Genomic DNA, 57671 nt, shown 5'->3' with positions numbered 1-57671 from the left:
GCAATCCCTCCATCAGATTGACGCGCAATTGATCGCTCGACATGCCCTTACGCGCGATGCCGACGATGCAGAATCGATCCGGCAGCAGATTGCCGGCGGCGAGATTGTACAGCGACGGCAGCACCAGGCGATGCGTGAGGTCGCCGGTCACGCCGAAGATGACGAAGGCGCAAGCGTCGGGTTTCTGATGCGGCGGCTGGTGCGGATGCAGCGGGGTCACGCGCGGTCCGCCTTATGATCGTCCTTGGGCTTGACCATCTCGGGCGCACTCTGGCGCGCCGGATCGGGATGCTGCTCGGGCTCCTTGTGGCCGCCGAATCCCTCGCGCATGGCCGACAGGATCTTCTCCGCGAAGGTGTGCTCCTGTCGCGAGCGGAAGCGCGCGAACAGCGCGGCTGTCAGAACCTCGGCCGGCACGGCCTCGTCGATCGCGGCATTGACGGTCCAGCGTCCTTCGCCGGAATCCTCGACATAACCTGAATATTTCTCCAGGCCCGGCTGGCGCGCCAGCGCGCTCGCGGTGAGATCGAGCAGCCAGGACGGGATGACGCTGCCGCGTCGCCAGACTTCGGCGATATCCGCGAGATCGAAGTCGAAGCGATGCGCCTCGGGAAGCGCGTCGCTGTTGGCATGCCGCAAAATGTCGAAGCCCTCCGCATAGGCCTGCATCAAGCCATATTCGATGCCGTTGTGGATCATCTTGACGAAATGGCCGGCGCCGGTCGGGCCGGCATGGATGTAGCCCTGCTCGACGCGCGGGTCGCGGCCGTCACGGCCGGGCGTGCGCGGAATGTCGCCGATGCCCGGCGCCAGCGTCGAAAAGATCGGGTCGAGCCGGTCGACGACTTCCTTGTCGCCGCCGATCATCATGCAATAGCCGCGGTCGAGGCCCCAGACGCCGCCGGACGTGCCGACGTCGACATAATGCAGGCCGCGCTCGCGCAGCGCCTGGCCGCGGCGGACGTCGTCCTGCCAGAAGCTGTTGCCGCCATCGATGATGACATCATCGCTGGACATCAGCTTGGTGAGCTGCTCGACGGTCGCTTCGGTGATCTTGCCGGCCGGCAGCATGATCCAGGCATGCCGAGGCGTCGCGAGCTTGCCGACGAACTCTTCGAGGCTCGCTGCGCCGGTCGCTCCCTCGGAAACCAGCGCGGCAACCGCTTTCGCATCACGATCATAGACCACGCACGAATGCCCCGCGCGCATCAGGCGGCGCACGATGTTGCCGCCCATCCGCCCGAGACCGATCATTCCCAACTGCATCGAGGAGACCTTCCTAGCTCAGCGCTTCGGTGATGGCACTGTCGAGCATCTTCAGGCCCGACTTCAGATTGCCTTTGAGATGCACGCGCAAGGCGCGGCGGCCGCGCTCGGTGAGCACGTCGAAATCGCCGCGCGCCTGCGCCGCCTTGATGACGCCGAAGCTCGCCTTCTGGCCGGGGATCGGCAGGTCCTGCGAATCGTCGGCGGTGATCTGCAGGAACACGCCGCTGTCGGGGCCGCCCTTATAGGCTTGCCCGGTCGAATGCAGAAAGCGCGGGCCGAACTCGGCGCAGGTTGCGAGATGCTTGGTGTCGCGCAGCCTCAGACGCATGCGCTGCAAGGCGTCGGTGTTGGCGTCGTTGTGCTCGATATAACCGAGCAGGGCGATGTAGTCGCCGTCGCCGGCGCGGCCGAGATGCGCCTTCAGCCAGGAGGCGAGGGTACCGTCGGCGCCGTGCTCGCGCAGGCTCTCGGCATTGTGGCTGTCGGTGTAGAGCTCGCATCCTTTCACGGAGACGACCGGCTCCTCTGCGGGAAGCGCGCCGGTCTCTTCGAACGCGGCCGTGAGCTCGCGGGTCTTGATCTTCGCCGACTCCACGTCGGGCTGATCGAACGGATTGATGCCGAGAACTGCGCCGGCGACCGCTGTCGCCATCTCGAAGCGGAAGAACTCCTGTCCGAGCTGATCGATCGAGGCCAAGACGATGCGGACCACAGGATGACCGGCCTCTTCGAGCGCGGCCACCTTCTCGTCGTGGCCGGCGACGTCGTCGCCGTCCATTTTGATGTCGATGAAGAATCGATCGTGGCCGTAGACGTCAGGCGACGCGGCAGGCTCACCGTCGATCGGGATCAGGCCCTTGCCTTCCTTGCCGGTGGATTCGGCGATCAGCTGCTCGGCCCAGGCGCCGAAATCGGCGATCTTCGGCGAGGCGAAGATCGTTACCTTGTCGCGGCCGTCCAGACCGGCGAGTCCCATCGCGAGGCCGAGCTGTACGCCGGAGTTCTGCAGCGGCGGCACGTCGGGGCCGCAAGAACGCACCATCGACAAGGCGTTGGTGATCAGCCTGCGCACGTCGATCCCGGCGGTCGCGGCCGGCACCAGCCCGAACGGCGATAGCACGGAATAACGCCCGCCGATGGTCGGCTCGCCATGGAAGATGCGCGCAAAGCCTTGCGCCTTGGCCGCCTTCTCCAGCGACGAGCCGGGATCGGTGACGGCGATGAAGCGGTGGCCGGCCTTCTTCGGCCCGATCGCCTCGCTGATGCGCGCGAAGAAATAATCCTTCATCGCATTGGGCTCGGTGGTGCCGCCCGACTTCGATGACACGATGAACACGGTGCTGGAGAGATTGATCTTCTTCTCCATCGCGCGCACCTGCGCCGGATCGGTCGAGTCGAGCACGTGCAGTCGGGGGAAGCCGGCCTTGCGCGGGAAGGTCTTCGCGAGCACCTCCGGGCCGAGGCTGGAGCCGCCCATGCCGAGCACGACGGCGTCGGAGAATTTTTGTCCCTTCACGCGCTGCGCGTAGTCTTCATAGTCGGCGAGATCGGCCTTTTCGGCGCTGGTCAGCCAGCCCAGCCATTTCTGCTCGTCCTTGCCGGTCCAGACCGAGGCATCCTTGTGCCAGAGACGGCGGATCTTGGCGGCCTTGCGCCACTCCTCGGTGGCAGCGGCGACCTTCTTCTCCAGATCAGCAGCCACCGCGATCGACTGCTGCCCGAGCGCTTCGCCGAGCACGACGGCGCGCTTGTGCGCCACCGCGCCATAGAGCTTGTCGGCGGCATCGGCGAACTGCTTGACGCCGTCGATCACGAGATCGGCGGTGATGTCGTCGAGCGAGATGCCGGTCTTGGCGAGATCCTCGAGCGCGGCTTTGGCTGCCTCGACGTCCTCCTCCAGGCTGTCGCGCACCTTGCCGTGGTCGCGGAAGGCGTCCAGCGTCGCCGGCGGGACGGTGTTGACGGTGTTCGGGCCGATCAGCTCCTCGACATAGAGGACGTCGCTGTAATCCTTGTTCTTGGTGCCGGTGGACGCCCACAGCAGCCGCTGCGGTTTGGCGCCCTTTGCGGCCAGCTTCTCCCAGCGCTCGCCGGCGAACAGGTGCTTATAATCCTGATACGCCATCTTGGCGTTGGCGATCGCGATCTTGCCCTTCAGCGCCGTCAGCCGTTCCTTCTCAGAGGGGTCATTGGCCTGGGCGATCTTCTCGTCCAGTTGCTTGTCGACGACGCTGTCGATGCGGCTGACGAAGAACGAGGCGACGCTCGCCACATGTGACGGGTCGCCGCCATCGGCGACATAGGCTTCAAGACCGGCGAGATAGGCTTCCGCGACTTGACGGTAGACCTCTTGCGAGAACAGCAGGGTGATGTTGACGCTGATGCCCTTGGAGATCAAATGCTCGATCGCGGGCAGGCAGGCATCGGTCGCCGGCACCTTGATCATCAGGTTTTTGCGGTCGACCGCCTTCCAGAGTTGCTCGGCCTCGGCGATCGTGCCTTTGGCATCCATCGCCAGATAGGGCGAGACTTCCAGGCTGACGAAGCCGTCATTGCCGTCGAATTGGTCGTAGACCGGACGCAGCACGTCGGCGGCGTTCTGGATGTCCTCGACCGCAACCGTCTCGAACAGCTGCGTCGGCGAGCGATCGCCGCTCTTCAGCGCCTTGGCAATCGGCGCATCATATTCGTCCGAGCTGCCGATCGCCTTCTCGAAGATGGCTGGATTGGAGGTCACGCCCTTGACGCCATCCTCGTCGATCAGCCGCTTCAGGTCGCCCTTGGCGACGAAGCCGCGCGCGAGGAAGTCGAGCCAGACCGCCTGGCCATGTCGTTCGAGTGTCTTGACGGGGTTCATTGCTGCCTATCTATGTGCTCTGGCTTGCTTTTTTGGGTTCCAGGCAGAACCGGCCCGGCCCTGGGCGAACTATGCGCCAGCCATCTGGATAACGCCATTCATATTGGATTGATCCTGGAGGAATCCCAACAGCTTCGTGACAGTTTTCAGGGACGCTGGCGTGTCTGCGAGGCGGTGACGGATGGCCGGGCGTAGGACGCCGAGTTCAGCACCCCGCGTGGGAGGCGGTCACCCGAGCGCGGAGCGAGCGCCATGCGCAAGCGAATGATGATGTGATCCAAGGCGCCGAGGTCGACGTCGAGAGTCGCGGGCCCTATCGCATCGTCAGCATAGCGCCCTCGTCTCAAGCAAAGCTTGGAAGGTCTTCGCGGTCTTTGATGACGTCGCCACCTTGCAAAGCGCCAACCGCGTCACATGTCTTCCTTGAGATGCTTTTGCTCGTGCCGAACAAGAAACGACGTGCCGGGGTTGACGATCATCGTCGTACGACTCTCGATCGACCGACAAGGCGTCCGGCGAGCGGCTTAATCGTTGCTCTTGAGATTCGACGCAGCCGGATCAGTGATCATGAGCTACGCCCGGCGAGAGCTCTCGCTGCGCGGGCCGCGTCATACGTCCTCGTCGGACAATACGTGAAAATTCACGACGCAGCTCGGAGATTGCTGCGCGAATCCTGGCGCTGGCGTGTGATGCGCGCGTGTCACGCCGCTGCGCGAATGAAACGTTTCAGCCGTTCGATGATGCGGAGAAGATATCCGTTCATATCCGGTTCACCCGCATCTCCGACACTTCTTCGCGTGCGTCGCGGCTTCCAGTTCACGTGGCTTCACAACACCTTGTGCGGCGCGGAGGATTACGGTGCCGGGGTATTGCGGATGTTGCGAAGCAGAGACAATAGGGTACAAATAGAAGGGATTGGCGCGGTTTTGCCGAACTATTGAGCGAAGTGCATGTTGATAGGGCATATGCTGCATGCACTTTGCGTTGCGGAAAAGGACGAAGACGGTGCCCAATGGGGGCTAGCGCGCTTCACTCTGAGTCGGTTCGAGATCAGTAGGAACGTACTTGGATCTCGGCCCGTTGCAGCAAGTGCGGCGGAACCTACGTGGAGAGGGATCATGTACAACGATTCGTTGTTCAACGCGTTCGCGAGGTCGTTCGAGGCCCGAAGCCAGACCGACATGTCGATGCAGGAATATCTTGAATCGTGTCGAACCGACCCGATGCGATACGCGAACGCCGCTGAGCGACTACTAGCTGCGATCGGTGAGCCTCAGATGATCGACACGGCCAAGGACCCACGCCTTGGCCGTATTTTTTTGAACCGGACGGTTCGGCTGTATCCCGCCTTCGCCGGCTTCTACGGCATGGAAGACACGATCGAGCGCATCGTCGGCTTCTTCCGCCACGCCGCGCAGGGCTTGGAAGAGCGCAAGCAGATCCTCTATCTCCTCGGCCCGGTTGGCGGCGGCAAGTCGTCGCTCTCCGAACGGCTGAAGCAGCTGATGGAAGTGCATCCGATCTACGTGCTGAAGGCCGGCGATGAATTGAGCCCGGTGTTCGAATCTCCGCTCAGCCTGTTCGATCCCGATACGCTGGGCCCGATGCTGGAGGAGAAGTACGGCATTCCGCGCCGCCGCCTCACGGGCCTGATGAGCCCGTGGTGCTACAAGCGGCTCGAGGCCTTCGGTGGCGACATCTCGCAATTCCGGGTCGCCAAGATCCAGCCGTCGCGGCTGCGCCAGATCGGCATCGCCAAGACCGAGCCGGGAGACGAGAACAACCAGGACATCTCCTCGCTGGTCGGCAAGGTCGACATCCGCAAGCTGGAGACGTTCGCGCAGAACGATCCGGACGCCTACAGCTATTCGGGCGGTCTCAACCGCGCCAACCAGGGCATCCTCGAATTCGTCGAGATGTTCAAGGCGCCGATCAAGATGCTGCACCCGCTGCTCACCGCGACGCAGGAAGGCAACTATATCGGCACCGAGAACATCGGCGCGATCCCCTACAACGGCGTGATCCTCGCCCACTCCAACGAGGCCGAGTGGCAGAGCTTCAAGACCAACAAGAACAACGAGGCCTTCATCGACCGTATCTGCGTCATCAAGGTGCCGTACTGCCTGCGGACCACCGAGGAGCGCAAGATCTATGAGAAGCTGATCCAGGGCTCCGAGCTCGCCACCGCGCCCTGCGCGCCGGCGACCTTGGACACCTTGGCCCGCTTCTCGGTGATGTCGCGGCTGCGCAAGCACGAGAACTCGACGCTCTATGCAAAGATGCGGGTCTATGACGGCGAGAGCCTGAAGGAATCCGATCCGAAGGCGCGCAGCGTGCAGGAATATCGCGACGCCGCCGGCGTCGACGAGGGCATGGACGGCATCTCCACACGCTTCGCCTTCAAGGTGCTGGCCGCGACCTACAATCACGACACGTCGGAAGTTTCGGCCGACGCAGTCCACCTGATGTATGTGCTGGAGCAGTCGATCAAGCGCGAGCAGCTGCCGGAGGAAATCGAGAAGCGCTATCTTGAGTTCATCAAGGCGGATCTGGCGCCACGCTACGCCGAATTCATCGGACACGAGATCCAGAAGGCTTATCTCGAATCCTACTCCGATTACGGCCAGAACCTGTTCGACCGCTATGTCGACTATGCCGACGCCTGGATCGAGGATCAGGACTTCAAGGATCCTGATACGGGACAGCTGCTCAACCGCGAGCTCCTGAACCAGGAGCTGACCAAGATCGAGAAGCCGGCCGGAATTGCCAACCCGAAGGACTTCCGCAACGAGGTTGTCAAGTTCTCGCTGCGCTCCCGGGCCCAGAACGGCGGAAAAAATCCGTCCTGGACCTCCTACGAAAAGATCCGCGAAGTCATCGAAAAGAGGATATTCTCGCAGGTCGAAGACCTTCTGCCGGTCATCTCCTTCGGCACCAAGAAGGATGGCGATACCGAGAAGAAGCACGCCGACTTCGTCCAGCGCATGGTCGAGCGCGGCTATACCGAGCGGCAGGTCCGCCGGCTGGTCGAGTGGTACATGCGGGTGAAGCAGGCGGGTTGATCATGGTCCGGCGCCGGTGTTCACTGCGCGTGTGACAGGCCGACGGATTGGCGTCGGCGCCAGGCTATGATGAAGGTGAATGGTTCGACGCCAAGGGTCACCGGTGCGTCGAACAGGAGCTGATGCGGGTGCCGTGTCGGATCTGACGCTGCACCGCGGCATCGCGGCGGGGGAGAGCAGGAGTCGAAGCCGCTGCAGCAGGAGGCGTATGGAACGTGGTCATGCACATCATTGATCGGCGCTTGAATCCGGGCGGCAAAAGTCTCGAAAATCGTCAGCGATTTTTGCGACGCGCCAAGGCTCTCGTTCAAGGGGCGGTCAAGAAGACCTCGCAGGACCGCGACATCAAGGACGTGCTGGAGGGCGGCGAGGTCTCGATCCCGCTCGACGGCATGGACGAGCCGCGCTTCCGGCGCGAGGGCGGCACCCGCGATATGGTGCTGCCGGGCAACAAGAAGTTCATCGAGGGCGACATCCTGCCGCGCTCGGGCGACGGCAGCGGCCGCAAATCCGGCCCCGGCCAGGGCGACAGCGAGGACGCCTTCCGCTTCGTGCTGAGCAAGGAGGAGTTCGTCAATCTCTTCCTCGACGACCTCGAACTGCCGGATCTCGCCAAGCGCAAATTCGCCGAGGCCGAGAGCGAGGGCCTGGTGCGCGCGGGCTATTCCACCTCGGGCTCACCGGCCAACATCTCGATCAGCCGCACCGTCACCCGCGCCATGGCGCGCCGCGTCGCGCTGCGCCGGCCGCGGCCGGAGGCGATTGCCGAGCTCGAGGACAAAATCGAGCAGGAGACCGACGAGGAGAAGAAGGCCGCGCTGGTGGCCGAGCTCGAAGGCTTGAAGGCCAAGGCCAAGCGCATCCCCTTCATCGATCCCATCGACATCCGCTATCGCCGTTTCGAGGCGGTGCCGAAGCCGATCGCGCAGGCGGTGATGTTCTGCCTGATGGACGTCTCCGGCTCGATGTCCGAGCACATGAAGGACCTCGCCAAGCGCTTCTACATGCTGCTCTACGTCTTTCTCACGCGGCGCTACCGCCACGTCGAGATCGTGTTCATCCGTCACACCGACCGCGCCGAGGAGGTCGACGAGCAGACCTTCTTCTACGGCCCGGCGTCCGGCGGCACCTTGGTCTCCAGCGCGCTCCAGTGCATGCACGACATCGTCCGCTCGCGCTTCCGCCCATCCGATTGGAACATCTACGCGGCGCAGGCCTCCGACGGTGACAACGCAACCTCCGATTCCGAGAATGTCGCGCGGCTCCTGACCGACAACATCCTGCCGGTGTCGCAGTTCTTCGCCTATCTCGAAGTCGGCGAATCCGGCACCTATTCGTTCGAGATGCCGGACTCGGCGCTGTGGTCACTGTATGAGCGGCTGCGTGCCAACGGCCAGCCGCTGTCGATGCGCAAGGTGCGCGACCGCAGCGAGATCTTCCCGGTGTTCCATGACCTGTTTCAGCGTCGCGGCACCACGCAGGAGAGGGCGGCCTCATGAGCGGATTGCTGTTCGAAGGCGCCGACTGGAATTTCCTCACCCTGCAGCGCATCCACGATGCCTGCGAGACCGTGGCGCAGAAGGAGCTCGGGCTCGATACCTATCCGAACCAGATCGAGGTCATCACCGCCGAGCAGATGCTCGACGCCTATTCCTCGGTCGGCATGCCCCTGTTCTACAAGCACTGGTCGTTCGGCAAGCACTTCGCCTATCACGAGGCATCGTACCGCAAGGGCCTGATGGGTCTCGCCTATGAGATCGTGATCAACTCCTCGCCCTGCATCTCCTATCTGATGGAAGAGAACACGGCGACGATGCAGACCTTGGTCATCGCGCATGCTGCGTTCGGCCACAACCATTTCTTCAAGAACAACTATTTGTTCAAGCAGTGGACCGATGCCGACGGCATCCTCGATTATCTCGATTTCGCCCGCGGCTATATCGCGCAATGCGAGGAGCGGTTCGGCCGCATGGCGGTCGAGCACACGCTCGACGCCGCGCATGCGCTGATGTCGCACGGAGTCGACCGCTATCCCGGCAAGAAGAAGCTCGACTTCCGCGAGGAGGAGAAGCGCGCCGGCAAGCGCAGGCTCTACGAGGAGGAGCAGTTCAACGATCTCTGGCGCACCGTGCCGACCGGACCCGCCAAGACCAGCGCGGTGCTGAACGTGGAGCGCCGGCGTGCGCTGCTCGGCCTGCCGCAGGAGAACCTGCTCTACTTCCTGGAAAAGAGTGCGCCGCGGCTGGCGCCGTGGCAGCGCGAGCTGCTGCGCATCGTCCGCCACATCGCGCAGTATTTCTATCCGCAGGGCCAGACCAAGGTCATGAACGAGGGCACGGCAACCTACGTGCACTACCGCATCATGAAGCGGCTGCATGAGGAGGGCCGTCTCACCGACGGCAACTTTCTGGAGTTCCTGCAGTCGCACACCAACGTGGTGTTCCAGCCGGAGTTCGACGATCCGCGCTTCTCCGGCTTCAATCCTTACGCGCTCGGCTTCGCGATCATGCAGGACATCGAGCGCATCGTGAAGGATCCGACCGAGGAGGACCGCGAGTGGTTCCCGGACATCGCCGGCACCGGCGACGAGATGGCGGTGCTGCGCGACGTCTGGGCCAATTATCGCGACGAGAGCTTCATCAGCCAGTTCCTCAGCCCGAACCTGATCCGCCACTTCCGGCTGTTCCACCTGCATGATGATCCGGCCGAGCGCGCCGGCATCCTGGTCGACGCCATCCATGACGAGCGCGGCTATCGCCGCATCCGCCGCGAGCTGTCGAAGCAGTACGATGTCGGGTACATCGACCCGAACATCGAGGTGGTCGACGTCGACCTCGCCGGCGACCGCCGCCTGATGCTGCGGCATACGGTGGTGAAGGGCGCGCAGCTGAATGAGACCGATACGAAGCGCGTGCTGCAGCACCTCGCCGATCTCTGGAGCTACGACGTCCAGCTCACCGAGGTCGACGCCGCCACCGACAAGGTGCTGAAGGAGTACGTGCTCAATCCCCGGATACAACCGGCGGCCGCGTAGCGCGGCCGCCAGGGGGTAGACAGGTTTGAGTTTTGGACAGTCGAACCTTCGATTATGTGAGCCGGGCTGTCAGCACGTGGACGGTGCGCTCCCCTCCCCCTTGCGGGGAGGGGTTGGGGGTGGGGGTCCCCGGGCGCTGAACTCACGTGGGGCAAAATCAAGTGGATGCTGCCGCTATCCAGCTTCTCACGTTCCATCGCCTCATATCCAGCGGAGTTCGTGGACTCCCACCCCCGACCCCTCCCCGCAAGGGGGAGGGGAGCCCACGGGCCCTGTGGCAGCATCCAGCGTTACATCGAAGAGAAACATCCTGTGCGATCGCCTCGCATGTCTTGAGACGAGCCGGGCTTCTCCCCAGCAAGTGGCGCAAGTCTGACCGGGCCGCTATGGTGCGTGCGGCCGGCTTGAACGCCGGCCGGTGAGAACGTCGATCGAAGTGGGCGTAAGGCGTGGTTGGGACAAAGGAGACGGTGGCGACGAGCCGGCGGGACCGGTTCATTCCGATCCGCAAGTCCGACGTTCTCGACGCGGTGATCTCGCATGGCGGCCTGGATGAAGCCCAGTCGGCCGATCTGCGCCGCCTCGCCCAGATGCTCGGCGCCATCCTGCATCATGAATATTTCGACGAGCTCGATCGCCTGCGCGACGCCTATTTCGACTTCGATCCCGAAGTCCCCGCCGGTCGCCACCACTCGCCCGCCGAGCTTGACGTCGCCTATGGCAGCCTCACCGACGAGTTCGCCCGCGTGCTCGGCGAGGCCAATTTCATCGAGATCACCCATGACGAGATCGAGCGCGCCTTTGCCGAGCATGCGCTGGTCAGGGTCAAGCTAAAGGCGCCGATCTCTGATTATCGCTCCGTTCGCATGTTCCGACGGGGCGTGCATCAGGAGACGATCGAGGTCCCCCAGCTCTATGGCCTGCGGCGGCGCCAGCAGGACATCGAGGTCTATGACGACATCATTCTGATGGTCGCGACCAAGCCCGACGAGCCTACCAAGAAGAAACGCAAGACCGCCGCCTGGCGGGGGCGCAACAAGATCCGCGGCGGCGCCGTCCTGTTCAAATATTTCCGTCACATCGCGCGCTTCGACCTCGAAGCGCTGCTGCCGAACGTCCGCGTCGTGATGGGCCTGCGCGAGCAGCTGACCTTGGGCGTGCCGGCGCTGGTCGGCGGCGTGCCGATCCTGCTCAAGCTGGCTTCGACCTTGACCGTGCTGTTCATCGTCGCCGGCTTCTATCTCGGCCTCAGCGGCACGGTGCATGACAACGACACCGAGCAGGCGCTGGCGGCGCTGTCCGGCCTGTTCGCACTCGGCGCCTTCATCCTCAGGCAATGGGGCAATTTCCACCGCCAGTCGCTGATCCACCAGAAGCAGGTCACCGACAACATCTACTTCCGCAACGTCAACAACAATTCCGGCATCTTCAACTACCTGATCGGCGAGGCCGAGGACCAGGACTGGAAGGAGGCGGTGCTGGCCTATGGCGGGTTGCTGCTGGCGTCGGTGCCGCTCAGCCGGGCGTCGCTCGGCAGCCATGTCGAGGAATTGCTGCAGCAGATGTTCGGGCTGGGGCGGGCCTTCAATATCGATGAGGCGCTGATCAGGCTGCGGGAGTTCGGGCTGGTGAGCGGTGACGATGATGCGCTGTCTACGCTGCCGCTGCGGGAGGCGCTCGCGCAGCTCGAACGGGTCTGGGCGGGTGCGCTGCGGGCGCAGTCTGGCTCATCATGAGAGATCGTAGCCCGGATGAGCGGACGCCTGCGCCCGAAGGGCGGGGGCGGGCGCGACATCCGGGGTCTCACGCGCTGTTGCGGTGAACCCGGATATCGCTATCGCCGACGCCGAAGCGGCGTCGGCTGGCGCTCATCCGGGCTACGAGAGCCGGATGCGTCAACGCAGGCTCGCGTTGATCTTGTCGAGCACGCTCTGTCCCGGGCACAGATCCGCCGCTTCCAGCCGGTTCAACGGCCGCTCCACCGTGTTGAGATGGCTGTGCAGGTCGTCCGCCTCGGGATCGACGTACAGCAGCCCCGTCACGATCTGCCCTTGCGCGGCGTGCTTCTGCAGGAAGGTCATTGCGCCCAGCCGGTCGTGCGGATCGTAGTCGGCGTCGAGCTTGCGAAGCGCCAGCCGCGAGCCGTCGTGCTGCTCGACGATCTGCACCGTGCCGGGATCCTGGTCGATCTCGATCGGATCGCGGCCGGTCAGCACGTCCAGCCGGTTGACGGCGTCATTGTGCTCGCGGACATAGTCAAAACTCTTGGTCGAGCCGGCGTGATTGTTGAAGGCGATGCACGGGCTGATGACGTCGATGAACGCCGCGCCCTTGTGCCGGATCGCACCCTCGATGATCGGCACCAGCTGCTTCTTGTCGCCGGAGAACGAACGCGCCACATAGGTCGCCCCGAGCTGCAATGCGATGCCGACGAGGTCGATCGGGTTGTCGGTGTTGGTGACGCCCTTCTTCGACTTCGAGCCGCGGTCGGCGGTGGCCGAGAACTGGCCCTTGGTCAGGCCGTAGACGCCGTTGTTCTCGACGATATAGGTCATGTTGACGCCGCGGCGGATCGCATGGGCGAACTGGCCGAAGCCGATCGAGGCGGAATCGCCGTCGCCGGAGACGCCGAGATAGATCAACTCGCGATTGGCGAGGTTGGCACCGGTCAGCACCGAGGGCATGCGGCCGTGCACGGTGTTGAAGCCGTGCGAATTGCCGAGGAAATAGTCCGGCGTCTTCGACGAGCAGCCGATGCCGGAGATCTTGGCCACCCGGTGCGGCTCGATCGACAGCTCGAAGCAGGCCTCTATGATCGACGCCGTGATCGAATCGTGGCCGCAACCGGCGCACAAGGTCGAGATCTTGCCCTCGTAGTCGCGATGGCTGTAGCCCAGCGCGTTCTTCCTGATGCCGGGATGCTGGAATTTCGGCTTTGCGATGTAGGTCATGAGAGCACCCTGTCACCCAGCGCCGTCATGGCCGGGCTTGTCCCGGCCATCCACGTGGGAGCACCGAGGAGAAAAGACGTGGATGCCCGGGTCAAGCCCGGGCATGACGAAGGAGAGAGTGGGGCCGACATTAAGACACCGCCTTGCGCAGCGGGGTGACCCGGATCTGGTCCTGATGCGTGCCGATGGAGTCCGCGATGAATCGCGCGGTGATCGGCGTGCCGTCATAATGCAGGATCGGCACCAGCCGGACCGGGTCGATGCCGTTCTCGTTGACGATCAGCTGGCGCAGCTGGCCGTCGCGGTTCTGCTCGACGACATAGACGAAGTCGTGCTCGGCGATGAAGCTCGCCACGCTGGAATGGAACGGGAAGGCACGGACGCGCATCCGGTCAAGCTGGTGGCCGCGCGCTTCCAGCAGGCCGATCGCCTCGTCCATCGCCGGCGCCGTCGAGCCGAAATAGATCACGCCATATTTGGTCGGCTTGGCGGCGTTGGCCTGCAGCGGCCGCGGCACCATGTCCTGCGCGGTCTGGAACTTGCGCAGCAGGCGCTGGACGTTGTCGGCGTAGACGGCGCCTTCCTCCGAGTAGCGCGCATAGCGGTCGCGCGAGGTGCCGCGGGTGAAGTAGGAGCCCTTGGTCGGGTGCGTGCCGGGATAGGTGCGGAACGGGATGCCGTCGCCGTCAACGTCGAGGTAGCGGCCGAAGTCGCGGCCTTCGTCGAGCATCTCGGCGGTCATCACCTTGCCGCGGTCATACTGTCGTGAATCGTCCCATTTCAGCGGCCGGCACAGCCGCTGGTTCATGCCGATGTCGAGATCGAGCATCAGGAAGACCGTGGTCTGCAGCCGTTCGGCGAGATCGAACGATGCCGCTGCGAATTCGAAAGCTTCCGCCGGGTCCTCGGGGAACAGCATCACGTGCTTGGTGTCGCCATGCGAGGCATAGCCGCAGGCGATCAGGTCGCACTGCTGGGTGCGAGTCGGCATGCCGGTCGAGGGACCGGCGCGCTGCACGTTCATGATCACGGCCGGGATCTCGGCGAAGTAGGACAGGCCGATGAACTCGGTCATCAGCGACACGCCGGGCCCCGACGTCGTGGTGAAGGCGCGAGCGCCGTTCCAGGACGCGCCGACCACCATGCCGATCGAGGCGAGCTCGTCCTCGGCCTGCACGATCGCGTATCTGGCCTGCCCGGTGTCAGGATCATGCCGCAGCTTCTTGCAGTGATTGGCGAACGCCTCCGCCAGCGACGAAGATGGCGTAATCGGATACCACGCGCAGACGGTGGCGCCGCCATAAACGGCGCCGAGCGCGGCGGCATTGTTGCCTTCGAGGAAGATGCGGTCGCCGACCTTGTCGGCCTTCCTGATGCGCAGGCCGATCGGGCATTTCAAATTCTGCAGCGCCCAGTCGCGGCCGAGATGTAGCGCGTGGACGTTGGAGGAGAGCAGCTTCTCCTTGCCCCTGTACTGCTCGCCGATCAGCTGCTCGATCAGCTTCGGGTCCATGTCGAGCAGCGCCGAGAGTGCGCCGAGATAGATGATGTTCTTGAACAGCTGGCGCTGCCGCGGATCGGAATAGGTCGAGTTGGTGATCGCGGTCAGCGGCACGCCGATGACCGTGATGTCGTCGCGGAATTTGGTCGACGGCATCGGCTTGGTCGAATCGTACAACAGATAGCCGCCCGGCACGATGCCGGCGACGTCCTTGTCCCAGGTCTGCGGGTTCATCGCCACCATCAGATCGGTGCCGCCGCCGCGGGCGCCGAGATGGCCCGCCTCGGTGACGCGCACCTCGTACCAGGTCGGCAGGCCCTGGATGTTCGAGGGGAAGATGTTGCGGGGGCTCACCGGCACGCCGTGGCGGAGCACGGCGCGCGCGAACAGCTCGTTGGCGCTGGCCGAGCCGGAGCCGTTGACGTTGGCGAAGCGGACGACGAAGTCGTTTACGCTGCTGAGCGGCGCTTGCTGGGACATGCGGTACCTGCGTGAGTCGTCTCGATGAAGTATTTCTGCATGTCCCACGCACCTGTGGGGCAGCGTTCGGCGCACAGGCCGCAATGGAGGCAGACGTCCTCGTCCTTCACCATCACGCGCCCGGTCTTGAGGTCCGAGGACACGTAGAGGCTCTGGTCGGGATGAACTGACGGCGCCTTGAGCCGCGACCTGAGATCGGCCTCCTCGCCATTCTCGGTGAAGGTGATGCAGTCCATCGGGCAGATGTCGGCGCAGGCGTCGCATTCGATGCACAGCGTGTTGGAGAACACCGTCTGCACGTCGCAGTTCAGGCAACGATGCGCCTCACCGAGCGCCAGCTTGACGTCATAGCCGAGCTCGACCTCGGTGCGGATGTCCTTCAGCGCCACCACCTTGTCGCGATGCGGCACCTTGAAGCGCTTCTCCGGCGAGATGTCGTTGTCATAGCTCCATTCGTGGATGCCCATCTTCTGCGAGGAGACATGCACCTCCGGCAGCGGCCGCTCGGTGACGTCCTCGCCGGATAGCAGCCGATGGATCGACAGTGCCGCTTCGTGGCCCTGCGCAACCGCCCAGATGATGTTCTTCGGGCCGAACGCGGCGTCGCCGCCGAAGAACACTTTTGGGTTGGTCGAGACGAAGGTTTTCGGATCGACCACGGGCATGTGCCATTTGTCGAAGGTGATGCCGCAATCGGCTTCGATCCAGGGGAAGGCATTCTCCTGGCCGACCGCGACCAGCACGTCGTCGCAGTCATAGGTCACGTCGGGCTCGCCTGACGGCACCAGCGAGCGGCGGCCCTTGTCGTCATACTCGGCCTTCACCTTCTGGAAGGTGACGCCTGTGAGCGTGCCATTGTCGTGTTTGAAGGCGACCGGCACGAGATAGTTGAGGATCGGGATATCTTCATGCAGCGCGTCCTCTTTCTCCCAAGGAGACGCCTTCATCTCCTCGAAGCCGGAGCGGACGATGACCTTCACGTCCTCGCCGCCGAGCCGGCGCGCGGTACGGCAGCAATCCATTGCGGTGTTGCCGCCGCCGAGCACGATCACGCGCTTGCCGATCTTGTCGGTGTGACCGAAGGAGACGCTGGAGAGCCAATCGATGCCGAGATGGATATTTCCTGCGGCTTCCTTGCGGCCGGGAATGTTCAGCTCGCGGCCGCGCGGAGCGCCGGAGCCGATGAACACGGCGTCGTAATTGTCGGACAGCAGCGCCTTGAGGCTGTCGATGCGATGGCCGGCCTTGTAGTCGACGCCGAGGCTGAGCACGTAGCCCGTCTCTTCGTCGATCACGCTGTCGGGCAGGCGAAATTTGGGAATCTGCGAGCGCATCATGCCGCCCGGCTTGGGATCGGCGTCGAACACCGTACAATGATAACCGAGCGGCGCGAGGTCGCGCGCGACAGTCAGCGACGCCGGACCGCCGCCGACCAGCGCGATGCGGCAACCGTTCTTCGCGACCGGCCGCGGCATGCGCTGCTGCACGTCGTCCTTGAAGTCGGCGGCGACGCGCTTCAGCCGGCAGATCGCCACCGGGCTCTCCTCGACGCGTCCGCGTCGGCAGGCGGGCTCGCACGGGCGATCGCAGGTGCGTCCGAGGATGCCGGGAAACACGTTCGACTTCCAATTGATCATGTAGGCGTCGCTGTAGCGACCCTCGGCGATCAGTCGGATGTATTCGGGGACCGGCGTGTGTGCGGGACAAGCCCATTGGCAATCGACCACTTTGTGGAAGTAGTCGGGGGCCGAGATATCAGTCGCTCTCATTCCTACCCTGTCCGCGCGGCGAACCAGTTTCGCGCGGCCTTCCTGACGTGAGGACGACTGATATTCAGGATCAGCAGAGGATCGGTTGAGGTCCGGAGCAGGCCCTGTTCGTCGCCCTTCTGTTTTTTGAATGGCTCAATTGAATAGTCATATCAGACTAGAGCCATTCCAAGGCGCACACAAAGGCAAATTTGCAGGGCTGGTGGTCATGCACAGTGGTGCGTTGCCGCATTGCAGGCGCGATGCGGCCATGTGTTGCGATGCGAAATGTGTGGCGGCGACGAAATGGAGAGGGGCGTAAGGAAATCACCGCGCACTCAGTCGTCATGCCCGGGCTTGTCCCGGGCATCCGCGTCGAGCTCAGAATGCCTAACGACGTGGATGGCCGGGACGAGCCCGGCCATGACGACAGCGAGAGCGGGACTGACTTAGTTGGTCGCGATATCAGCGCGGCTGAGGTCCCACATCAGCCGATAGATCCCGGCGGAAATCTGCGTTGCCAGCGGTCCATCGATCGCCGCGAAGCGTGTCGTCATCAGTGTTGCAATCGCGTGGCTGTCGGTGCCGTCGATCAGGATGAACCAGTCCGCATCGCGTGAGGTTGCTGGGACACCAGCCGCGGGACCGGACAGATCGGCATCGCCTTCGAGCAGGTGCATCGAGATCACGCCTCTGAGCTCGCGCGGATCGAGCTCGATCTGCAGCGCATCGCGTAAGTCGCCATCCTGTCCCGGCTTCGGCCGCAACCGGATGATGCCGAGCACGGCGCCGCGGCCGGCGCCTTTCGAGATCGTGATGCGCGCAACACTGCGGATCATGTTCTTGAACTGCGCCATCACCGCCTTCGACCACTCCGTCGGCGCCTCCAGCCGCGCGCGATAGGTGTCGCTGTCGAGCACCTCGATCGTCTCGGTCGAATACAGGCAGAGATATTTCGGGCTGCCCTGCTCGGCGACATAGCGCCGCGCCTCGATGAAGCCGGGGATCGCGATGCGCTCCTCGAGATGCTCGCTGTCATACCAGCGGTTGAAATCGGCCTCGTGAGCGGCGTCGATGTTCATCGACGTCAACAGCATGCCTTTCCCGGCGATGGGCATCTCGAGCCTCCTGGTACGTGTAGTGATCCTCATCCTGAGGAGGCCGCTAAAGGCGGCCGTCTCGAAGGATGAGGCCCGGATGGCGCGGGCCTCATGCTTCGAGACGGCGCTGACGCGCCTCCTCAGCATGAGGGGAATGAGTGATGTGTTTAAGGCGCGCTCGCGCGCGTCGCCATATCGCAGATGGCTTTCATGACCGCATCGCGGATGCCGGGATCATAAAGATTGTGACCTGCGGCTTCGACGACACGGATTTCGGCGTCGCGCCAGACGTCGGCGAGCCGGGCAGAGGTCTGGGGCGGGCAGAGCAGGTCGTAGCGGCCCTGCACGATGATGCCGGGAATGCCGGCGAGCCTCGCCGCACCGCGCAGCAGCTGGTCGGGCGCCATGAAGCTGTCGTGCGAGAAGTAATGCGCCTCCATGAACGGCGTCGCCGGCAGCGCGCTGCCGGAGCGGATGGCGAGACGGTCGAGATGGGTGCGCGACGGCTTCACCTCCGAGAGCGCCCGCTCGGTGTCATGCCAGGCGCGGGCGGCCGGGCCGTGGATCGCCGGATCCGGATCGAGGATGCGCTTGAAATAGGATTGGCACGGATTGGCGCGCTCGTTCTCCGGCAGCATCTCCAGGAAGTCGCGGTGGAGCGAGGGGTGGAAGCGCGCCAGCGTCTCGCCGAACGCCATCTCCACTTCGGCGCGTGTGCCGAGAAAAGTCGCACGCAGAACCAGGCCGCTCACGCGCTCCGGATGCGCTTCGGCATATGCCAGAGCGAGCGTTGCGCCCCAGGAGCCGCCGACGACCATCCAGCGCTCGAAGCCGAACTTGGCGCGGATCGCCTCCATGTCGGCGATCAGATCGGGCAGGGTGTTGTTGTCGCGGCTGCGCGAGGGGCGCGAGCGGCCGGCGCCGCGCTGGTCGAACAGCACGGCGTGGAAGCGCTCCGGATCGAACAGGCGGCGGTGATCCGGCTGGCAGCCGGACCCGGGGCCGCCGTGCAGATAGACGGCGGGACGCCCGCCCTCGCGGCCGCTGCTCTCGACATAGATCTGGTGGCCGCCGGAGACGTCGAGCCATTCCGACGTCAGCGGCGCGAACGGATCGTTGCGGCGCGCGGCGGCGCGGCCGGCTTCGGCGTCAGGCATCGTGGCTCTCGGGCGTGCCGCCGGCAAAATTGCGATACAGGAAGCGGTCCTGACCGGAGGCGGCATCGCGCTCGGCCTGCTTGAAGATGCTCTCGTGCAGCGGCGACAGGGTGCAGGCGGGATCGGTATTGGCGGCGTCGCCGGTCAGCGCGAAGGCCTGGCAGCGGCAGCCGCCGAAATCGATCTCGCGGAACTCGCAACTCTTGCACGGTTCCCTCATCCAGCCGGTGCCGCGATAGCGGTTGAAGGCTTCGGAATTCTGCCAGATCCAGGCGATCGAGTTGTTCGAGCGCACCGACATGAAGTCGAGCCCGGTGATGCTCTCGGCCGCGTGGCACGGCAGCACCTTGCCGGACGGCGAGATGTTGAAGAACTGCCGGCCCCAGCCGCCCATGCACTTCTTCGGCCGCAGCGCATAATAATCCGGCACGACATAGTCGATCGTCAGCGTGCCCCTCAGCCGCTCGCGGGCCTCCTCGACGAGGCGGTCGGTCTCCTCGAGCTGCTGATAGGTCGGCATCAGGCTGGCGCGGTTCTTCAAGGCCCAGCCGTAATATTGCACGTTGGCGACCTCCAGCCGGTCCGCGTCGAGATCGACCGCCATCTGGATGATGTCGGGCAGCTGGTGCAGGTTCTGCCGGTGCATCACGGCGTTCACCGTCAGCGGCAGATCGAGTTCGCGAGTCCACTTAGCGACCTCGAGCTTCTTGGCGTGGCCGCCCTTGTAGCCGCCGACGCGGTCGGCGACGACGGGCTCGTTGCCCTGGAAGCTGATCTGCACGTGGCAGAGGCCGGCATCGGCGAGCTCCTTCAGCCGCTCGCGCGTCAGCAGCACGGCCGAGGTGATGAGATTGGTGTAGAGCCCGACATCATTGGCGTGAGCGACCAGCTCGACGATGTCCTTGCGCGCGGTCGGCTCGCCGCCGGAGAAATGCACCTGCAGCACGCCGATCTCGGCGAGCTCCGACAGCACCTTCTTCCACTCGGCCGTGGTCAGCTCCTGGCCGGCGCGGTCGAGCTCCAGCGGGTTGGAGCAATAGGGGCATTGCAGCGGGCAGCGATGCGTGAGCTCGAGCAGCACGGCGAGCGGAATGCCGAAGGTCTCGGCGACGGAGCCGCGGCGCTCCAGCACGGCGAGGCCGTCATTGCTATCGATCTGCGCAGTGGTGTCTGTCAGCTCGGTCATGATGTCGTCTCCCGAACCTCGGTGAGAAAGCCCTTGTCGGCGAGATCCTGCAGCATGGCGACGACATCGGTGGCAATGACGTCGCGCGGCGCGGCATACTTTGCCGCGAGCTCGTCGATGATACCGGCGACGCTGCGCGCGCCGTCGCACAGCTGGAGCACCTCGACCGCGATCTCATCCGGCGCCAGCACCCGCTCCGGGGCCAGGATCACCCAGACCTGCCGCGTCTCGTCATACTTCAGCTTGGTATGCCGCGGCAGCACCACGCGGCTGGTTTCGGTGACCTGGATGTGACGCGGGGCCATGGTGGGGTCTCTAAGGCGTTTGATCTTGTAGGAGCACAGTGGCTGCGCAGTTCGCGATACGACTCCCCTCCCCCTTGCGGGGGGGGGGGGGCGGGGGTGGGGGTCCCAGCAAAGACTGCCCGTGTGGACCCTACCCCCAACCCCTCCCCGCCTAGCGAAGCTCCGCTTCGTGCGGGGGGAGGGGAGCGCACCGTTCGCGGTGCGAGAGCGGTGGTCCGAACGGCGCACGCTCAGCCCTCCTTCGGCACGAACGCTCCGGGCGGAATGTGGCCCTCCACATAGGCGTGATACAGCGCGTCGAGCTGCACCCATAGCACGTTGGTCTTGAAGATCAGCGCATTGCACACTGCGGCGCGCTGCTCCGGCGTGGTCGCGTGCTCCCTGACGTAATGCAGGGCGAAGTTGGCGTCGCGCGGCGCCTGGGTGAGGCGGCGCTTGAAGTAACTCATCGTGTCGTTGTTGACGAAACTGTAGTGCTCCAGCATGCCGGAGATACGCTCCTCGTGGATACTGGGCGCGAACAGCTCGGTCAGCGACGATGCGATCGCCTCGAGCGGTGAGCGGTCGCGGCAGAAATGCACATAGGCCTCCACCGCGAAGCGCGTCGCCGGCAGGATGCCCTCGGTGGATTCGACATAGGCCGTGTCGAGGCCGAGGCCTTCGGTCAGCTTGATCCAGCGCTCGATGCCGCCTTCGGTTCCGACGTCACCGTCGTGGTCCTCGATGCGATGCCGCCATTCCAGCCGCGTCGCGCGGTCGCGGAAGCGGGTCATCACCATCGCGTCCTTCAGCGGGATGGTCGACTGGTAGTAGTAGCGGTTCAGCGCCCAGGCCTGCACCTGGCCCTTGTTCAGCTTGCCGCTGTGCAAGAGCTTATGAAACGGATGGTGATTGTGATAGCGCGTGGCGCCGATGTGGCGCAGCGCCGCTTCCAATTCGCTCGCATTGTTCAACGTGACGCCGCGTCCGATCGACAGCGCCGTCATCCCGCTCAGATTGACCTCACTCACAGCACGATCTCCATCCCTTCAGCGGGGATTTCCCATCCCTCGCGTTCCAACGTTTGCCGCTCGGGTGAGGCGTGCAGCCACGCCGGATTGGAGTTGTTGATGTGCAGGAAGATCTTCCTGCCGATCCCGAGGTCCGACAGCTGCTTGATCGCGCCGCTCTCTCCGGACATCGCGATATGGCCCATGCTCTGCCCGGTCTTGTTGCCGAGTCCGGCTTGGATCATCTCGTCGTCGCGCCACACCGTGCCGTCGAACAGCACCAGCGGCGCGCCTTTCAATCTCGTTTTCAGCTCATGGTCGACGCCGGCGCAGGCGGCGATGACATAGGCATATTGCCCGCTGTCGACATCCTCGATCTTCAAGCCGAGCGTGTCTCCGGTCGAGGAGCTGCCGCCCGGATGCTGCTTGTCGCGCAGATACCACGCGCTGGTGCCGGACACCGCGAAGGCCGTGATCTCCAGCCCGGATGGCCCGCCGTCCTGCAGCTGCGGGCGGAACGGCACGTCGATCACGATCGGCACGCGCTTGACGTTCTCCTCCTTCAGCACGTCGAAAATGTTGTTGGAGCGGAGGATCGCAAGCACCTTGGGGTGCGCATGGATCGAAAAAGGCGAGCTTTCGCGCATCGAGAGCAGGCCGGTGATGGCGTCGATCTCGCCATTGGTCAGGATCACGCCGGCGATCGGGCTGTGCCGCAGCGCGCCCGGCTTCGGATGCAGCTGCGGTGCGCGCGTCACCTGCTGGCGCAGGTCGGGCGAGGCGTTGATCAGGAACCAGTTCGCGCCATCGGCACTGACGGCGACCGAAGCCTGGCTGTTGCAGATCTCGGGATGCGAGGTGCGCGCGGCGCGGCAGACGGCGCAGCCGCAATTCCACTGCGGGACTCCGCCGCCCGCGGCGGCGCCCAGGACGACGAGGCGAAGCATGAGCCGTCTCCTGGAATTCAGCTGTAGTGGCGCACGCGATTACCGGCGGCAGAATGACCAGCGATGTCCGTGCATCGGCGGGTCAGGAGGGCGACGAGGGTGGGACATCGGACCTGCGCAAGGGCCGCTGGCCCATTCGCGCGATCGCAGACCGCCCACCCTCAAGCGTCGACGTCCGGATCGGCTTTTCGCCGGGACCTGGACGTCACACCCGCGAATTATTTGCGGGCGGCGCAGGCGTACATGTTGATTTCCATGCCAACCGGCACTTCAACAATCTTCGGTGCTTTCCAGGCCATTGTCCTCTCCTTCGGAACGGGACGGTTATCGTCCTCGAGATTAAACTACCGTGCTACGAAAAGTTCGCCAGTGGAATCTTTTTGTTTGAGCGTCTCAGGCCCGCTTATTGCAACGCGAAGTCGCAACCGCGAATTGCTTCAGTTTTCGTCGGATTGAGCCGTGAAAACAACGAATTCGTGATCGATGGCTTCGCACCGGCGTCCCGTTCCGCCATTAGCTTTGGGTGAAACGGGTCGGATAAAGCGGTTGTGAGAGGTTCGAGACTTCAAAATCCCAGCGTGTGACCCCATTGGAAACTGACGATGCCTAGATATTTCTTCAACACACGGATCGGCGAGGAACTGGTCTCCGACACCGACGGCGAAGTGCTGCGCAATCCCGACCGCGCCTGGGAAGTCGCACGCGACATGATCAAGGAACTGCTGCGCACCGAAGGTGGCAACGCCGCGCTGATGACGGCGGTCATCGAGGTCACCGACGAGGATGGCGAGATCGTGCTGGAGTTTCCGTTCTCCGAGGCGATCTTCAACATGACCACGCAATCGATGACGCGGCACTGATCGCGCTGGCGCGGCCGCGGATCGAGCGCGGCCTCAGACGGAATGACGTGGCTGGACGATGTCGCCGCGCGTGCTGGCGATACCCATCTCGAAACTGTCGGCGATGCGCCGCGCGCGGATGATGAAGAGCTCGGCGAGCTCCGGCGGGAACAGATCCCTGGCCGTCACCTCGAACAGCTGCAGCCAGCGGTCGAAATGCGGGCCGTGGAGGTCGAGCAGCAGATGCGGCCGCATCGGCGCGCCGCTGTAACGGCCGGTCTTCAGGACCATCGACGACCAGAAATCGCTGATCCGGCCGATATGCTCGTCCCAGTCCTCGACAGTGCGGTTGAAGATCGGCCCGATCAACGCGTCCTCTCGCGCGCGCCCGTAGAACATCTCGACCAGCAGGCGGATCGCGGCGTCGTCGAGTTCCGGATGTTGAACCGCGAGCGGATGACGGTCAGGCTGAGGCGCGGGGCTGTGCATGGCGCTGTATATAAGTGGTCACAACGCGAAATGAAATGCTGCGCCACGCGGGGCCTCATGGTTCGAGACGCCCGCTTGCGGCGGGCTCCTCACCATGAGGTTGAAAAGGGCGGTTTACGGTGAGCAGATCTCGCCGCACCCTCAGGCCTCATCCTGAGGAGCGCGCCCTCGGGCGCGCGTCTCGAAGGATGCCGCAAGGTCCGGTCTCTCCCAGCAGCTCACGGCAGGGTGACGAACTCGACCCAGTTCGGCTTCTTGCCGACGGCGAAGGACTTCACCTTCTCCAGCGCCCCGCTCGCGGCGTCGATCTTGTACACCGTCATGCCGTTCGACACCTCGCCGACGGCGGCGAGATAGCGCCCCGCCGGATCGATGGCGAAGCCGCGCGGCTGGGTCTCGGTCGGCACGCTGCCGATCAGCGTCAGCCGCCCGCTGGCCGCATCGATCTTGAACGCGGCCAGGGTGTTGGAGCCGCGCTCGGAGGCGTAGAGGAATTGGCCATCAGGCGTTGCATGAAGATCCGCCGCCCAGGGCTTGCCGGTGAAGCCTGCAGGCAGGGTGGTGGTGCGCTGCTGCTCGGTCCAGCTGCCCTTCTCAGCGTCATAGGCATAGACGGCGAGATCGGCGTTGAGCTCGTGCAGGAGATAGATGAACTTGCCGTTCGGGTGGAAGATGAAGTGGCGCGGCCCGGACTTCTCCGGCGTTTTCACCGTCAGCGCCTCGTTGGCCGTCAGCGTGCCCGCGGCGGCATCGAAGGCGAAGCCGAGCACCTGGTCGGAGCCGAGATTGGTCGCGAACACGAAGCGGTTGTCGGGCGAGGGCAGGAAGGCGTGCGCGTTCAGGCCGGTCGGGATCACCTGGCTGGGCGCTGCGACGACGCCGTTCGCCTGCACCGGATTTACCGCCACCTTGTTGCCGCCATAGGAGGCGCTGAACAGCACCTTGCCGGTGCGATCGAAGGCGATGTTGGCCATGCTGTCGGCGAGCGGCCCGTTGCCGATATGGCTGAGCTGGCCGGTCTTGGCGTCGATGGCGAAGCTCTCGGCCTGGAACGGCTGCGATCGCACGCCTGAGATCAGGACCTTCTTGTCCGGGCTGACCGCGAGCGGGGTCGACGAGCCCGGCTTCTCGACGCCGACGAAGGCGGCCGTCTGCACCGGGGTCATCTCGCCGGTCGCAGCGTCGAACTTGAAGACGCTGATGTCGTTGCCGTCGGCATTGCCGACATAGGCGTAGGTCTCGGCGTGGCCCGGGCGCGGCGCCAGCGTTGCTGCCGCTGCGAGGACGAATGATGCGGCCATGATGGTGCCCGATCTGATCATGTGGTTTCCCCCTCTGGTGATGTTGTTGGTTGAGGTCTTAAAGTCGTTTGCGAGGCTTGGCCAAGCCTGTTTCCGGATCGATCGATGCGGGATGGGTATTGATCGGTTCGCGCTGTTGACCGATGAGTCAGTCCGTTGTTGGCGACCGCTCCTCGCCACATGGCGCGTGGCGAGTTTGTTTCTCCGTCATGCCCGGGCTTGACCCGGGCATCCACGTCCATCCACCCGCGCAGAACGACGTGGATGGCCGCGTCAAGCGCGGCCATGACGAGGAGGAGGAGACGGCGTGGCACAAAAACACCCATGCGTTTTGCTGCATAGGCCCGTCAGAGAGCCGCGTGCGCGCCGCTTTCTCCGTCCTGTCCGCCGCGCTAAGAACGCGGGACCACTACGGAGCCCCCCATGACCGATCTCTGGCGCCTGCCGGCTGCCGACCTCGCCGCCCTCATCAAGTCGAAACAGGTCTCCGCCCGCGACGCCGCCACGGCCGCGCTGGCGCGGCTCGATGCGGTGAACCCCGCGATCAACGCGGTCATCGACCATCGTCCCGAGGACGTGCTGCAGCAGGCCGCCGCGATCGATGCGCGTCTGGCGCGCGGCGAGGATCCCGGGCCGCTTGCCGGCGTGCCGGTGACGATCAAGGTCAATGTCGACCAGCAGGGCTACGCCACCACCAACGGCCTCAATCTGCAGAAGGACGCGATCGCGACCGCGCACAACCCCGTCGTGAACAATTTCGTCAAGGCCGGCGCCGTGCTGCTCGGCCGCACCAACACCCCGGCGGTGTCCTATCGCTGGTTCACCAGCAACCTCATCCACGGCCACACCAGGAATCCGCGCGACCCCGGCATCACCCCGGGCGGCTCCTCCGGCGGCGCCGGCGCGGCCACCGCCGCCGGCATCGGCCATATCGGCCACGGCACCGACATCGCCGGCTCCGTCCGCTATCCGGCCTATGCCTGCGGCATCCACGGCCTGCGCCCGACGGTCGGCCGCATCCCCGCCTTCAACACCTGCCTGCCCGAGCGTCCGATCGGCCCGCAGATCAGCGCCGTCTCCGGCCCGCTCGCCCGCACGGTCAACGACGTCAGGATCGCGCTGGCCGCGATGTCGGCGCGCGACGTCCGCGATGTCTGGTGGATGCCGGTGCCGCTGGAGGGCCCGCCCTTGCCGAAGCGCGTCACGCTCTGCGTCAATCCCGACGGCCTCAACCCGGTGCCCGAAGTGGTCGCCGCGCTGCGCGATGCCGCCAGGCGGCTCGAAGCCGCCGGCTGGACCGTCGAGGAGATCCAGGACACGCCGCCGATGCAGGAGGCCGCGCTGCTGCAGACGCGGCTCTGGCTCGGCGACGGCTACGAGGCGCAGCTCGCCGCGGCCGAGAAGGAGGGCGATCCCGGCGCGCTCGCCTGCCTGCGCGGAAACCGTGAGAAGGTGCACCCGTTCGACCTCTCGGCGACGCTCGCACGCCGCGCCGCGCTGACCCGGCAATGGCTCCTGTTCATGGAGCAGCATCCGCTGCTGCTGCTGCCCGTCTCCGGCATGCTGCCCTTCGCCGACCAGCTCGACCGCAAGGACGAGGAGTCGTTCAAGCAGGTCTGGCACGCCCAGCTCACGCAGATCGCGATTCCGTTCTTCAGCCTGCCGGGCCTCGTCGTCTCCACCGGCATGGTCGGCCGCGTCCCCGTCGGCGTCCAGCTCGTCGGCCAGCGGTTTCGCGAGGACATGTGCCTTGCCGCCGGCGAAGCCATCGAGGCCGGCGGCACCCCGCCGTCGCCGATCGATCCGGTGCTAGGCTGATGGCGAGCATCTACGATTTCACCGCATCCTCGCTGACCGGCGAGGAGGTGCCGCTGAACCGCTTCGAGGGCCAGGTGCTCTTGATCGTCAACACCGCCAGCGCCTGCGGTTTCACGCCGCAATATCGCGGCCTCGAGGCGCTGCACCGCGCCTATGCCGACAGGGGCTTTGCCGTGCTCGGATTTCCCTGTAACCAGTTCGGCGCCCAGGAGCCTGGCACGGCCGCGGAGATCGGCGCGTTCTGCTCGACAAAGTACGATGTCACCTTCCCGCTGTTCGCGAAGATCGACGTCAACGGCGCGCACGCGCATCCGCTCTACAAGTTCCTGAAGGGCGAGAAGACCGGCCTGTTGGGCTCGGCGATCAAATGGAATTTCACCAAATTCCTGGTCGATCGCGCTGGCCATGTGGTGTCGCGCCATGCGCCGACCACCACGCCCGAGGCGTTGAAGAAAGAGATCGAGGCACTGCTGTGAGCGACAACGAGACCTTCACCTTCCCGGACCGCCTCTCGGTCGATCCGAAGAGCCCCTACTACAACGCGGAGATCCTGTCGCGCGACGTCGGCATCCGCTTCAAGGGCGCCGAGAAGACCAATGTCGAGGAATACTGCATCAGCGAAGGCTGGATCCGCGTCGCCGCCGGCACCGCCAGGGATCGCCACGGCAACCCGCTGACCATCAAGGTCCACGGCCCGGTGGAGCCGTATTTCAAGGATTAAGGGGGGCTTCGACAGCGTCAAGCCAAAGACCCGGCACGGCAGTTGGTCGTCATCGCGAGCGAAGCGACGCGATCCAGGGGCCGAGCGAGGACGCTGGATTGCGTCGCTCCGCCGCTCCGCTCGCAATGACGCGGACAGAGCGTATTCCACCCCGACTGTCATCGTCCGCGAAGGCGGACGATCCAGTATTTCAGAGACGGCAGCGATCGATCGAGAGGCCGCGGCGTACTGGATTCCCCGCCTGCGCGGGGAATGACACCGAGGATGAGCGGCGAGCGTCGGTCTCACGGATAGGACCGATGCACGGAACTGGGCGCCCGAGCCCGCAACCAAGTTGCTTGAGCGTCGCTCAAAAATATCTTGAACAGCGCTCACGCTTGGCTACACTCACCCTCATCCGCCACGCCGGCATCGGCCCGTGACCCGCAACGCAGCAGCGTTGGCGCGATCGGACCCGCGGCGGACCATTCAAGGTGACCACCATGTCCTATACCGAAACCGACCTCCGCGCCGCATCGAGCGCTGGTGCCATCAGCCCCGACGAGCTACAGCGCCTGCTCGCCTATCTCCACCAGCGCGCCCCGTCCACCGACACGCCTCGCGCCCAGTTCGATGCCGCCCATCTGCTCTGGTACGCCGGCGCGCTGATCGTGATCGGCGCCATGGGCCTGTTCTCGACGGTGGCCTTCTCGCAGTTGGGCGGCCGCGCTTTGACCGCCTGCGCATTCGCTTACGCCGCAGCCTTCGGCTTCGCCGGCGACCACCTCTGGCGCCGGAGCCTGCGCGTCCCCGGCGGCCTCCTGATCGCCATCGCCGTCTCGATGGCGCCGCTCGCCGTCTACGGCATTCAAGCCGAGTTCGGCTGGTGGGGCAGGTTCGGCAAGCCCGGCACGGTCCAGGAATTCTATGTCTGGATCAAGGGCAGCTGGCTGTTCATGGAGATCGCCACCGTCGCGGCAGGCAGCATCGCGCTGCGCTTCTACCGCGTGCCCTTCATCGTCGCGATCATCTCGGTCGCGCTGTGGTTCATGTCGATGGACCTGACGCCCTGGATCTTCAACGTCAGCCATTTCGACTGGGAGATGCGCCGCGTCGTGTCGATCTGGTTGGGCCTCGGCATCCTCGTGACGGCCTGGATCGTCGACTACACCAGCAAAAGCCGCGACTTCGGCTTCTGGCTGCACCTGTTCGGCCTGGTGGCGTTCTGGGGCGGCATCTCCGCCACCGACGGCGCCACCGAGCTCGGCAAGGCGATCTACTGCCTCCTGAACGTGGGCCTGCTCCTGATTGCCGTCCTCATCGTCCGCCGCGCCTACGCCGTGTTCGGCGCTGTGGGCATCACGATGTATCTCGGCCACCTCGCCGACGCCGTCTTCAAGGACTCGCTGCTGTTCCCGTTCGCGCTGTCCCTGATCGGCGTTGCGGTGGTCGCGGCGGGACTGGCGTATTACCGGAAGCAGAAGGTGATTGCGGAATGGCTCACGGCAAATCTACCAGTGTCCCTGCTGCGGCTGCGGCCGAATGAGGCGTTCGGCTGAAGCGCTATCTACGATGATTGCTGCGCCGTCTTTCTAGACGCCTGTGCCCGGCGGGGTCCGCAGGAAGTGGTCGGCGTTGCAGCCTCAGCAATATGGAGCCGCGTTCAACGGCGCAAGGAGCACGAAAATGAGTCCTTGGTAATTGTTAGTACGCACCTACCGCGTCGTACGTAGCCCTTGGGACGATCCCACGCTGACGAGCTTGTTCGGCTCACGCCTCATCTTAATCATGAATGCTTGGACGCTACTCCTCGTTCCGATGACGATCTATGCGGCCGCCTATATCGTTCAAGGATGCAGGGGGTACGATCGACCGCAGGATGCTCCTGTGTATGTGTTGCCTGTGATTGTCATGATTGTCATCAGAAGGCAGATGTACTCTCTTTGCTTTTTTGTATTCTACGGCTGGCAACTGGTCGAGATGCTCCGTCAGGCAAGAAACATCCATCTTGGAATTCATGACTGCGGAGATCGGTTGGGCGACCCAGTTCAATACGTTTCAGAAACGTTTCAGTGACAGTGCACGAAACTCCCTTTAGAACCTGAGGACTTCGCCACGGCTGTCCTTACAGCGCGCGAGCTGCATTCAGGCTTCGAGGCCGAATTGAGACAGGTCAAATGTCAGAGACGCCATCATGAGCTGGCTGAAATACGTGCTCGCTGCCCTTATCGGTTGTGTGACGATGGTCGTCTTCACCGTCTCGGCTTCTACCTCGGTCCTGTGGCTCAGCACGTCGTGGGTCGTCGCGCATCGCTGCAGCCGCATGCCGTCTGTCCCAAATGATTGCGGCGGATGGGCCGCGCTGGGATATGCCGTGCCAGTGGTGGCAGGATGCGCTCTGCTCGGATTGTTTGTCGGAACAACCGTGGGAACGATGGCGGGAATTCGCTTCTACCGACGCCAGCAGACGTTGGATGCGAGCCTGTTCGACTGACCGCGCCTGCACGAGCCCGCCAGCAACAGCCCGACAGCGAGGAGTGACGCTCGCATCGCTTCTCCCATCGAGGATTCGGGAGCGGCTTTCAGGGACAAGATTTTTCTCACCAGATGTCGGGACCAGACGGTCTGCGTCGTCCTTCGAGCACAACTCCTGCACTGCTGCAGCGAGCCGTCACATTCGAACTGGAGCCACGGCCATGCGGATCACCGTCAAAACCACCGTCGCAGCCCCCATCGATCAGGTCTGGCGCGCCTATACGACGCCGGCCGACATCGTGAAATGGAATGCCGCGTCGGACGACTGGCATACGACCAGGGCCACGGTCGACCTGCGCGAGGGCGGGGCGTTCTCGTCACGCATGGAGGCCAGGGACGGCAGCATGGGTTTTGACTTCGCCGGGACTTACACCAACGTCGTCGAGCACAAGCTGATCGCCTACGCGTTCGGCGACCGGAAGGCCGAAGTTCACTTCGAGCCGGGCCCCAATGGCGTGGTCGTTCGCGTGGTGTTCGATGCCGAGACGACGCATTCGGTCGAGCAGCAGCAGGGCGGCTGGCAGGCCATTCTCGACAACTTCAAACGGCACGTGGAGATGAAGCAGTCGTGAGAGTGCCCGGCGCACGGCGGCCCGCTGGGTTGCGAACGGCCCCTGCGTCTTTCGGCTTGACAAATTCCGAAAATCAGCAATATTGCTGATGTCCTGCCTCATCGCAGAGGGGCGTACGCGTCGTCACGAACGTCGGGGCAGGGATGCGGTGGCCGTGAGGATGTCGGGAGACGACCGGCGTTCTTGCGGACGGAGAAGTCGTGTGGTCCTGGCCTCTCGACGCTGAGGTCAAGTCTGCGTTGTTGCTTGACGGCACGCGCGGACGACGGGGGCAAGAACGCCGATCCCCGGGGAGAGTACGAAGGACACCGTTCCAACCATCGCGCAGGGAAGGCCGGAATGCACCGGTCGGACCTGTGGTTCCTGCCCCGTGCACTATTCTCGCGCACGGGGGCCATGGGTTGCGGCCAGCACCCGGTCTTCCCTGCGCCCTCTGCTTTCATTGGAGGGACATGTCGATGCAGCACTCGGGCGCCACGCGCCGCGAGGCTATGATCGCGCGTCCTTTGAGCTGTTTGAGATGTGAATCCGGTCAAGCCCCATCGTCGTCCCGGCGAACGCCGGGACCCATACTCCGCGGCCGATGTGGCTCGGCAAGGTCTAACGACAAGCCTGCCCCAAACTACTCCCTGTGGTTATGGATCCCGGCGTTCGCCGGGATGACGACGGTTTTTGTGGCGGGCGCACACTGCATCACCGGCGTCATTGCGAGCGCAGCGAAGCAATCCAGGGCTGCGCGCGAGGCCCTGGATTGCTTCGTCGCTTTGCTCCTCGCAATGACGGAGTTTCGAGTGGGCGGCGTGCCCAACAACGGCGCGAGGCGGGCGCGAGAGTGCTGCCGGCTTTCGCAAGTCCTCCGAGGACAGCTTCATATCCAGCAAGCGCAGGTCCCCGGCGAACGCCGGACCCGTGTCAGGTGTAGCTTGGCGAAGTCCAACGACAAGCCTGCCCCAAACTACTCCCTGTGGTTATGGATCCCGGCGTTCGCCGGGATGACGACGGTGTTTGTGGGGGGCGCACACTGCATCACCGGCGTCATTGCGAGCGCAGCGAAGCAATCCAGGGCTGCGCGCGAAGCCCTGTATTGCTTCGTCGCTTTGCTCCTCGCAATGACGGAGTTTGGAGTGCACGGTTTGCCTAATAACGGCGCGAGGTGGGCGTGAGACAGTGCTGCAGGCCCCGCAGAAATTACGACGACAGCCGCATATCCAGCAGCCGCCGGCCTTCGCCGCGCAACAGCTTCTTCACCGCGCTGGAGGCGACCACTTCGCCCTCGTTCGCATACGCCTCGTGATTCTTCTCGATGTCCTCGAGCCGATACAAATAGTTCACCATCACCGTCGCGGATTCGCGCTGGCCCTTGGCGGAGAGGTCGCCGAGCCAGTTGATGCGCTCGAGCCGGGCGCCGTTGCCGAGGTGGAAGCGGGCGACGGGGTCGATCAGCTTGCCCTTGGACGTGCGCGCCTTCAGGAAGTAGTGCGCGGCGAGCGGCTCGATGACGGGACGCAGCTCGGAGGTGATCGACGAATCCTCGACCCAGCGCGGCTCGTTGAGCAGCTTGAGCACGTTGCGATCTTCCTCGGTCGCATCCTCGGTCGATTTCAGCCAGCCCATGAAGCCCGGCACTGGCGACAGCGTGACGAAGGTGTCGAGCTTCGGCAGCTCGCGCCGGAGCTCCTCGACCACCTGCTTGATCAGGAAGTTGCCGAACGAGATGCCGCCGAGCCCGCGCTGCGTATTGGAGATCGAGTAGAACACCGCGGTGCGGGCACGGTCCGCCGGCACAGGCGTCCGGTCGACCGCGAGCAGAGGCGCGATGGCGCCGGGGATGGTCTCGGTCAGCGCGATCTCGACGAAGATCAGTGGTGCGTCCGGCATCGCCGGATGGAAGAAGGCATAGCAGCGCCGGTCGATCGGATCGATGCGGCGGCGCAGATCGTCCCAGTCATGGATCTCGTGCACCGCCTCGTAACGGATGATCTGCTCCAGGATATTGGCAGGCGTCGACCAGTCGATCCGGCGCAGCACGAGAAACCCCCTGTTGAACCACGAGCTCAAGAGATGCACGACGTCGCGATCGAGCGCGGCGAGTTCCGGATTGGACTTCAGGAGATCCAGCAGATCGGTGCGCATCGCGACCAGCTCGGGCGTGCCGCCGGGCGCACGGTTGAGGCGGCGGATCAACTCCTGGCGGCGCGGCTCGGACGCGAAATGCAGCGCGCTCGCGCCTTCGTCCGACGGCGCCGCGCGCCACGCCTCGATCGCCTTTTCGAGCCTGGCCTTGTCGGGACCGAAATTATGGACCAGCGCAGTGAAGAACGCCTTGCGGCCTTCGGCGTCGAGATCATGATAGCCGTCGAGCACGTCGCGGGCCATCGCGGTGCCCGAGGCCTCGCCGGCACCGGACACCAGGGCCTCGCACAGCTCGGCGAGGCTCGGCGCATCGTGCTTGTCGACGGCCGGCGTGCCACCGCGCAGCAATGTCCTGCCGCGCTCGGAAATGGTGGTGATCAGGTCAGTGAAAAAGGCGTTGGCCATCTGGTCTCAGTCGAATCCCCGAAAAAAGCGATGGCTGCGATGTTACATGGATTTATGGCAAAGGTGGCGACATTCAACCATAACAAAACGTCAACGCCGTCGGCGGCGCCTGCATGCAGGGCTGCGATGTCACTCGCTCTGACCGGCGAATTCGGTCGGCGTGCGGCCGGTCACCTGCCGGAAGGCGTGCGAGAACGCCGGGACACTGGCATAGCCGAGATCGGCGGCGAGCTGCTTGACCGACAGATGACGGTCCGTCGACAGCCGCTCGATCGCCGCGGCGATCCGGGCGCGCTGGCACCACGCCTTGAAGCTCAGCCGGGTCTCCGCCGCGAACAGCCGCGACAAGGTGCGGGCGGAGCTGCCGACGCTGCCCGCCAGGGTCGCGAGATCCTGCTCGCGCGCGGGAGAGGCGAGCACGAGCAGCGCGGCGCGTCGGGCGCGCGGGTCCTGCGGCAGCGGGATGAAGGTCGAGGAATCCTCGGCGCGGCGCAACTCGAGCAGAGCGAGCCGCACCAGCAGGGCGGTGCGCTCGGGTCCGCCGGTGGCGTCGAACAGGGCGAGGATCGCCTGATGCAGCAGCGGCGAGACCTGCACCACGAATTCGCGATCGAGCCTGAGACCGCGCGCCTCGCGGGCGAGCCAGTCGAGCTCGAAATAAAGTGTCCGCATTGCGCTGTCGGCCAGCATGTCGATGGCATGCGCATGCCGCGCCGGCACCCAGACGGCGCGATCCGGCGGCACCAGCCAGCGGCCTTGCGGCGTCGTCACCTGCATCGTACCGGCGGAGGCGTAGATCAGCTGCGACTCCCGGTGCATGTGCGGCTCGAGCCGGCTGCCCTTGTGGTAGCTGCGTGCGATCAGATGCACGCCGGGCTCGGTCGTCACCCGGTCGGCGCCGAGCGGCTTCAATGGCGTGTCCACGATGGTCATTGGCGGCTTCTCGTTGGGGCGAGCCAGTATAACCGATTTATCCGGGAATCGAGGACACGCTCATGAACAGCCCAAGCCGGAACAGACCAAGCCGCGTCATCGGCTTCGTCAACGCGGCCCATTTCATCGACCATTATGCGATGCTGATCTTCGCGGCCGCGGTCATCATCATGGGCCCGGCCCTGGGTATGGCCTATGCGGATTTGCTGCCCTACGCGACGCCGGGCTTCATCGCCTTCGGGGCCGGCGCGCTGCTGACTGGCTGGCTCGGCGACCGCTGGAGCCGGCGGCACATGATGCTGATCTTCTATCTCGGCATTGGGCTATCGATGATCTCGGTTGGCCTGGTGCAGACGCCCTGGCAGCTCGGCGCGGCGCTGTTCGCGATCGGCCTGTTCGCCTCGATCTATCATCCGGTGGGAACCGCGATGCTGGTGTCCTATGCCGACCGTCTCGGCCGCGATATGGGGCTGAACGGCGTGTTCGGCAATCTCGGCGTCGCCTCGTCGGCATTGGTGACCGGCGTGGTGGGGCAATATCTCGGCTGGCGCTTCGCCTTCATCGTGCCCGGGGTCATCACGATCGGCATCGGCGTGATCTTCGCGATGCTGGTCGCGCATGAGGATCGCCGCGGATCGAAGCAGGCGGCGGCGCAGGCGCGTGTCGCGCGCGAGCAGATGTGGCGCGTGGTGCTGGCGCTGCTGCTGGTGGTCATCGCGATCTCCACGACGTTCAACGCGATCACCGTGGCGCTGCCAAAGCTGTTCGCGGAGCGGCTTTCAGGGCTGACGCAAAGCCCGGCGCTGCTGGGCGTGATCGCGGCGTGCGTCTACGTCTTCGGCGCGATGACGCAGTACACAATCGGCCGCTTGCTCGATCGCCACACGCTGAAAGCCGTCGCGCTGCCGCTCTCGCTGATGCTGGCGCCGCTGCTCTATCTCGCCGCCGATGCGCGCGACGGGGCACTGATCGTGGCCTCGATCGGGATCGTCATGGGCGCGTTCGGTCAGGTGACCGTCAATGACGCGATGGTCGGCAAATACACCGCCGAGGAGTGGCGCTCGCGCGCCTATGCGGTGCGCTACTTCGTCGGCTTCACGGCAGCCGGCGCCTCGATCGGCCTGGTCGCGTGGCTGTATGAGCGCGGCGGCTTCGTCACCATGCTGCAGGCCTTCGCGGCGCTTGCCCTGGTCGCGATCATCGCCGCGCTGATCTTGCCGCCGGAGCTGCCCGCGAAGCGGCCGGCGTTGCGGGAGGCACCGGCGGAGTGAGAACGAGGCGCTTGCTTTGGACGGTCCGCACGTCATGATGTCCACCAACACAACGGGGAGGGAACGATGGGCCGGTGGCGCGGGCTGCTCGTGGCGGCGCTGGCCGTCGTGGCGAGCATGATGACATCATCTCACGGCGGAGCCGCCGAGCTGAAGGACGAGATCGCGCCCACCGGCAAGCTGCGCGTGGCGATCGCGATCAGCCCCGCGGGCGGCGCGTTCTGGTCGACCAGGACCGAGACCGGCTATTCCGGCGTCCCCGTCGATCTCGGCCGCGCGATGGCCGACAGGCTCGGTGTGCCCGTCGACTACGTCGTGCACCAGAACTCCGGCCAGATCACCGATGCGGCCGACAAGGGCACCTGGGATGTGACGTTCCTGCCGAAGGATCCGGAGCGCGAGACCAGGATGGCGTTCGGCCCGATCTACGAGGTCGCGGATGCGACCTACATCGTCAAGCCGGGCTCGCCGGTAACGAGCTTTTCGGCCCTCGACCAGCCGGGCATCAAGGTCGCGGCCGTGAACAACACGACGACGATGCGCGGCGCCAAGGCGCATCTGAAGAACGCCAGCGTCACCGGCTATCAGACCTATGACGAGATCTTCGGCCTGCTGCAGCGAGGCGAGATCGATGCCTTCGCCCTGTCGCGCGACCAGCTCGACGCGATGGCCAGGAAGATCCCGGGCACGCGGGTGCTCGACGAGACCTTCAAGAAGACGGTGACGGCGGTGGCTGTCCCGCTCGGGCATGACAAGGCGCTGGCCTTCGTCAGCAGCTTCATGACCGACGCGGCCTCGAACGGGCTGCTGCGCAAGGCTTACGACGCCAACGGATTGAAGGAGACGCCGCTGCGAACGCAGTAGCAGCACCGCCATCGGCCCGAGCAGCGACAGCGGCACCGCGAGGATGACTGAGACCGGCGCGTACCAGCTTTCATACTGGCCGGCGAGCACGAGATAGACGAGGAGGAGAGCAAGACCGAAGGTGAGATAGATCTGATTCGAGACGGCCTTCTCCTGATACGACATCGCAGTCCATTCATAACCCGCGCCCGGTGGAAGCGTCTGTTGCGCGATCTGTTCCATCAGCTTGAGCGACTGCCCGGACGAATAGCCCTGCGCCGGCAGGCCGACGACGGTGGCGGAGGGATAAAGATTGTAGAGGCTGATCAGCGACGGTCCGACCGCGGGCTTGACCGTCGCCACCGTGCCGAGCGGGATCATGTCGCCGCTCTGGTTGCGCACCATCAGGCTCTCGATCTGCCGCGGCGTCAGCCGCGCGGTGGAATCGGCCTGCACATAGACCTGGAACACGCGGCCGAACTTGTTGAACTGGTTGACGTAGGAGGCGCCGAGGTAGGACGACAAGGCCGAGAACACCTGGTCGGTGGTAACGTGGAGGGTCTGCGTCTTCACCCGGTCGATCTCGACGTCGAACTGCGGCACCATGGCGCGGAACGGCGATTGGACGCGCTGCAGCGTGCTCTGGCTCTGAGCGCTGGCGACGATCGCGGACGTCATCGCTTGGAGCTTGGCGTAATCGCTGTTGCCGTCGCGCAGCTCGACCTGCATGGCGAAGCCGGCGGCATTGCCGATACCCTGGATCGGCGGCGGCGGCAGCACCAGGCTGCGCGCCTCGATCACCTCGGCGAGCCTGTGGTTGAGGCCGTAGACGAGGGAGCGCAGGTCCTCACCCTGGCCGCGCGACTCCCAGTCCGTGAGGATGATGTAGGCGACGCCGGAATTGGCGAGGCTGGCGCTGTTGTCGAGCGCGGAGATGCCGGCGATGGTGATGATTTGGGCGACGCCGGGCGTGGCCTTCGCGATGGTGCCGACCCTGTCGAGCGCCTTCTGGGTCCGCTCCAGCGAGGCGCCGTCGGGCAGCTGCATGGCGGCGATCAGATAGCCCTGGTCCTCGATCGGCAGGAAGCCGGTCGGCACCCGCGACAATCCATAGCCGCCGGCTGCGATCAGGATCAGGGCGATGACGACGGATGCGGTGCTGTGCCTGACAAGCCGCCCGATGAGATTGGTGTAGCGCCGCTCCAGCCGCGCATAGAGATTGTTAAAGGCCCGATAGACGATGTTGCGCTTCTCCACCGGCACCGGAGGCCGCAGCCACAGCGCGCGTTGCGTCGGTTTCAACATTGCTGCATTGATGGCCGAGAGAAGGGCGGTCGCGGCGATGACCAGCGCGAATTGGGCGTAAATCCTCCCTGTGAGGCCGGGCAGAAAGGCGGCGGGCAGGAACACGGCGATCAGCACCAGCGTGACGCCAACGATCGGTGCGAACAGCTGGTCCATCGCTCGGATCGCCGCGTCGTGGCCGTTCATGCCGCGCTCGATATTGTGGGCCGCGCCCTCGACGACGACGATCGCGTCGTCCACCACGATGCCGATCGCCAGCACGATGGCGAACAGGGTCGAGAGGTTGATGGTGAAGCCGAGCGCCGCCATCGCCGCGAAGGCGCCGATGATCGTCACCGGCACCGTCGTGGTCGGCACCAGCATCGCGCGCCAGTCCTGCAGGAAGATCAGGATCACGATCAGCACCAGCACGCCGGCCTCGATCAAGGTCTTGTAGACCTCGTGGATCGAGGCATTGACGAACTTGGTGGTGTCGAACGGCGTGTCGTATTGAATTCCTTGCGGGAAGCTTTTCGACAATTCCGCCATCTTCGATGTCGAGCGGGACTGTCGGGGAGAATTGCTCGGCGTCATTCCGCGGTCCATATGCAATGACTGTCGAGACAATGGCAGTGGCAAGCAACAAACAACGATGATGGCGTCTGCATAACAACAAATGCCCGGCGGCGATACCCGCAAGCAAGGGGAGCCGCACAAAGAAATCTGCTGATGCTGCGGATGCACCCAAATTTTCCCACTTGCCGAGCCGCGCGCGGCAGCGCAGCTTCCGCGCTCATTCCGAGCAGACGTTCCTGGTCGCCTCACCAGGGCGATGCACGTGGTCGTGCTGATACTGACAAGCTCTTATCGCCGCCGTGACAGCTGCGTGGCGGCACCAGATTGAAGCTCAAACTGATTGAGGATGGACGATGATCACACCTTGCAGATGGACTGTTCTGCTCGCCGTGGCGCTTGGAACGAGCCTCGCAGCGACGCAAGCCCCGGCGCAATCCGATGCTCAGCGCAACGCGATCAAATCCGCATGCCGGTCGGACTACATGGCGAAATGCTCCAGCGTGCCGCCCGGCGGCGCGCCGGCGTTTCAATGCCTGCAGAAGAACATGGCCAGCCTGTCGTCGTCCTGTCAGACGGCAGTGAAGGCGCTCGGGCCGGCGAGCGAGACCAAGCCGGCGGCGGCCGAGACGAAGCCTGCCGCGCCGCCTCCGAAGCCCGAAGCGGCCGAAGCGAGCAAGCCTGCCGAGGCGCCGAAGGCGGCGGCGCAGCCCGCGCCGCCGGCGGCACCTCCGGCTCAAGCGGTCGTCGCGGCGAAGCCCGAGCTGACAAAGCCAGAGCCCACGAAATCTGCAGCGGCCGCGCCGGCGGCGAAGCCCAGCGACGCGCAACTGGCGGCGATCCGCAGTGCCTGCAGCTCGGATTACCGAAAGGTCTGCAGCAGCGTTCCGCCGGGCGGCTCTGCCGCTCTGCAGTGCCTCGAGCAGAACAAGACGAAGGTGTCTGCATCCTGCGCGCAGGCGATCACGGCGGCGAGCGGTGGTGCTGCGGCACCGAAAGCGGCAGCAGCGACGGTCGATACCCCTGCCACGACAGCCGCCGTCACCGCTGCTCCCGCCGCGCCCGCCATGGTACTGCGTCCGCTTCGGCCGCTGGAGGAATTGCGTATCGTGCGAGCCGCCTGCGGCTCGGATGCGCGCGCCTTCTGCGGCGGCGTCGAGCCTGGCGGTGGTCGGGTGGCGCAATGTCTCGCCGCCAATGCGGGGTCGCTGTCGCCGGCCTGCCGGGGCAAGCTCGCTCAGTTCGCCGCCAGCCGGTAACGGGAGCGGCTGTTCATGCACGGCATCGTGCAACGGTGCCGATCCGATAGGTCGATCCACCCAAATTGTCCCAGTTGCCGGGCGACGACATCAGCGGCAGAGTCCAGACAGGGTGGATATTTTACTAATCGGATGATGATCGTCAGGAGTTGGCAATGCGCGCTATTTTATCACGTATGATTCTTTCGACTCTGTGCGGGCTGTTCGTGCTGGCACTGATGCCGTTTCTCGCAGTGTCGGACGCGAACGCCGTTGTTTGCGCACGCGGCGTCGTCCGTGCCGGCTGTGCCGGTGCGGCCGGCGCCGTCGTCGTGCGCAAGCCGCCGGTGGCGGCCGCGACCACGGCCTGCCGGACCGTGCTGGTGAACGGCGTCTGGGTTCGACGCTGCGTTTAAGTCGCGCTTAATTGGTTTTCGGTATCGGCTAATTGGAAACGGTAATCGCGGCGCGCAAGTTTCGCGCGCCGTTTGCTGCTTTGCGTGACGAAAGTAAGCTGTATTTAACAGTGCTCCCGGCAAGGTGCGTCCGGTTTCACCTTTGCAATTCTATGGGAGAGGGCCATGTTGAAGTGGCACTGGCTGCGCAATGCAGCGCTCGTCGCTGCGGCATTTGCGTTGTTCAGCAACAGCGCTGCTGCGGCCGGCTTGAAGGAAGAGATTGCGCCGACCGGCAAGCTCCGTGTCGCGGTCGCTGTCGGACCGGCGGGTGGCGCGTTCTGGTGCGTCAAGTCCGACAGCAGTGTGTCCGGCGTTCCGGTCGAGCTTGGGAAGGCGATGGCTGCGCAGATCGGCGTCCCCGTTGAATTTGTCGAGCATCCGAATTCGAATGCGATCCTCGAAGGCGCCGCGCAGGGGTCCTGGGATGTGACCTTCTTCCCGAAGGACGCCGAGCGCGAGGCCAAGGTCTCGTTCGGCCCGGTCTACGATTCCGTCGACACCACGTTCATCATCCGGGCGGGCATGGACATTCCGAATATTGCCGCGCTCGATCATGAGGGCACCGAGGTGGCGGCCATCAACGACACCACGGTGTTGCGCGGGGCCAAGGCGTTCCTGAAGAAGGCGACCGTCACGGGCTTCAAATCCTACGAGGAGGTCTATGCTCTGCTCGCGGCGGGCGAGATCGATGCGCTGACCTTGGCGCGCGATCAACTCAACATCATGGCCAAGCAGATTCCGGGCACGAAGGTGTTGAACGAGACCTTCAAGAAGACCGACACGGCCGTCGCCGTGCCGCAAAAGCACCCCCAGTCATTGGCGTTCGTCACCAAGTTCATGACCGAGGCAAAGGCCAACGGCCTTTTGAAGAAGGCCTATGGAGCCAACAATCTGAGCGAGTCGACGCTGCTCACCCAGTAGTCCCGTCCTCGCCGTCGTAAGCGTCCCGCTTCATCTCCCCGCAGCTTCGGGTGCGGGGAGCTCGAATGGTCCGGTTCGCATCGATCAGTTCGGCGATTTGTGCACGATCGGCTCCAGGCCGCTCTCCTCGATCACCTTGCGGGCATCAGGCGACGTCAGGAACTTGATGAGCGCCTTGCCTGCCTCCGGCTCCCTGGCGCTGGTGGTGATACCTGCCGAGAAGACTGTGATCTTCTGCAGGCCCGCCGGCAGCGGCCCGACGATGTCGATGCCGTGCACCGGCTTGAGCTCGCTGAGCTGCTGAAATCCGATCTCGGCTTCGCCCTTGGCGACGATCTCGCCGACAGGAGTGGCCGGGATCATGCGCGCCTTGTCCTTCATCTGCTCCTTGATGCCGAGCTTGTCGAACATCTCCGTCGAGACATAGACGCCGCTGGCGCTGTCGGAATAGGCGATCGATTTGGCGGCGATCAGCATCCGCTTCACGGCATCGGCGTTGGAAATATCGGGGTGGGGCGTGCCAGATTTCACGGCGATCGCGATCGGCGAGTTGGCAAGATCGACGCGGCTGTCAGGCGTCACCTTGCCCTTCGTGGTGAGATCGCTGAGCGCATAGCCCACCATGATCAGCACATCCGCCGGCTCGCCGCGCTCCAGGCGCACAGGGATGGCGTTCGTGGTGGTTCCCATCGATGGGCCCCTCGCGATGTCGATCTTGTGACCGGTGCGCCGCTCGAACTCCGGTGCGAGAGCCGTGAAGGGCGCCGTCAAGCCGCCCGAAATCATCACGTGAATCTCGGCGGCCGGCGCCGCATCGGTCAGGATCAACACCGCAGAGACGGCCAGTCCGAAAGTGCGCAGGCGGGTCGACAAGGTCATGGACAAGCTCCAAGGCGAACGAAGGCAAACGGCTGAGGGCCGGATGCGGGGCGCCTTGGATAGCCCGGCTGAGGCGGGAAGACCAGCGCCGGGCCGGCGCGCGTATCCGGACTGAGCGGCCGGAAACGCGACGCCCGCTGCCGGCACGACGCTCAAAGCCGCCTTCGATGCGGCATGATTTGGTCCGTCCTGGGGCTGCCCCGTGACGGATCAGCCAGCCTGGTAGGCCGGTGCCGACGCGAGATAGCCGGCATAGGCGTCGGCATCCGGCGGCGTGAACATCTCGGCAAGCGGACTGCGCCGCCGCCGCGTCGCGCCGATATCGGCGAGCAGCTCGTCGAAATGCTTGAAGTGATAGGGCGCCACGCAGAGTCCGCCATACACGCCCGCCGCCGGCCGCTCGACGCGCTTGAAGTGCAGCATCATCTCGATGTTGTCGCGCATCTCACGCTCGCTGGGCTGGTGCGCGAGCTGCCTGTCGGCGTAGCGCACCAGCCAATGCGCGGCCATGTCCGCGCAGAGCACGGTGCAGAAGCTGGAGTTGAAGCCGACGAAACCCATCTCGGGAAGGTCGGGATTGGCGATCAGCCGGTACAGGCGGTACTGCCCGTCGGGATCGACCAGCCTTGCGCGGTCGGTCTCGGACAGAAAGGGGACGCCGAGCTTGTAGCCGATCGCGAGCACCGCGACGTCGGCCGCGATCCGCTCGCCGGTGCTGGCCACGATCGTGTTCGGCTCGTAGTGATCGAAGGTACCGAGCACCGCCTTGATACGGCCGTCGGAGACCATCGGGTAGAAGTCGGGTGTCGCGATCGGCACCGAGCAGTTGACGCCGTCCTCGATCCGCTCCTTGGGCACCATGTTGCATTTGGCAAGCTTGAGCTGCGTCTTGAGCAGGCTCTCCAGGCCGCGCCAATTCGCCCAGACCAGCGGCTTGGCGAGCAGATGCGCAAGCCGCGAAAGCGGCCCGATGCCCCAGCTCGCGAACATCTGCTCCTGCGCACGGATGTAGAGGATGCGCTTGAAGTTGATCAGCCCGCCGATGAAGTAGGGGATGCGCCACACCGGCTCTCGTAACACGATGGTCACCGAGCGCGCGCCGGACCGAACCGCGTTGACGGCAAGGTCGGTCGCCGATTTCGAGCCGCCGAGCACGACGACGTTGCGGCCCCGCGCGATGCCGGCGTCGTTGTATTTCGATGAGTGCATGATCGCACCACCGGCCGCCTTGAACGCATCCTCGCCTGGAAGCGAGAGCGTCTGCGGCTCGTTGAACTGTCCGGTGCATACGGCCACGAAATCGTAGTCCTCGCGGCTCTCGCTCTCGCCGGACATGAGATCGAGCGTCCAGCCAGGCTTGCCATCCGCGCGCCGCTGCATCAACCTCACCGTCGTGTTCAGCCGCATCAGGCGCGTGAGATCGTGGGATCTCGCGTAGTCGGAGAGATACGCATAGACCTGTGGTCCCTTCGGCCACTCCGGATAGCTCTCGGGCATCGCCTTGTCGGTGTAGCGATAGAGATCCTTCGGGCTTTGCGTCTGCACGTCGGGATAGGAACGGGCGGGCTCCCATACACCGCCGAGATCGGCGCTGCGCTCGATGATGGTGACGTTGTGGCCGCGGGCGGCGAAGGCTTTGGCGGCGGCAAGGCCGGACACGCCGGCGCCGATGACGCAGACATTTTTACGGCTGATCATGGAGACCTCCTGATATCGAGCGTGCGACCGCAAGCGGACAGCCTGGACCGGCCGCGCTGCAGGGGCTCGCTGAAAGAACGGGTGATGACGAGGTCGCCCGGCGTGACCGAAGCATGCGACGAAGCAAAGGCATCGCCGACATTCGGCGGGGTTGATCCCGCCGATCAAAGACGCATCGAGGCCGCGCGCCGGCCGATCCGGCAAGGCGCAGAAGGCCGATCGCGCTCAATGCGCGTCATGCCGAGATAACCTGCAATACGCCGGTGCGGGCGGCGCCGTCGCCTAATCGTTGGCTTCAGGCGGCAGGAAGTTGACCTCGTGCTCCGCCGAGATACGGACCACCTCGGCGGGGTCAGCGAGGTTATCCAGCATGTTGAAGAGCGCCTCGAGCTTCTGCATCGGCGACACCCAGAACAGCGCGCGCGCCGGCTTGTCCGACTTGTTGAAGTAGCCATGCGGGATGCCGCGCGGCATGCGCACGAGATCGCCTGCCTGCGCCTTGACCCAGACGCCGTCGAGCTTGAGGTCGAGCGTGCCTTCCTGCACCAGGATGAACTCGTCCTGTGTGGGATGAACGTGCACCGGGACGAATTGACCGGGATCGCTGTTGGTCTCGAAGGCGAAGGTGGAGTCGGTGACGGCCTTGGGGAAGTAGAGCTGACCGAGGATGTTCCAGGTCTTGCCGGCGTAGCCGGTGCCGGCGGGCGTGATGCCTTTTTCCAGTGTGGTCATGGCGGATCTCCTTGCTGCACACGAAGTGAGGATCGAGCAGATCGCGCCGCGGTGTCTATCCAGAAAACGAATCTCTCGACGCCAGCTGCTAATTATTATAGGTTTCAAACGATTTCGACGGATGATGTGAGCCATGGCGACGTCTTCAGCCGCTGATCTCAGTTGGAAAACATCCTCATCGCCGCGGCTCGCCGCCTACGGCCGTGTTGCAACGCACGATGTCGATGAGGCGGCTGAACAAATAGGTCGCATCTTCTGTCCGCACGGGCTGCAGCCGCAGGCCGGGACTGCGCGCGATTTCCTCGCTCTGCATAATTGCGCGGCATACGACGGCTTCTCCATCAACTACGTCGCATATGGCGGCGCGGTCGCGATCAATCCCGGCTGTCTCGATCGCTTCTTCCTGGTGCAACTGCCGCTGGCAGGGACGGCGCGGGTCATGACTGGCGGTCGCGAGGTCGTGTCTCACCCGGAGCAGGCGGCATCACTGCTGTCTCCGACCTTGCCGACGCGCATGGTGTGGCACGACTGCGCCCAGTTGATCCTGCTGCTCGATCGCAGCCTGGTCGAGCAGCGCGCCGCGGCGCTGTCCGGGCAGGCGGTGCAGCCTGTCGAATTCCAGCCCGAGATCGCGCTATCGGCGCCGGCGGGTTCACGGCTCCAGCAGCGCATGATCTCGCTTGCTGGCGTGGCCGAGAGCCTCGGTGGCCAAGGGCGCATCTCGGTCGCGGCGGCAGCGGATTGGCGCGAAACGCTGCTGGATGCGCTTTTCGAGCAGTCGGGCCACGGCCTGTCGGAGGCCATCCGGCGCTATGCGGGCCAGATCGACCATCTGCCGCGGGCGGTGCGCACGGCGCGCGATCTGCTGCATGCGCAGGCCAGCGAGCCGCTCGATCTGGCGCAGCTTGCAGCTGCTGCGGGCGTCGGCATCCGCGCGCTGCAAGGCGGCTTCCGACGCCATTTCGGCATGTCGATCTCGGACATGCTGCTGGATATCAGGTTGGCCAGGTTGAACGCGCAACTGACGGCGGCCGGCCCCGAGACGCGCATCATCGACCTCGCTTTCGAGCTCGGCTTCACCCATCTCGGACGGATGGCGGGCGCCTATCGCGACAAGTTCGGAGAGACGCCGTCAGCCACGCTGCAGCGCGTGCAGCGTGGCCGAGGTCCGCTCACGAACTGACCTGACGAACTGACCTGACGAACTGACTTCACGAATTGACGTGGACGAAATCGCGCAGCAGCGGATAGATCTCGTTGTTCCACTTCTTGCCGCTGAACACGCCGTAATGGCCGACGCCGGCCTGCATGTGATGCACGCGGCGATACGCGCGCACATTGGTGCAGATGTCCTGGGCCGACAGCGTCTGGCCGATCGAGCAGATGTCGTCGCGCTCGCCCTCGACCGTCATCAGTCCGATGCGGCGCACCGCCTTCGGATCGACAGGGTTGCCGCGATGCATGAGCTTGCCCTGGGGCAGCAGATGCTCCTGGAAGACGTCGCGCACGGTCTCGATGTAGAACTCCGCCGGCAGGTCCATCACGGCGAAATACTCGTCATAGAATGTCTTGATCGACTCGGCCTTCTCGACCTCGCCCTTGGCGAGATGATTGGCGAGATCCATGTGCTGCTTGACGTGGCGCTCGAGATTCATCGACACGAAGGCCGTGAGCTGCACGAAGCCCGGATAGACTTTCCGGAACGCGCCACGGCACTGAAAGGGCACGTAGTGGATCAGATTGTCCTCGAACCACTCGATCGGCTTGCTCTTGGCGAACTCGTTGACCTTGGTCGGCTGGATGCGCGTGTCGATCGGCCCCGCCATCAGGGTGAGCGTCGCCGGCCGCGACGGATGGTTGCCCTCGCACATCACGGCGGTCGCCGCCAGCGCCGACACCGAGGGCTGGCAGATCGCCACCATGTGCGGCCGTGGCCCGAGTTGGCCCAGGAAGCTGATGAGATGATCAGTGTAATCTTCCAGCCCGAAGCGGCCATGGCCCGGCGGAATATCGCGCGGATTGTGCCAGTCGGTGATGTACACGTCGTGATCCTGCAGCAGTGTCTTCACCGTGCCGCGCAACAGCGTCGCGAAGTGACCCGACATCGGCGCGACCAGCAGCACCTTGGGCTGATCCGCCGCGCCGTCCTTTTTGAAATGGAGCAGCGAGCCGAACGGGGTCTTGTACGTCACCTCCTCGGTGACGCCGAGCTCGCGATTGCCGACCATGACGCTGTCGATGCCATAGGCCGGACGCGCATAGGTGAGCGCCGAGCGCGAGATCAATTCCAGTGCTGCCGACAGCCGCCGCATCGCGCGGCTGGAGAGGCCTGACGGGATCAGATTGAGATAGCGCATGGCGGCCGCGGCGCCCTGGCGCCATGGCTCGGTCAGGTCCATGTGGTTCTGATAGGCTTGGTACAGCAGCGCCATCGGGTCCGATCCATTACATGCTTGTGCATATGCAATATCGGAGCCAGCGCGGCGGAGTCTTGCCTGAAAAACTGGCATGTCGCTTGCTCAATGAATCTGCTGGAGTATCCGGCTCCGCGCGTGTTGCCGCCGGCACAGGGCGGCCGGGCGGACCAGGCGACAAGCGACAAAGGGGTAGGGCGAGATGACCAAAGCGACGTTGACGATCAGCAGCAAGAATTACTCGTCATGGTCGCTGCGCGGCTGGCTGCTCGCCAAATTTGCCGGGCTCGATTTCGACGAGCTGGTCGTCGGCCCGGACGATGCGTCCGCGCGCGCCGAGATCCTGCTGTTGTCATCGTCGATCCTGGTGCCCTGCCTGCGGCACGACGGCGCGACGATCTGGGATACGCTGGCGATCGGCGAGTATCTCAACGAGACCTTTCCGCACGCCGGTCTGCTGCCTTCTGATCGCATCGCGCGCGCGCATTGCCGCTCGATCTCCGGTGAAATCCACTCCGGCTTCACCACCTTGCGCGCATCGCTGCCGGTCAACCTCAAGGGCCATTTTCCTGGCTTCAAGGTGTGGACCCGCGCCCAGGCCGACATCGACCGCATCTGGGCGATCTGGCGTGACTGCCTCGACAAATCGGGCGGGCCATTTCTGTTCGGACAGCAGCGCGGCATGGCGGATGCGATGTACGCCCCGGTGGTGACGCGCTTCGTGACCTATGACGTCAAGCTCGAGCCCCGGCTCAAGGCCTACGCCGACCTGATCATGGCGATGCCCGAGATGCAGGAATGGATCACGGCGGCCAAGGCCGAGCCCGAGGAGATCGAGGAGCTCGAGGTCGAGTATTAGCCACCGCCCGGTCGGTCGGGACGGCCGTCGGCCATGGTCGTTTGCCGCCGGCCTCACGATGTCAGCGGCTCACCGCCCGGGCAGTTGCTGCTCAATTTGAAGTCGGATGGGCCCATCCGTCAGCGAGAATGCAGGCGGCGGCCGGGCCGTCGAGCTCCCCGGCGGCTTCAAGAAAACCCGTTGTTAACAATCAGTTCGGATCGGCCTGCGGGTGCGATGGAGTGATCCTTGCGCTGCAAGCAGGGCGTGGCGTGCTTTTCGCATAGCACAATGGGCTTTCGGGCGCGGTGGCCGTTGCGGCCGATCGATGGGCCTCAGGGGTTGCCGCTGCCGCGATCAACCGGTGGAGGCCGTCATGAACCAGCATGCAGTGGTGACCAAATTCTCGCACGTGAAGCCCGAAGACACCGACTACAAGGGCGGTGGCTTGCGTGACTTCTTCCTCTATCGCGATCTCGGCATTGCCGACGCCACCGGCGGCCAGGTGATCTGCCACCTCGTCAAGGCCAATCCGGATTGTCCGCCGGTCGACGGCACCGGCTGGCACCGTCACGATTGCGACTTCCAGATCGTCATCATGATGAAGGGATGGGCGCGCTTCATGTACGAGGACAAGCCGACCTTGGTGAAGGCCGGTGATGTCGTGCATCAGCGGCCCGGCATCGTGCACTATCTCTACGATTATTCCCCTGACATGGAATATATGGAAATCGTCAGCCCGGCCGATTTCAAGACCGTCGAGATGCCGCCGGCCACCGACAAGGTGCCGCCGGTGACGCCCTGGGCTTGAACAGGTCTCGCTCTCCAGCAACTCCGTTAACGTCTGGCATCCGGTCGCGCTTGCGCGGCCGGATGCTTCGCTTCAGCATGTCGTGGGTCACGCGACGCGAGACCGACATGTAGCCGTGAACGCGTCGCGTACCTTGAGCAGCGTCCGATTCGGACGCGATTCGTTCCGGCCGCGTTCCAAGGATTAAGGCGGCAACCCAGCACCGTCACGTTTTGAAACACCGTCGCCTCAATCCGGCGGCTCGACGGGGAAGCAGGGGCAGGACTCAGACCGACTCATTCTGCGGCGGTCGAGAGCGCGCGCGGGGGCATCGTCCAACGATGCCGACCACGTGAATTGGCTCGCAGTGCCACCTATGGCGAGCCTATGCTGGAGGAATACGTTTTCAGCTCGGCGCAAGTGGGCGCGCGGTGATGAAGCTGTCCGTCGCGTAGAGCGACGGCGCTGTTGCTTCTCTGTTGGGTATCGATCGCCAATGGTGGTTGGCTTGGGGCGACGGGGCGCTCGATGCGCGACGGAGACTGCTGTTGTGATCGCCGGCGCGCTGATGATGCTATCCCGTCGTGATGCTCAATTTGCGTTCAAAACCAAATTTTCGGCAAGACCGGCCCTGAGCCGAACTCAGGGCCCGGTGGGATCAATAAGACGAAGCGCGATCAGCAACGAAGCTCGGCTGCGGACGGCGGCCATTGCGCTCGTCATAACGCGCGCGCGGGAAGCGCCAGCCGATGACGGTCGCTTCGAGTGCGCCGCCGGATTCTTTGTTGTGCCATTTGCCATCAATGTAGATACATGGGAACGGCAGCTGATAGGTGCCGCTGTGATCTTCGCACAGCACCTCGACCGTCTGACCGGGCGGTGGCTCACCGCTGCCGTCAAATTGCGCCAGCCGTTTTTCGCGCGTAGCCATTCTGTCCATCTCCCTAAAAACGGGTCCCAGCCAGAACTTCAATGCGCGATTGAGGTCTCAGTATGGTATCAATCAGGAAACTCCGCCGGTTCCACGCAAAATCATGTGTGGGGCAAGCCAATGAGAAAATTGTGATGAAGCGAATCGTGGCTGCAACCCTGCTCGCATTGTGTAGCAGCAACACCCTGCACGCGCAGGATATTCCGGGCATCGAGATTTGCACGGCGGAAAAGGCGATGGATCGCCGCACGTCGTGCCTGCAGAGCAACATCGATTTCCTGCAGAAGACGATGACCAAGCAGTCGCTCGATCAGCAGCAGAAGCTGGATGCGGCGAATCGCCAGATCCAGGCGCTGAAGGCGGCGCTCATGTCTCAGCAGGGCGTCATCGACGAACTGAAGGCATCGCAGGCCCGGCTCGCGGACGAGCTGAAGAAGAAAGCCGACTCTGCGGCGGCCAAAGATGCGTCCAAGGACGCAAAGCCGAGCGGCAAGTAGTCCCGCACGCAGTGCAATAACGATCAAGCGGCCGAGGCACCCTGTGCCCATGATGGGTAGCTTCGTCAGGAGACAGGCGTGTCCACCAACCCGGCTCAGAAGGCGCTCTGGTACATCGAGAGTCATCTGTCGTCGCCGCTGTCGCTCGATGAGATCGCTCATGTCGCCGGCGTGTCGCGCTTTCACATCGTGCGTGCCTTCGCAGCCGCGACCGGCCTCTCGGTCATGCGCTATGTCCGGCTGCGCCGTCTCAGCGAGGCAGCGCGTGAGCTCGCGAATGGTGCGCCCGACATCCTCAGTGTGGCTCTGGCGGCGGACTATGGCTCCCACGAAGCCTTCACCCGCGCGTTTCGCGATCAGTTCGGCGTCACGCCGGAGTCGGTCCGCGCCGCCGCGCGCCTCGATGGCCTCGCACTGCAGGAGCCCATTCTCATGGACCAGACGCTGCTCGATGATTGTCCCGCCCCGCGCTTCGTCACGTCGGAGCCGCTGCTCGTCGCCGGCCTCGGCGAGCGCGTCAGCGTCGACAATGGTGCCGGAATTCCGATGTTGTGGCGCCGCTTCAACGCGATCACGCACGAGGTTCCAGCACGGCGCGGAACAGTCGCCTATGGGGTCTGCTGCAACGGCGACGATGCCGGTAATTTCGACTACGTCGCCGGCGTCGAGGTGGCCGACTTCTCCGATCTGCCGCGGACTTTCAGCCGCGTTCGCGTGCCGCCGGCGACATTCGCCGTGTTCACCCATGCCGGCCACATTTCGTCGATTCGCCGCACCGTGCATACGATCTGGAATCGCTGGCTGCCGCAGTCCGGCTATGCGGTCGCCGATGCGCCGAACTTTGAGCGCTACGATCAGCGGTTCGATCCACTCTCGGGCCATGGCGGCCTGGAGATCTGGTTGCCGTTGATTCGCTGACGCCGCGTACACTTGCGTCGAGACGCTGCAAGCGCGTTCCGCAGCAGGGCTGCTCTGCGATGATCCGTGCGGCCGCTTGCTTGGCAAGCTGCGCGGGCTTTGCGATAACTCTCCGATAACAACAAGGCGCCGCACCGCGGCGTAACCAGCGGAGGTCCGTCCGATGTCCAACATGCGCGTGCTCGCCACCGATCTCGAATTCCCGGAAGGGCCGGTCGTGATGCCCGACGGCTCCGTGGTGCTGGTCGAGATCCGCGGGCGCCGGCTGACCCGGGTCCATCCCGACGGCCGCAAGGAGATCGTGGCGCAGATTCCCGGCGGCCCTAACGGCGCGGCCCTCGGACCCGACGGCAAGATCTACATCTGCAATAATGGCGGCTTCTCTTGGATTCCGACCGGCAAGATGATCATGCCGGGCCCGCAGCCCGAGGATTATGTTGGCGGCTCGATCCAAACAGTCGATCTGCAGAGCGGCAAGGTTGAGACCGTCGTCAGCCATTGCGGCGAGCACGAGCTACGCGGGCCCAACGACCTCGTGTTCGACCGCCACGGCGGGTTGTGGTTCTCCGACCTCGGCAAGCGCCGCGCCCGCGACATGGATGTCGGCGCGTTCTATTATCTCAAGCCGGGCATGAGTGAGATCGTCGAGGCCGTGCACGGCATTCTGCCGGCTAACGGCATCGGCCTGTCGCCCGATGAGAAGACGGTCTATATCGCGGAGACGCCGACCGCGCGGCTGTGGGCCTACGACGTGCCGGAGCCCGGCACGGTGAAGCCGCGCGACGTGATCTATCGCGGCGAGCGCGGCCGGCCGATCTGTGGCCTGGGCGGCTACCAGATGTTCGATTCGCTCGCGGTCGAAGCCAACGGCAATGTCTGCGTCGCGACGCTGGTGTCCGGCTGCATCAGCGTGATCGCGCCCGACGGCACCTTGGTCGAGCAGGTCCCGACCGGCGACCGCGTCACCACCAACATCGCCTTCGGCGGCCCGGAGCTGAAGACGGCCTACATCACGCTGTCGGGCAAGGGCGAACTGGTGGTCATGGACTGGCCCCGCCCGGGGTTGCCGCTGAATTTTCTGAACAAGTGACGCTCCGCGTGATAGTGCCGTCATTGCGAGCGTCAGCGAAGCAATCCAGGGCCGCGCACGCGCTTCTGGATTGCTTCGTCGCTTGCGCTCCTCGCAATGACGGATTTGCTGACATGCCCTTTCTCGAACCGGTCACTCTGCGCGGCACGCACGCCAGCCTCGTGCCGCTCTCGCCAGACCACCACGACGCGCTGGTCGAGGCCGTCAGCGACGGCGAATTGTGGACTCTCTGGTACACCGCAGTTCCGAAACCTGAGACCATGGCCAAGGAGATCGAGCGCCGGCTCGGCCTGTTCGCCACGGGCCACATGCTGCCGTTCACGGTGCTCGACGCCGACGGCAAGGTCGCCGGCATGACCACCTACATGAACGTCGACGCCGCCAACCGCCGCGTCGAGATCGGCTCGACGTGGTATGCGAAGCGGGTGCAGCGCAGCGCGCTGAACACGCAGTGCAAGCGGCTGTTGCTGGCGCACGCCTTCGAGGCGATGGATTGCATCGCGGTCGAGTTCCGCACGCATTTCTTCAACCACCAGAGCCGCCGCGCCATCGAGCGGCTCGGCGCCAAGCAGGACGGCATCCTGCGCAGCCACCAGATCGCGCCGAACGGCACGCTGCGGGATACCGTCGTGTACAGCATCACCGCGGCGGAATGGCCGACCGTGAAGGCGCATCTCGATTATCAACTGCATGACAAGCCGCGCTGATCGCGCTATGGCCGCCGTGCCGCGCCACGCGGCCAGCATGACGAGACCGGGACGACAGACGAGATGGATACGTTCGATTATGTGATCGTGGGCGCCGGCTCCGCCGGCTGCGTGATCGCCAGCCGCCTCAGCGAGGACCCGTCGGTGACGGTGTGCGTGCTGGAAGCGGGTCCGCGCGACTGGCATCCCTACATCCATCTGCCGGCCGGCTTCATCAAGACATTCTACATGAAGAGCATCAATTGGGGCTACCAGCAGGAGCCGGGGCCCTACACAGCCGGCCGCAGCATCTACGCGCCGCGCGGCAAGACGCTCGGCGGCTCGTCCTCGATCAACGGCCACGTCTACAACCGCGGCCAGAGCCAGGATTTCGACACCTGGGCACAGCTGGGCAATCGCGGCTGGAGCTATTCCGACGTGCTGCCGCACTTCCGGCGCATGGAGAAGCGCATCGGCGCCGGCGACGAGCAGTATCGCGGCCGCGACGGCAGTCTTCATGTCACCACCATGGAGTGGAAGGACACGCTGTGCGAAGCCTTCATGGACGGCGCCGTGTCGCTCGGCATTCCGCGCAATCCCGACTACAACGGCGCCATCCAGGAAGGCGTCTCCTACGTCCAGCGCACCATCCAGAACGGCCGCCGCGTGTCCTCGGCGACGGCGTTCCTGAAGCCCGCCAGCAAGCGTCCGAACGTCGAGATCCGAACCCACGCGCATGCCACGAGCATCATGCTCGAAGGCAAGCGCGCTGTCGGCGTGCGCTATCACCGCGGCGGACGCGGCGGCGTGCCCGTCGAGGTGCGCGCGCGGAAAGAGGTCATCCTGTCCGGCGGCACCTACAACTCGCCGCAGCTGCTGCAGCTCTCCGGCATCGGCGCGCCCGAGCTGCTGCAGGAGCACGGCATCGAAGTGCGGCACGCGTTGAAGAGCGTCGGCGAGGGCCTGCAGGATCACTACGCGCCGCGCACGGTGGCGCGCGTCAAGAACATCAAGACCATCAACGAGCTCGCGCGCGGCCTCAATCTGTGGGGCGAGGCGCTGAAATGGGCGGTGACGCGCAAGGGCATCCTGTCGCTGTCGCCGACCATGGTCTACTGCTTCTGGCATTCCGGCGAGACCGCCGAGAGCTCCGATCTGCAGCTCACCTTCACGCCGGCGAGCTACAAGGAGGGCGTGCAGGGCCAACTCGAGGACGAGCCGGGCATGACGGTGGCGTCCTGGCAGCAGCGCCCGGAGAGCCGCGGCTACGTGCGCATCCGCTCCGCCGATCCGTTCGCGCCGCCGCTGATTCAGACCAACTACCTTACCGCCGAGCTCGACCGCCGCGTCATCGTCGCCGGTATGAAGCTGGCGCGCCGGCTGCTCGCCTCGGCCCCGCTCGCGCCATACTACGCGTATGAGGACTTCCCAGGTCCGAAGGTGAACAGCGACGACGAATTCCTCGCCGCCGCCACCCAACGCGCCACCACCACTTTCCATCCCGGCTGCACCTGCCGCATGGGACCGGCCGAGTCCACCTGGGCCACCGTCGACGACCAGCTCCGCGTCCACGGCCTGCAGGGCCTCCGCATCGCCGACGCCTCGATCATGCCGCGCATGATCTCGGCGAACCTCAACGCCGCCACGCTGATGATCGGCGACAGGGCGGCGGATCTGATTCTGGGCAAGGTGCAGGCGGGGGAGAGGTTGTCGGCCTAACCCCGGCCGTTGCCGCTTATCGTTCGAGCCCGCGTCATGCCGCACGACCAGTGCGCCCCCCTCCCCCTTGCGGGGAGGGGTCGGGGGTGGGGGTCCCCGAGCGCTGAACTAAGTTGTAAGCTCACGTTCGGCAGATGTGCTTGGCCGTCAATAGCGAGTCGCCATCTAGATATATAGATGTAGGCTGTCTCGCGCGCGCTCAATCGCACATCGTTGATAGTCGGACTCGTGGACCCCCCCCCGACCCCTCCCCGCAGGGGGGAGGGGAGTGCACCGCCTGCGCGGCAGACTATGCTTTCGATCACGAGCTTGCCTACTTCACCAGCCTGAATTTCCCGCCCTCGACCTTGATCAGAAACGCCGAGCGCTCATCATAGCCGTTATGATCAGTCGGGCTCATGGTGGAGAGGCCGTTGTTGAGATAGACGTCCTTGCCGCGCTCAAGCTCGTCGCGCAATGCGGCGCGGAACTCGGGCGTGCCCGGCTTGGCGGCCTTCAGCGCGCCGGGGATGGCGCCTTTCAACAGCGTCACCGTGTCCCAGAGATGTGCGGCGAAGATGTTCGGCCTGTCGCCGTTGGCGGCCTGATAGGCCGACACGAAGGCGTCGTTGGCGCGGCGGAACGGATCCTCGGGCGCGAGATCGTCGGCGATCGAGAACGCCTCGCCGGCGAAGATCGCGCCCTCGACGCTGTCCTTGCCGAGCTTGATGAACTCCTGTGTCGCCACGCCATGGGTCTGGAAGATCTTACCCTGATAGCCGCGCTCGCGTAGCGCCTGCTGCGGCAGCACCGCCGGCGTGCCGGCTGAGGCGATGAACACCGCGTCCGGATTGGTCGCGATCACCTTCAGCGCCTGACCGCTCGCGCTGGTGTCACCGCGCGCATACACCTCATGGGTCGTGACGGTGATGCCGAGCTTCGGCGCCAGCTTCGTCACCTCCTGATAGTAGCCCTCGCCGTAGCCGTCGGAGACCCCGATGAAGCCCAATGTCTTGACGCCGCTCCTGGCGATGTATTTCAGCATCGCCGCGGCCATGAGGTCGTCGTTGGGCACGACCTTGAACGCCCATTTCCGCTTGTCGTCCATCGGCTGCACGATCGCGGTCGAGGCCGCGAGCGACAATAACGGCGTCCGGCTCTCCAGCGCGACGTCGAGCATCGGCATCGTGACCGGCGTCAGCGACGAGCCGATGATGACGTCGACGCCGTCCTGGATCACCAGCCGGCGCGCGTTCTGCAGGCCCTTGACGCTGTCGGATTCGTCGTCGAGCGCGATGTAGACGATCTTCTCGCCGCCGATCTCCTTCGGCAGCGCAGCGACCGCCTTGATCTGCGGCTGTCCGAGCGCCGAGCCGGGGCCGGTCGCGGACACCACGATACCGACCTTGATGTCGGCCTGCGCCGGCGTGCCGAGCGCCATCGTCAAGCCCAGGCCGAGCACAGTGAGCGCAGCTCTCATCATGGTTTCTCCCTGTTGGGCGTGGCGTGCCCGGCGCGTTGATCGGCCGGGACTTCGAGCCGCGAAGCCTAGCCCTGCCGCCGCGGCGCGTCTGTCCCCATGGTTGGTGACGCCGGGCGGCCTTCCAGCTGTCCGCCGTTGCTGCTAGGCTGCAACAAACAGAACATCCGGGGAGGGACCATCATGGAGGCCATCAGCTCCGGCGTCGATGCGACCGGCGCCGTCGGAGCGCTGGTGCTTGCGATCGGCCAGCCGTCCTTCCCAGCCGTCCTGATCGACACCTTGCGCGCCGTCGCCGATGTCGGCCATTGCATGGTGTTCTCCTTCGCCGACCAGCGCTCGGCGCGCTGCCTGCTTAGCACCGGCAACATCGCGATCGGGCCCGATCTCGGCACCGCCTATTCGGAGCATTTCCACACCGCCGATCCCAACCGCGAGGTGATCTTCCGCGAGCGCGGGGCGCAGCGTCACATCCTGCTGCCGCACTTCGCGCGCCGGATGTATCCCAGGGGCTATCGCAAGCTGTTCTTCGAGGACTCCGAGATCGTCGACAAGGCGGCCACCGCGATCTGGGTCGGCGACCACTGCACCTATGTGAACTTCTATCGGACGGCCGCGCAGGGCGGCTTCACAAGGGAGCAGCGGCAGCGCATCACGGCGGCCGCGCCAATCGTCGCCGCCATCGTCGCGCGGCATTGCCAGGCCGATGCGACCATGCAAAATCCTGCCGACAAGTTGGCGCGGCTGTTCGCGGAAGGCGGGCCGCTGTCGGTGCTGACCGCGCGCGAGAAGGACGTCTGCCGCCGCATCCTCGAAGGCTTCACCTCAGAGGCGATCGCCGGCGATCTCGGCATAGCGCTCAACTCCGTCTTCACCTATCGCAAGCGGGCGTATGAAAAGCTCGGCATCGCGTCGCAGAACGAGCTGTTCGCGATCGCGCTACGGCTGATGACGGCTCAGAAGCCCCTGAACTGAACCCGGCCTTGCAACAAGATGTCACCCATCACCGGGACAGACGCCGCGCGCGCCCGCAGCTAGCCTGCGCCGTCCGATCCGGAGAGAAGGCGTGAGCACCGCACCCCATTTCGACATCGATCCCGTCACGTTCTGGGCCGATCCCTATCCGGCGCTGGCGCGGATGCGCAAGGAGGCGCCGATCGCGTTCGTGCCGCAGCTCGGCAGCACCTTGCTGTGCCGGCGCGACGACATCTTCGTGTCGGAGAAGCAGATCGAGGTGTTCAGCTCGCACCAGCCGCAGGGGCTGATGAACCGGCTGATGGGCCACAACATGATGCGCAAGGACGGCGAAGCGCATCTGGCCGAGCGCCAGGCGATCGCGCCGGCGGTGTCGCCGCGCGCGGTCCGCGTGCACTGGCTGGCGCAGTTCCAGGCCCATGCCGACCGGCTGATCGACGCGCTCGACCCCGCCGCCGAGGTCGATCTCGTCAGAGATTTCGCGCTGCCGTTCTCGGCCGAGTGCCTGAAGCTGATCACCGGCCTCACCAACATGCGCTTCCAGGACATGAATGCGTGGTCGCAGGCGATGATCGACGGCATTGCCAACTACACCGGCGATCCCGCGGTCGAGGCGCGCTGCAATGCCGCCACGGCAGGCATCGATGCCGCGATCGACGACATGCTGCCGGTGCTCGAGACGGCGCCCAACCAGAGCCTGCTCGGCGTGATGCTCGCCGCGCAAATGCCGATGGAGAGCATCCGCGCCAACATCAAGCTCGCGATCTCGGGCGGGCAGAACGAGCCGCGCGATGCGATCGCCGGCACGGTATGGGCCTTGCTGACGCATCCCGAGCAGCTCGCGCTCGCCAACACGGGAGCGGTGCGCTGGCTGCAGGTGTTCGAGGAATATGCCCGCTGGATCTCGCCGATCGGCATGTCGCCGCGGCGCATCGCCAAACCCTGGACGATCCGCGACATTGCCTTCGCACCGGAGGAGCGGGTGTTCCTGATGTTCGGCTCGGCCAACCGCGACGAGGCGCACTTCATCGATCCGGACCGCTTCGACATCCGCCGCGACGTTTCCAAGAGCATCGCGTTCGGCGCCGGCCCGCATTTCTGCGCCGGCGCCTGGGCCTCGCGCGCGATGATCGCCGACGTCGCCTT

Annotated in this window: 50 protein-coding genes and 1 pseudogene (2 of these 51 cut by a window edge); 27 read left to right on the top strand and 24 right to left on the bottom strand. The window is 64.7% G+C overall.

Translation table 11 applies throughout. The annotated features are described in order from the left end of the window. The 3 genes in view from zwf to BRADO_RS27035 are tightly spaced (at most 13 nt apart) and all read right to left on the bottom strand, a layout consistent with a single transcriptional unit that may run on beyond the window. Positions 1-220 carry the 5' portion of a glucose-6-phosphate dehydrogenase gene (gene zwf, locus BRADO_RS27045; RefSeq protein ID WP_012029378.1) on the bottom strand. It extends 1304 nt beyond the left edge of the window, so 220 of the gene's 1524 nt are visible here — the first part of the coding sequence; its start codon is at positions 218-220; the stop codon falls past the left edge of the window. After that, positions 217-1266 (bottom strand): phosphogluconate dehydrogenase (NAD(+)-dependent, decarboxylating), encoded by a 1050-nt coding sequence (gnd, locus tag BRADO_RS27040; protein ID WP_012029377.1) that lies wholly within the window; start codon positions 1264-1266, stop codon positions 217-219. Before gnd ends, zwf begins: the two co-directional genes overlap by 4 nt. 13 nt (positions 1267-1279) lie before the next feature. Beyond that, a complete protein-coding gene (locus tag BRADO_RS27035) occupies positions 1280-4126 on the bottom strand; it encodes a bifunctional transaldolase/phosoglucose isomerase (protein WP_012029376.1) in 2847 nt (948 codons plus the stop codon). A 1118-nt stretch (positions 4127-5244) separates the two neighbouring features. On the opposite strand from BRADO_RS27035, the gene BRADO_RS27030 reads away from it, so the two are divergent. The 4 genes from BRADO_RS27030 (at position 5245) to BRADO_RS27015 (ending at position 11958) form a co-directional block, all read left to right on the top strand. Then, positions 5245-7188 carry a PrkA family serine protein kinase gene (locus tag BRADO_RS27030; protein WP_012029375.1) on the top strand — a complete coding sequence of 648 codons (1944 nt, stop codon included), beginning with the start codon at positions 5245-5247 and terminating at the stop codon, positions 7186-7188. A gap of 221 nt (positions 7189-7409) precedes the next feature. Continuing rightward, positions 7410-8687, top strand: coding sequence for a YeaH/YhbH family protein (locus BRADO_RS27025; protein WP_012029374.1), 1278 nt, complete (start codon positions 7410-7412; stop codon positions 8685-8687). Then, positions 8684-10222, top strand: coding sequence for a SpoVR family protein (locus BRADO_RS27020; protein ID WP_012029373.1), 1539 nt, complete (start codon positions 8684-8686; stop codon positions 10220-10222). Before BRADO_RS27025 ends, BRADO_RS27020 begins: the two co-directional genes overlap by 4 nt. 470 nt (positions 10223-10692) lie before the next feature. Continuing rightward, complete coding sequence (locus tag BRADO_RS27015; RefSeq protein ID WP_012029372.1) at positions 10693-11958, top strand: TMEM143 family protein; 1266 nt, start codon at positions 10693-10695, stop codon at positions 11956-11958. Positions 11959-12117: 159 nt separating this feature from the next. On the opposite strand, the gene BRADO_RS27010 is transcribed toward BRADO_RS27015, so the two are convergent. From BRADO_RS27010 to pqqA, 10 genes are all read right to left on the bottom strand, one after another. Next, positions 12118-13173 carry a 2-oxoacid:ferredoxin oxidoreductase subunit beta gene (locus BRADO_RS27010; RefSeq protein ID WP_012029371.1) on the bottom strand — a complete coding sequence of 352 codons (1056 nt, stop codon included), beginning with the start codon at positions 13171-13173 and terminating at the stop codon, positions 12118-12120. Between the two features lie 130 nt (positions 13174-13303). Then, the gene (locus BRADO_RS27005; protein WP_012029370.1) at positions 13304-15154 is read right to left on the bottom strand and encodes a 2-oxoacid:acceptor oxidoreductase subunit alpha; all 1851 of its coding nucleotides are present in this window, start codon (positions 15152-15154) and stop codon (positions 13304-13306) included. Next, the gene (locus BRADO_RS27000) at positions 15124-16923 is read right to left on the bottom strand and encodes an FAD-dependent oxidoreductase (RefSeq protein WP_012029369.1); all 1800 of its coding nucleotides are present in this window, start codon (positions 16921-16923) and stop codon (positions 15124-15126) included. Before BRADO_RS27000 ends, BRADO_RS27005 begins: the two co-directional genes overlap by 31 nt. 428 nt (positions 16924-17351) lie before the next feature. Then, positions 17352-18020 (bottom strand): DUF4286 family protein, encoded by a 669-nt coding sequence (locus BRADO_RS26995; protein WP_012029368.1) that lies wholly within the window; start codon positions 18018-18020, stop codon positions 17352-17354. A 149-nt stretch (positions 18021-18169) separates the two neighbouring features. After that, on the bottom strand, positions 18170-19159 hold the full coding sequence (gene pip / locus BRADO_RS26990) for a prolyl aminopeptidase (RefSeq protein WP_012029367.1): 990 nt from the start codon (positions 19157-19159) through the stop codon (positions 18170-18172). Beyond that, positions 19152-20345 carry a pyrroloquinoline quinone biosynthesis protein PqqE gene (gene pqqE / locus BRADO_RS26985; RefSeq protein ID WP_012029366.1) on the bottom strand — a complete coding sequence of 398 codons (1194 nt, stop codon included), beginning with the start codon at positions 20343-20345 and terminating at the stop codon, positions 19152-19154. The genes pip and pqqE overlap by 8 nt, the downstream gene beginning before the upstream one ends. Beyond that, a complete protein-coding gene (pqqD, locus tag BRADO_RS26980; protein ID WP_012029365.1) occupies positions 20342-20650 on the bottom strand; it encodes a pyrroloquinoline quinone biosynthesis peptide chaperone PqqD in 309 nt (102 codons plus the stop codon). The genes pqqE and pqqD overlap by 4 nt, the downstream gene beginning before the upstream one ends. A gap of 230 nt (positions 20651-20880) precedes the next feature. Next, positions 20881-21636 carry a pyrroloquinoline-quinone synthase PqqC gene (pqqC, locus tag BRADO_RS26975; RefSeq protein ID WP_371259371.1) on the bottom strand — a complete coding sequence of 252 codons (756 nt, stop codon included), beginning with the start codon at positions 21634-21636 and terminating at the stop codon, positions 20881-20883. 20 nt (positions 21637-21656) lie between these two features. Next, positions 21657-22586 (bottom strand): pyrroloquinoline quinone biosynthesis protein PqqB, encoded by a 930-nt coding sequence (gene pqqB / locus BRADO_RS26970; protein WP_012029363.1) that lies wholly within the window; start codon positions 22584-22586, stop codon positions 21657-21659. Between the two features lie 218 nt (positions 22587-22804). Next, the gene (gene pqqA / locus BRADO_RS34370; protein ID WP_012029362.1) at positions 22805-22885 is read right to left on the bottom strand and encodes a pyrroloquinoline quinone precursor peptide PqqA; all 81 of its coding nucleotides are present in this window, start codon (positions 22883-22885) and stop codon (positions 22805-22807) included. 303 nt (positions 22886-23188) lie between these two features. Between pqqA and BRADO_RS26965 the strand changes: the two genes are divergently transcribed. Then, on the top strand, positions 23189-23446 hold the full coding sequence (locus BRADO_RS26965) for a hypothetical protein (protein WP_012029361.1): 258 nt from the start codon (positions 23189-23191) through the stop codon (positions 23444-23446). Positions 23447-23479: 33 nt separating this feature from the next. Here BRADO_RS26965 and BRADO_RS26960 read toward each other — a convergent pair whose 3' ends face one another. Both BRADO_RS26960 and BRADO_RS26955 read right to left on the bottom strand, forming a co-directional pair. After that, positions 23480-23914 carry a group III truncated hemoglobin gene (locus BRADO_RS26960; RefSeq protein ID WP_012029360.1) on the bottom strand — a complete coding sequence of 145 codons (435 nt, stop codon included), beginning with the start codon at positions 23912-23914 and terminating at the stop codon, positions 23480-23482. 218 nt (positions 23915-24132) lie between these two features. After that, positions 24133-25236, bottom strand: coding sequence for a beta-propeller fold lactonase family protein (locus tag BRADO_RS26955; protein ID WP_012029359.1), 1104 nt, complete (start codon positions 25234-25236; stop codon positions 24133-24135). Positions 25237-25638: 402 nt separating this feature from the next. Between BRADO_RS26955 and BRADO_RS26950 the strand changes: the two genes are divergently transcribed. The 7 genes from BRADO_RS26950 to BRADO_RS26920 all read left to right on the top strand — a co-directional run bounded on the left by BRADO_RS26950 (position 25639) and on the right by BRADO_RS26920 (position 30840). Next, entirely contained in the window at positions 25639-27033 is a 1395-nt protein-coding gene (locus tag BRADO_RS26950) for an amidase family protein (RefSeq protein WP_012029358.1), read from the top strand. After that, the gene (locus BRADO_RS26945) at positions 27033-27509 is read left to right on the top strand and encodes a glutathione peroxidase (protein WP_012029357.1); all 477 of its coding nucleotides are present in this window, start codon (positions 27033-27035) and stop codon (positions 27507-27509) included. The genes BRADO_RS26950 and BRADO_RS26945 overlap by 1 nt, the downstream gene beginning before the upstream one ends. Beyond that, entirely contained in the window at positions 27506-27754 is a 249-nt protein-coding gene (locus BRADO_RS26940; protein ID WP_008966534.1) for a DUF3297 family protein, read from the top strand. Before BRADO_RS26945 ends, BRADO_RS26940 begins: the two co-directional genes overlap by 4 nt. 482 nt (positions 27755-28236) lie before the next feature. Further along, positions 28237-29292: a hypothetical protein gene (locus tag BRADO_RS26935; RefSeq protein WP_012029356.1), complete on the top strand. Its 1056-nt coding sequence runs from the start codon at positions 28237-28239 to the stop codon at positions 29290-29292. A 142-nt stretch (positions 29293-29434) separates the two neighbouring features. Further along, positions 29435-29809 carry a hypothetical protein gene (locus BRADO_RS26930; protein ID WP_012029355.1) on the top strand — a complete coding sequence of 125 codons (375 nt, stop codon included), beginning with the start codon at positions 29435-29437 and terminating at the stop codon, positions 29807-29809. Between the two features lie 118 nt (positions 29810-29927). Next, the gene (locus BRADO_RS34365) at positions 29928-30227 is read left to right on the top strand and encodes a hypothetical protein (RefSeq protein ID WP_012029354.1); all 300 of its coding nucleotides are present in this window, start codon (positions 29928-29930) and stop codon (positions 30225-30227) included. Positions 30228-30429: 202 nt separating this feature from the next. After that, a complete protein-coding gene (locus tag BRADO_RS26920; RefSeq protein ID WP_012029353.1) occupies positions 30430-30840 on the top strand; it encodes an SRPBCC family protein in 411 nt (136 codons plus the stop codon). 1188 nt (positions 30841-32028) lie between these two features. Here BRADO_RS26920 and BRADO_RS26910 read toward each other — a convergent pair. Together BRADO_RS26910 and BRADO_RS26905 are read right to left on the bottom strand one after the other, a co-directional pair. Then, positions 32029-33378: a malonyl-CoA decarboxylase gene (locus tag BRADO_RS26910; RefSeq protein ID WP_012029352.1), complete on the bottom strand. Its 1350-nt coding sequence runs from the start codon at positions 33376-33378 to the stop codon at positions 32029-32031. Positions 33379-33507: 129 nt separating this feature from the next. Beyond that, complete coding sequence (locus tag BRADO_RS26905; protein WP_012029351.1) at positions 33508-34311, bottom strand: helix-turn-helix domain-containing protein; 804 nt, start codon at positions 34309-34311, stop codon at positions 33508-33510. A 62-nt stretch (positions 34312-34373) separates the two neighbouring features. Here BRADO_RS26905 and BRADO_RS26900 point away from each other — a divergent pair, with 62 nt between their 5' ends. Both BRADO_RS26900 and BRADO_RS34355 read left to right on the top strand, forming a co-directional pair. Next, entirely contained in the window at positions 34374-35582 is a 1209-nt protein-coding gene (locus BRADO_RS26900; protein WP_012029350.1) for an MFS transporter, read from the top strand. A 66-nt stretch (positions 35583-35648) separates the two neighbouring features. Then, positions 35649-36446, top strand: coding sequence for an ABC transporter substrate-binding protein (locus BRADO_RS34355; RefSeq protein WP_012029349.1), 798 nt, complete (start codon positions 35649-35651; stop codon positions 36444-36446). Here BRADO_RS34355 and BRADO_RS26895 read toward each other — a convergent pair. After that, a pseudogene (locus tag BRADO_RS26895) lies at positions 36396-38261 on the bottom strand (efflux RND transporter permease subunit); the annotation flags it as partial. The gene BRADO_RS34355 and the pseudogene BRADO_RS26895 sit on opposite strands and share 51 nt — an antisense overlap. Before the next feature lie 377 nt (positions 38262-38638). On the opposite strand from BRADO_RS26895, the gene BRADO_RS26890 reads away from it, so the two are divergent. From BRADO_RS26890 to BRADO_RS26880, 3 genes are all read left to right on the top strand, one after another. Beyond that, on the top strand, positions 38639-39541 hold the full coding sequence (locus tag BRADO_RS26890; RefSeq protein ID WP_012029347.1) for a hypothetical protein: 903 nt from the start codon (positions 38639-38641) through the stop codon (positions 39539-39541). A 155-nt stretch (positions 39542-39696) separates the two neighbouring features. Continuing rightward, positions 39697-39936, top strand: a complete 240-nt coding sequence (locus tag BRADO_RS26885) for a hypothetical protein (protein WP_012029346.1) — start codon at positions 39697-39699, stop codon at positions 39934-39936. A gap of 165 nt (positions 39937-40101) precedes the next feature. Further along, a complete protein-coding gene (locus BRADO_RS26880) occupies positions 40102-40899 on the top strand; it encodes a transporter substrate-binding domain-containing protein (RefSeq protein ID WP_012029345.1) in 798 nt (265 codons plus the stop codon). Positions 40900-40983: 84 nt separating this feature from the next. Here BRADO_RS26880 and BRADO_RS26875 read toward each other — a convergent pair whose 3' ends face one another. From BRADO_RS26875 to BRADO_RS26865, 3 genes are all read right to left on the bottom strand, one after another. Continuing rightward, entirely contained in the window at positions 40984-41778 is a 795-nt protein-coding gene (locus BRADO_RS26875) for a substrate-binding domain-containing protein (protein ID WP_012029344.1), read from the bottom strand. Between the two features lie 210 nt (positions 41779-41988). Then, positions 41989-43476 (bottom strand): NAD(P)/FAD-dependent oxidoreductase, encoded by a 1488-nt coding sequence (locus tag BRADO_RS26870; RefSeq protein ID WP_012029343.1) that lies wholly within the window; start codon positions 43474-43476, stop codon positions 41989-41991. A 282-nt stretch (positions 43477-43758) separates the two neighbouring features. Continuing rightward, on the bottom strand, positions 43759-44208 hold the full coding sequence (locus BRADO_RS26865) for a cupin domain-containing protein (protein WP_012029342.1): 450 nt from the start codon (positions 44206-44208) through the stop codon (positions 43759-43761). Between the two features lie 133 nt (positions 44209-44341). On the opposite strand from BRADO_RS26865, the gene BRADO_RS26860 reads away from it, so the two are divergent. Continuing rightward, positions 44342-45391, top strand: a complete 1050-nt coding sequence (locus BRADO_RS26860; RefSeq protein ID WP_012029341.1) for an AraC family transcriptional regulator — start codon at positions 44342-44344, stop codon at positions 45389-45391. 28 nt (positions 45392-45419) lie between these two features. Here BRADO_RS26860 and BRADO_RS26855 read toward each other — a convergent pair whose 3' ends face one another. Continuing rightward, positions 45420-46640, bottom strand: coding sequence for a polyhydroxyalkanoate depolymerase (locus BRADO_RS26855; protein WP_012029340.1), 1221 nt, complete (start codon positions 46638-46640; stop codon positions 45420-45422). 184 nt (positions 46641-46824) lie between these two features. Between BRADO_RS26855 and BRADO_RS26850 the strand changes: the two genes are divergently transcribed. Together BRADO_RS26850 and BRADO_RS26845 are read left to right on the top strand one after the other, a co-directional pair. Next, a complete protein-coding gene (locus BRADO_RS26850; RefSeq protein WP_012029339.1) occupies positions 46825-47481 on the top strand; it encodes a glutathione S-transferase family protein in 657 nt (218 codons plus the stop codon). A 355-nt stretch (positions 47482-47836) separates the two neighbouring features. After that, positions 47837-48271, top strand: coding sequence for a cupin domain-containing protein (locus BRADO_RS26845; RefSeq protein WP_012029338.1), 435 nt, complete (start codon positions 47837-47839; stop codon positions 48269-48271). A 637-nt stretch (positions 48272-48908) separates the two neighbouring features. Here BRADO_RS26845 and BRADO_RS26840 read toward each other — a convergent pair. After that, positions 48909-49181, bottom strand: coding sequence for a hypothetical protein (locus BRADO_RS26840; protein WP_012029337.1), 273 nt, complete (start codon positions 49179-49181; stop codon positions 48909-48911). 134 nt (positions 49182-49315) lie between these two features. On the opposite strand from BRADO_RS26840, the gene BRADO_RS26835 reads away from it, so the two are divergent. The 5 genes from BRADO_RS26835 (at position 49316) to BRADO_RS26815 (ending at position 54091) form a co-directional block, all read left to right on the top strand. Next, a complete protein-coding gene (locus BRADO_RS26835) occupies positions 49316-49678 on the top strand; it encodes a hypothetical protein (RefSeq protein WP_041756982.1) in 363 nt (120 codons plus the stop codon). Between the two features lie 78 nt (positions 49679-49756). Then, positions 49757-50596, top strand: a complete 840-nt coding sequence (locus tag BRADO_RS26830) for an AraC family transcriptional regulator (RefSeq protein ID WP_012029335.1) — start codon at positions 49757-49759, stop codon at positions 50594-50596. A gap of 163 nt (positions 50597-50759) precedes the next feature. Continuing rightward, complete coding sequence (locus tag BRADO_RS26825) at positions 50760-51686, top strand: SMP-30/gluconolactonase/LRE family protein (RefSeq protein WP_012029334.1); 927 nt, start codon at positions 50760-50762, stop codon at positions 51684-51686. A 113-nt stretch (positions 51687-51799) separates the two neighbouring features. Then, complete coding sequence (locus BRADO_RS26820; protein ID WP_012029333.1) at positions 51800-52393, top strand: GNAT family N-acetyltransferase; 594 nt, start codon at positions 51800-51802, stop codon at positions 52391-52393. A 63-nt stretch (positions 52394-52456) separates the two neighbouring features. Then, complete coding sequence (locus tag BRADO_RS26815) at positions 52457-54091, top strand: GMC family oxidoreductase (protein WP_012029332.1); 1635 nt, start codon at positions 52457-52459, stop codon at positions 54089-54091. A gap of 313 nt (positions 54092-54404) precedes the next feature. Here the strand turns inward: BRADO_RS26815 and BRADO_RS26810 are convergent, their stop codons facing one another. Then, entirely contained in the window at positions 54405-55550 is a 1146-nt protein-coding gene (locus BRADO_RS26810) for an ABC transporter substrate-binding protein (RefSeq protein WP_041757747.1), read from the bottom strand. 183 nt (positions 55551-55733) lie between these two features. Here BRADO_RS26810 and BRADO_RS26805 point away from each other — a divergent pair, with 183 nt between their 5' ends. Beyond that, on the top strand, positions 55734-56525 hold the full coding sequence (locus tag BRADO_RS26805; RefSeq protein WP_012029330.1) for a helix-turn-helix transcriptional regulator: 792 nt from the start codon (positions 55734-55736) through the stop codon (positions 56523-56525). A gap of 91 nt (positions 56526-56616) precedes the next feature. Next, on the top strand, positions 56617-57671 hold the 5' portion of the coding sequence (locus BRADO_RS26800) for a cytochrome P450 (protein ID WP_012029329.1). Its footprint extends 124 nt past the window's final position; the window shows 1055 of its 1179 coding nt (coding positions 1-1055); the start codon lies at positions 56617-56619; the stop codon falls past the right edge of the window.

The organism is Bradyrhizobium sp. ORS 278, assembly GCF_000026145.1.
Taxonomy (GTDB): domain Bacteria; phylum Pseudomonadota; class Alphaproteobacteria; order Rhizobiales; family Xanthobacteraceae; genus Bradyrhizobium.
This window is presented reverse-complemented; position numbering and strand designations above follow the sequence as displayed.

Coding starts and splice junctions, on each gene's coding strand:
- gnd (WP_012029377.1), bottom strand. CDS start 1,266: ATGCAGTTGGGAATGATCGGTCTCGGGCGGATGGGCGGCAACATCGTG.
- BRADO_RS27035 (WP_012029376.1), bottom strand. CDS start 4,126: ATGAACCCCGTCAAGACACTCGAACGACATGGCCAGGCGGTCTGGCTC.
- BRADO_RS27030 (WP_012029375.1), top strand. CDS start 5,245: ATGTACAACGATTCGTTGTTCAACGCGTTCGCGAGGTCGTTCGAGGCC.
- BRADO_RS27025 (WP_012029374.1), top strand. CDS start 7,410: ATGCACATCATTGATCGGCGCTTGAATCCGGGCGGCAAAAGTCTCGAA.
- BRADO_RS27020 (WP_012029373.1), top strand. CDS start 8,684: ATGAGCGGATTGCTGTTCGAAGGCGCCGACTGGAATTTCCTCACCCTG.
- BRADO_RS27010 (WP_012029371.1), bottom strand. CDS start 13,173: ATGACCTACATCGCAAAGCCGAAATTCCAGCATCCCGGCATCAGGAAG.
- BRADO_RS27005 (WP_012029370.1), bottom strand. CDS start 15,154: ATGTCCCAGCAAGCGCCGCTCAGCAGCGTAAACGACTTCGTCGTCCGC.
- BRADO_RS27000 (WP_012029369.1), bottom strand. CDS start 16,923: ATGAGAGCGACTGATATCTCGGCCCCCGACTACTTCCACAAAGTGGTC.
- BRADO_RS26995 (WP_012029368.1), bottom strand. CDS start 18,020: ATGCCCATCGCCGGGAAAGGCATGCTGTTGACGTCGATGAACATCGAC.
- pip (WP_012029367.1), bottom strand. CDS start 19,159: ATGCCTGACGCCGAAGCCGGCCGCGCCGCCGCGCGCCGCAACGATCCG.
- pqqE (WP_012029366.1), bottom strand. CDS start 20,345: ATGACCGAGCTGACAGACACCACTGCGCAGATCGATAGCAATGACGGC.
- pqqD (WP_012029365.1), bottom strand. CDS start 20,650: ATGGCCCCGCGTCACATCCAGGTCACCGAAACCAGCCGCGTGGTGCTG.
- pqqC (WP_371259371.1), bottom strand. CDS start 21,636: ATGACGGCGCTGTCGATCGGACGCGGCGTCACGTTGAACAATGCGAGC.
- pqqB (WP_012029363.1), bottom strand. CDS start 22,586: ATGCTTCGCCTCGTCGTCCTGGGCGCCGCCGCGGGCGGCGGAGTCCCG.
- pqqA (WP_012029362.1), bottom strand. CDS start 22,885: ATGGCCTGGAAAGCACCGAAGATTGTTGAAGTGCCGGTTGGCATGGAA.
- BRADO_RS26965 (WP_012029361.1), top strand. CDS start 23,189: ATGCCTAGATATTTCTTCAACACACGGATCGGCGAGGAACTGGTCTCC.
- BRADO_RS26960 (WP_012029360.1), bottom strand. CDS start 23,914: ATGCACAGCCCCGCGCCTCAGCCTGACCGTCATCCGCTCGCGGTTCAA.
- BRADO_RS26955 (WP_012029359.1), bottom strand. CDS start 25,236: ATGATCAGATCGGGCACCATCATGGCCGCATCATTCGTCCTCGCAGCG.
- BRADO_RS26950 (WP_012029358.1), top strand. CDS start 25,639: ATGACCGATCTCTGGCGCCTGCCGGCTGCCGACCTCGCCGCCCTCATC.
- BRADO_RS26945 (WP_012029357.1), top strand. CDS start 27,033: ATGGCGAGCATCTACGATTTCACCGCATCCTCGCTGACCGGCGAGGAG.
- BRADO_RS26935 (WP_012029356.1), top strand. CDS start 28,237: ATGTCCTATACCGAAACCGACCTCCGCGCCGCATCGAGCGCTGGTGCC.
- BRADO_RS34365 (WP_012029354.1), top strand. CDS start 29,928: ATGAGCTGGCTGAAATACGTGCTCGCTGCCCTTATCGGTTGTGTGACG.
- BRADO_RS26920 (WP_012029353.1), top strand. CDS start 30,430: ATGCGGATCACCGTCAAAACCACCGTCGCAGCCCCCATCGATCAGGTC.
- BRADO_RS26910 (WP_012029352.1), bottom strand. CDS start 33,378: ATGGCCAACGCCTTTTTCACTGACCTGATCACCACCATTTCCGAGCGC.
- BRADO_RS26905 (WP_012029351.1), bottom strand. CDS start 34,311: ATGACCATCGTGGACACGCCATTGAAGCCGCTCGGCGCCGACCGGGTG.
- BRADO_RS26900 (WP_012029350.1), top strand. CDS start 34,374: ATGAACAGCCCAAGCCGGAACAGACCAAGCCGCGTCATCGGCTTCGTC.
- BRADO_RS34355 (WP_012029349.1), top strand. CDS start 35,649: ATGGGCCGGTGGCGCGGGCTGCTCGTGGCGGCGCTGGCCGTCGTGGCG.
- BRADO_RS26890 (WP_012029347.1), top strand. CDS start 38,639: ATGATCACACCTTGCAGATGGACTGTTCTGCTCGCCGTGGCGCTTGGA.
- BRADO_RS26885 (WP_012029346.1), top strand. CDS start 39,697: ATGCGCGCTATTTTATCACGTATGATTCTTTCGACTCTGTGCGGGCTG.
- BRADO_RS26880 (WP_012029345.1), top strand. CDS start 40,102: ATGTTGAAGTGGCACTGGCTGCGCAATGCAGCGCTCGTCGCTGCGGCA.
- BRADO_RS26875 (WP_012029344.1), bottom strand. CDS start 41,778: ATGACCTTGTCGACCCGCCTGCGCACTTTCGGACTGGCCGTCTCTGCG.
- BRADO_RS26870 (WP_012029343.1), bottom strand. CDS start 43,476: ATGATCAGCCGTAAAAATGTCTGCGTCATCGGCGCCGGCGTGTCCGGC.
- BRADO_RS26865 (WP_012029342.1), bottom strand. CDS start 44,208: ATGACCACACTGGAAAAAGGCATCACGCCCGCCGGCACCGGCTACGCC.
- BRADO_RS26860 (WP_012029341.1), top strand. CDS start 44,342: ATGGCGACGTCTTCAGCCGCTGATCTCAGTTGGAAAACATCCTCATCG.
- BRADO_RS26855 (WP_012029340.1), bottom strand. CDS start 46,640: ATGGCGCTGCTGTACCAAGCCTATCAGAACCACATGGACCTGACCGAG.
- BRADO_RS26850 (WP_012029339.1), top strand. CDS start 46,825: ATGACCAAAGCGACGTTGACGATCAGCAGCAAGAATTACTCGTCATGG.
- BRADO_RS26845 (WP_012029338.1), top strand. CDS start 47,837: ATGAACCAGCATGCAGTGGTGACCAAATTCTCGCACGTGAAGCCCGAA.
- BRADO_RS26840 (WP_012029337.1), bottom strand. CDS start 49,181: ATGGCTACGCGCGAAAAACGGCTGGCGCAATTTGACGGCAGCGGTGAG.
- BRADO_RS26835 (WP_041756982.1), top strand. CDS start 49,316: ATGAAGCGAATCGTGGCTGCAACCCTGCTCGCATTGTGTAGCAGCAAC.
- BRADO_RS26825 (WP_012029334.1), top strand. CDS start 50,760: ATGTCCAACATGCGCGTGCTCGCCACCGATCTCGAATTCCCGGAAGGG.
- BRADO_RS26820 (WP_012029333.1), top strand. CDS start 51,800: ATGCCCTTTCTCGAACCGGTCACTCTGCGCGGCACGCACGCCAGCCTC.
- BRADO_RS26815 (WP_012029332.1), top strand. CDS start 52,457: ATGGATACGTTCGATTATGTGATCGTGGGCGCCGGCTCCGCCGGCTGC.
- BRADO_RS26810 (WP_041757747.1), bottom strand. CDS start 55,550: ATGAGAGCTGCGCTCACTGTGCTCGGCCTGGGCTTGACGATGGCGCTC.
- BRADO_RS26805 (WP_012029330.1), top strand. CDS start 55,734: ATGGAGGCCATCAGCTCCGGCGTCGATGCGACCGGCGCCGTCGGAGCG.